This is a genomic window from Qipengyuania sp. (genome assembly GCF_048550555.1).
Lineage (GTDB): Bacteria > Pseudomonadota > Alphaproteobacteria > Sphingomonadales > Sphingomonadaceae > Qipengyuania.
In genome coordinates, this window is the sequence record NZ_JBLYYF010000033.1 from 1 (window position 1) to 52,609 (window position 52,609).

Here is a 52,609-nt window from a genome sequence, read left to right on the forward strand (position 1 = left end):
CCCCGCCCGGCCACCCATCAGTATAGTGCCGTGGGTGGCCGGGCGGGGGTGTGGGCTGGTGCCGGGCGCAGCGGCTGACGCAGTCAGCCGCTGAACGACGCCATCAACGCGTCGGCACCGGTTCCTCGCCCGAATAGTCGTAGAAGCCGCGTCCGGTCTTGCGACCGAGCCAGCCGGCCTCGACATATTTCACCAGCAGCGGCGCAGGGCGGTATTTGGCGTCGCGGGTGGTCTTGTAGAGCACCATGATGATGTCGAGGCAGGTGTCGAGTCCGACGAAATCGGCCAGCTGCAGCGGCCCCATCGGGTGGTTGAGGCCGAGCCGGCAGCCCTTGTCGATATCCTCGATATCCGCGGTCGACTGGCCGAGCACGAAGATCGCCTCGTTGATCATGGGCAGGAGGATGCGGTTGACGACGAAGCCGGGCTCGTCCTGGCTGAGCACAACTTCCTTGCCGAGCCTCTGGGCGAAGGCAGTGGTGCGGTCGGTGGTCGCCTGGGCGGTGGCGAGCCCCGGAATGACCTCGATCAGCTTCATCACCGGCACCGGATTGAAGAAGTGCAGGCCGATGAAGCGCGCCGGATCGGGCGCGTAATTGGCCATGCGGGTGATCGGGATCGAGCTGGTGTTCGAGGCCATGATCGCGTCGGGTGCGAGGAATTCCCCCGCCTTCTCGAAGATAGCCTGCTTGATCGCTTCCTTCTCGGTCGCCGCCTCGATGATCAGGCCCGCATCCTTCATCGGCGCATAGTCGGCGATCGGGGTGATGCGCTTCAGCGTCGCTTCGGCCTCGGCGATCTCGATCTTGCCCTTGCCGACGAGCTTGCCCAACGCCTTGTCGATCCCGGCGTGCGCCTTCTCGGCCACCTCCAGGCTGACATCGGCCAGCATCACATCCATGCCGTGCGCGGCCACGGTCTGCGCGATCCCCGAGCCCATCTGGCCCGCACCGATGATGGCGACCGTCGTGTTCATCGAAATTCCCTTCGCATGTGCAGCAAAGCGCGCGGTCTAGCGAAGGCAGGGGGCGCTGGCTAGCGGCGCGTCAGCGATTGGCCCCGGGAACCCACGTCACATCGCCCCGGCCATCGTCGTTCGCGACGCGCGCGAGCACGAAAAGGTAGTCGGACAGGCGGTTGATATAGGCCAGCGCCTGCGGATTGACGGGCCCCTCGGCTGCCATGGCGGTCATCGCGCGCTCGGCACGGCGCGCGGAGGCACGGGCGACATGGAGACGCGCTGCGGCCTCGCTGCCACCGGGCAGTACGAAGCTGGTCAGCGGTTCGAGCCGGGCATTTGCCGCGTCGATGGCGCCCTCGAGCCATGCGACCTGCGCCGACACGGTACGCAGGACCATGTCCGAGGGGGCGAAATCGTCGCCCTCGCTTGCGGGCGTCGCAAGGTCGGCGCCGAGATCGAACAAATCGTTCTGGATGCGGAACAGCGGCTCGGCGAAACCGCCTCCCGCCAGCGCGACCGCAGCAAGGCCGAGCGCGGAATTCGCCTCGTCCACCGCGCCGATCGCCTCCATCCGCGCGGCATGCTTGGGCAGGCGCGATCCGTCGACAAGCCCGGTGGTCCCGTCGTCGCCGGTACGGGTGTAGATCTTGTTGAGCTTGACCAAGGTCCTAGTTCGCGATGGCGAGGATCACCGCGACCACGACGATCGCCAGCGCCTGGTACTTGATGCGGTTGAACATCATCTTGTTCTGCAGCAGCTGCATTTCGGTCGCATCCTGCTGCTCGCCGCTTTCGAGATCGATCTTGGTGCTTTTGAGGAAGGCGACGATCCCGCGGATCAGCGAGGCAACCACGAGGACCATGAGGATGACGAGGAGGATGGTGAGAAAAACTGTCATAGCGTCCTCCGATCTAGGCGCTCGCGAGCGAAATGCCAGACGGAAAACGGTGCAAGCGGAGTTGCTCGGCAAGCAGGAGACCGTCGTCGCCCCTGGTTCGCCGGTCGGCTAGCGAGGGCGAGCCGCGACGCTTGGCGAGCTTCTGCCCGCTTTCGTCCATCAGCAGGCCATGGTGGTGCCAGCGCGGCACCGGCAGCCCGAGCAGCGCCTGCAGCAGGCGGTGGATCGATGTCGCGGGAAACAAATCGGCCCCGCGCGTCACCAGCGTGACCCCGTCCGTCGCATCGTCGAGCGTCGCGGCGAGATGGTAGCTGGCGGGTGCATCCTTGCGCACGATCACCACGTCGCCCGCTTCGCGCGGATCGGCGAGCTGGTGCCCGGCCAGCGCATCTTCCCACGATAGCTCGCCGCAATCGGCCATGGCGCGGTCGACGTCGAGCCGCAGCGCGGCGGGCTTGTCCGGATCGAGCAGGCGCCCCTTGCAGGTGCCCGGATAGACCACCCCCTGCGAGCCGAGGCGCGGCTCCATCGCCTCGATCTCGGCGCGGGTGCAGGTGCAGGGATAGAGGTCGCCGCGTTCGAGCAGCGCGTGCGCCGCCGCCTCGTAGCTCGCCAGCCGGGTCGACTGCGCGGGGACCTCCTCCCATTCGAGCCCGAGCCATTCGAGGTCGCGCCGGAACTCCTCCGCCAGTTCGGGGCGTGAGCGCGGCCCGTCGATATCCTCGATCCGCAGCAGGAACCGCCCACCCGCTTCCCTGGCGAGGTCATGCGCGACCACCGCCGAATAGGCATGGCCGAGATGCAGCGACCCGTTGGGGCTGGGGGCGAAGCGGGTGACGATCACGTGACTGTGTAGCTCCGGTTACGCTGTTGCCCCGGTGCAACCCGGTGGAAAGGCTGTGGATAGGCTGTCTGTAACAGTCTTGACCCTTTCCCGTGCAAGTGCATTTTCGACCCAAGAGATCGGGAGGGACGCACACCGTGTTCAAGGCCGAACTGCTGGAACGGGCCGCGAGGTTCCGAAGTACCGAGGAAGACCCGACGCGCAATTTGCAGTCGTGTCCCTCGCTCGTCCTCAATGCCGACTACACCCCGCTTTCCTACTATCCCCTGAGCCTCTGGCCGTGGCAGACCGCGATCAAGGCCATCTTCCTCGACCGGGTCGACGTCATCGCGACCTACGACCGCGAGGTTCACTCCCCCTCGCTCGACATGAAGATCCCCAGCGTGATCGCGCTGAAGCAATATGTGAAGCCGAGCGAGTTTCCCGCCTTCACCCGCTTCAACGTCTTCCTGCGCGACCGTTTCAGCTGCCAGTTCTGCGGCGACATGCACAACCTCACCTTCGACCACGTCGTCCCCCGCCGGCTGGGCGGCAAGACCACGTGGGAAAACATCGCCACCGCCTGCGCCCCCTGCAACATGAAGAAGGGCGGCCGCACGCCCAAGCAGGCGGGGATGCATCTCTACGCCGAGCCAATCCGCCCGACGCACTGGCAGCTGCAGCAGCACGGCAAGATGTTCCCGCCGAACTACCTCCACGAAACCTGGCGCGACTGGCTCTACTGGGACATCGAGCTGGAAGAATAGATCAAACCACGCGGGCTCGAAGTAGCGGGTCCTCAACTATCGCCTATTTACCGACCAGCAGTTGCATTCTATCTTTCGGTCGGCGCCATGTTCGGCGCGAGGGACGCCAAAAACCATGAGCAGACTTTTCATCGCCAGTCTGTTGCCGCTGGCAGCAGCCTTGGGCGGCTGCGTATCGACGGGCTACTATCAAGCAGGTAACAAACTGGCCGATCTGTGCGAGTCAAACGGACCCGACACACGCATCGCTTCGCCCAAGGCGGAATCGCAGGGCGGCATGTTCGGAAATGTGATTGTGAGCGGCGACTGCGTATCCCCCGGCGACGAGGGATACGAAGAAGCCATGACCATCGAGGAATATCGCGCCAGCATCGGCAAGAGACCGAAGTGAGAAATCAAAGCCCGACCCGCTAGGTAACCAACGCCCGCTTTAGGAATTCCGCGCGCCGCCATTCGCCCGTTTCGAGCACCTCTGCCAAATGCCGCGCGGCTTCGGCCATGTCCTCGAAGCGCAAATAGGCGGGGGCGAAGCCGAAGCGCAGGATGTCGGGATCGCGGAAGTCGCCGATCACGCCGCGCGCGATCAGCGCCTGGCAGATGGCGTAGGCCTCGTCGTGACTGAAGGAGAGTTGGCTGCCGCGCCGGTCGGGCTCGGTGGGGCTGACGAGGTCGAGGTCGACCCCGTGTTCCGACAGGCACTGGCGGAAGAATTCGGAGAGTGCCTGCGACTTCGCATAGAGCCGCTCGACACCGATTTCGGCGATCAGGTCGACGCCCACTTCGAGCGCCACGAGGCCGAGGATCGGGGGGGTGCCGCAGAGCACCTGCTCGATACCGGGAGCCGGCGCATAGTCGTCGCTGAAAGCGAAGGGTGCGGCGTGCCCCATCCAGCCCGTGAGGGGTTGCTGCGCGGCGGCGAGGTGGCGTTCCGCGACGAAAGCATAGGCCGGCGCACCCGGCCCGCCATTGAGATATTTATAGCCGCAGCCGACCGCGAAATCCGCATTGCAGCCGTTGAGGTCCACCGGCAGAGCGCCGCCCGAATGCGACAGGTCCCACAGCACCAGCGCGCCCTTTTCGTGCGCCGCTTCGGTCAGTGCCGCCATGTCGAATATCGCGCCCGACTTGTAATGCACATGCGTCAGCATGAGCAGTGCCACATCTTCGTCGAGCGCCTCGGCTACGCTTTCGCGCGGGGCCAATCGCCGCTCGGCAAGTCCCTGCTTCTCGAGCCCATCGATCATGTAGAGATCGGTCGGAAAATTGCCCGGCTCGCTCAGCACCACCTTGCGCCCGGGACGCATCGCCAGCGCCGCCGAAATCAGCTTGAACAGGTTCACGCTGGTGGAATCGCAGGCGATGACTTCATCCGGCTGCGCCCCGATCAGCGGTGCGATCTTGGCGCCGATTTTTGCCGGAAGGTCGATCCATCCGGCCGCATTCCAGCTGCGAATGAGGCCCTCGCCCCACTCCCCGCGAACCACCTGCTCCAGCCGTCCCGGCGTCGCCTTTGGCAGGCAGCCCAGGGAGTTGCCGTCGAGGTAGATGACGCCGTCGGGCACCCAGAAACGCTCGCGGCTGTCCTTCAGCGGGTCGCCCGCGTCGAGGATGCGCGCGCGCGTATTGGTGGTTTCAGGCATCGGCCAGCTCCCTGAGGATCGCACGGCACAGCCCGGCATCGCCCCCGGCGATCTTGAGCGGCAGGGCGATGAGTTCGTAGCGTCCCTCGGGAATGCCATCGAGCACCAGCCCCTCCAGAATCCGCATGTCGTGTTCGAGCACCGCCTTGTGCGCGTCCATCGTCTTCGATTCCTGCGGATCGACACTGGGCGCGTCGGTGCCGACCAGCTTCACTCCCTGGAGCGCGAGCCATTCGATCGCCTCGGCATCGATCGCGGTGAAGCCGCTGTCCCATCGATCATGCGGGAAGGTTTCGAAGGTCCGGAACAGCACGCGGTCTGCACTGCCCAGATGCGGCAGATCGCCGACCGAGATGCTGCCGCCGCTGACGCCGGTGGCATCGACCACCAGGCATTCGCCGATATAGGGATCGAGTTCGACGCTCGCGATATCGGGCGCAGTTTCGGAATAATGGAGCGGCGCGTCGCCATGCGTGCCCGAATGGGTCGACATCCTCATCCGCCCGACATTGACCGGCGAGCCGTCCTCCATCTTCCACGTCCGTTCGAACGTGAACTGCGTATCGCCGGGCCAGACCGGCAGGCCGGGACGCAGCGTCTGGGAGATGTCCCAGATCCGCCGCTCGGATCGCCACGAGCTCATATCCGAATCCTCACAGGGCGGTCCTCACGCTCAGCAGTTCGGGGAAGAAGGCTGCCTTGAGCACGCCCGCAAGGTAGGGAACGCCCGGCGTGCCGCCGGTGCCCTTCTTGAAGCCGATGATCCGCTCGACCGTCTTGAGATGACCGAAGCGCCAGCGCTGGAAATGATACTCGAGATCGACCAGCTTCTCGGCCAGTTCGTAGAGATCCCAATATTCTCGGGGGTCGCGATAGATCTCGGCCCACGCCGCCTCGACCTCGGGAGAATGCGCCCAAGGCTCGCCGACCGGGCGATCGAGCACATCTTCCGGAATCGCGAAACCCCGCCGCGCGAGCAGGGCAACCGCCTCGGCATAGATCGACTTGCGCGCCAGTTCTTCGCGCAATTCGGCGGCCACCTCGGGCGTCGCCTCGTGCATGGTGACCATGTCGGGCTTCCTCCCGCCGAGGAGGAATTCCATCATCCGGTACTGCGCGCTCTGGAAGCCGCTCGATCCGCCGAGATGCGGGCGAATGGTCGAATAATCGTGCGGGGTCATCGTGCTGAGCACGTCCCAGCTCTGGATCAGCTGCCCCTGCGCCCGCGCCACGCGGGCGAGCATTTTGAAGCTCGGGCGAAGCCGGTCCTGCCGGATGCATTCGCGGGCCTCGAAGAGTTCGTGGAGGCACAGCTTGAGCCACAGCTCGCTGGCCTGGTGGACGATGATGAACAGCATCTCGTCATGCGCATCGGAGGCCGGGTGCTGCGCCGCGAGAATGCGGTCGAGGTCGAGATAGCTCGAATAGGTAACGTCGGAAGCCATGCGCGCTGCCCTAGCGCGCTATCGTCGCAGATGAAACTACCCCTCGATCACCTGCGTATGAGGGTGATGCTTGTCGAGGTGCTGCTTCACGATGCGCAGGTTCTTGGTGTTCGAGCGATAGACCATGTCGAAGGCGTCGCCGACGATCGGCACCGCGCCGACGGCGCTGTCGATCGCGACATTGCCCAGCATGCGCCACAGCTTCCAGCGCGGCAGGCCGAGGTTCTTCGCTTCCCACACGATGTAGGCGGCGAGGCCCGCGGCCACGATATCGCCGAGGACGGGGACGAAGCCGATGATCGTGTCGAGACCGATGGGAAACCTGGTGCCCGGCACGACCAGACTGCGTTCGAGCAGATATTCCATCGCCTCGATGCGCTTGCGGATCGAGACCGGGTCGGTCCCGGTCGGGAGCTCGATACCCATGGGCAGCGGGCGGGCACGGGGGCGGTCGGGGTTCTCCATCGCAGCTTAGATGGGGGCGCCGGATAGCGGGAACAAGGGATGGATGTTCCACGGATTTTCGCTGAAGGCCTCGATATCCGCGCGCACCAGCGACCAGCGGATCGGCGCGCCCAGCGGGATGTAGAGATTGGTGGCGAGCAGCGCGTTCTCCGCTTCGAGAAGGTAGGAGGATTCTTCGGTGGAATCGCGCGAGTCCAGCGCCAGCGACACGAGATAGTCCGCGTCTTCGCTACACTGGGCCCGGTCGACGGCACAGTTGAACTGGTTGAGGAACCAGCGCGGCGAGGCGTAACGGGCGACCCGGTCGCGCAGCGCGAGGTCAGCTTCCGAGAGCGTAAGCGCCCGCGTCGCCGACACGCCGACCGCGGCGAAATCCTCGGCCAGGCCATTGAACAGCAGGTCGGAGCCCGGCCCCGGCGGCAAGTACAGCCGCACTTTGGGTTCGCGCCCCGCACCCGCCCGCCATTGCGCAACCCGCTGGCGCGCGACGCTGCGGCGCTGCTCGAGCGAGAGCGAGGCCCAGCGTTCGTCGCTGGGATTGGCAGCGCTCGCCAGCGAGGTCGGCACGACACGCGTCGAAGCCAGCCAGCCGCCGATGTTGAAGGGCTGCATGAGCGCGTCGCGGTCGATGGCCATCGCCAGCGCCTCGCGGTTTTGGGTCACGCCGAGGAAGCCGGACGGCTTGCGCACATCGAGACCGAAGAGGCCGATCGCCGCGTCGAGGCGAACATTGCCGCGCGAGAGCGGTCCGGTGCTGGCGAGCGGCAGGCTCGACAGCCGTCCGCCGAGAACGAGGTCGAAACGGCCCTGCGCAAAGCCCTCGGTGGCCTCCGGGGCAGGAACGGCGTGGAGCCGGATATCGCGCACGAGGTCGTCCCAGCCCGGCTGCTCCGGCAGGCCTCGTCGCTCGGGCGGGAGCGGTGTCAGGACGAGTCCCTCATCTCCTTCGGCGCGACTCATCAGACCTGCCGCTTCGCCACCCAGATCGATCCCCAGTTCGGGTTGCGCCAGCACCTGAAGGAAGTCGGGCATGGGGCTGGTCAGCCGGATTTCGATCACCCTTCCCGTCATCGCCCGCACATCGCGGACCTTGGCGAGGTCGAGCCCGAGCGAGGTGCCGCGGAGTTGCCGAAGCCGCCGCTGCAATGCGTCGCGTACCGCCTGGGCCGTCAGGCGCTTGCCGTCGGGAAGGTCGAATTCGTTGATGCGGAAGATGTAGCTGGCGCCGCCGTCGGTGACGATCCAGCGTTCCGCGACGCCGGGTACCACCACGCCGTTCGAGTCGATCCGGACCAGTCCGGTGGAGAGCGCCGCGCGAACATGCTGGCCGGCAGGTCCCAACCGGACCCCCTCGGCCGAAAGGTCGTCGGGAGAGGCGATGAAGGCCACATCGACGACGCCATCATCGGAGCCGACGCTACAGGCAGCGAGAAGAGCGGGCAGGAAGGCGGGGAGCCACGATCGCATGATCCGCGGACTAGCAGCCGGAGCGCCCCGCGTCAGCCGATCAAATCACAGCTTGCGAATGCGGCGCTCGTTATCGGAAAAGGTCGCCGCGGCCGAAGTCTGGCGCACATAATGCGGAACCTCCGCCGTGCTCGCCACGGGTGCACGCACCACCTTGGGATCGATATCCTTCTCGAAGGCGACGCCGAAGCGGTTGTCCTGTGCCCAGGCCACGCTGCCCTTGACGATACCGACGTTGCGCAGTTCGATCTCGAGCCGGTCGCCACGCGATGCGGTGACCTCGCTGGTTTCGGCCATCATGCCGCCCGCCGACAGATTGCGCACCTTCACGCGGTAGGTCTTGGTCTGGCCTGCGAACGTCAGCTGGGCGAACAGGAACAGGCTGTCGCGCGCAACATTACGAGTGTCGACCGAAGACATGGCGTTCATCGTATCCCTACATGCGGTGCTCGGGCCCGGCCCGCGGCGGATCCGGGACCGGCTATACCCTAGGGACGAGACCTAAATAATGTCTTAGCGAATGCTCAATCGTCGCGCGAAATCTTCTCGCGCCGCTCGTGCGCTTCCTGCGCCTCGACGGTCATCGTGGCGACCGGGCGGGCGATGAGCCGCTTGAGCCCGATCGGATCGCCGGTCACTTCGCACCAGCCGTATTCGCCCTTGTCGATCCGGCGCAGCGCCGAATCGATCTTGGCGATCAGCTTGCGCTGGCGATCGCGCGTACGCAGTTCGATGCCCCAGTCGGTCTCGGAGGAGGCCCGGTCGTTGAGGTCGGGCTCGCGGATCGGACCATCCTGCAGCGACTGCAGGGTCTGCCCGGCGGCATCGTGGATCGATTTCTTCCAGTCGAGCAGCAGCATGCGGAAATAATCCTGCTGGCGCTCGTTCATGTATTCTTCGGAATCGTCGGGAACGTAATCGGCGCCAACCGCGGCGCGTGCCGCTGCAAGCTTTGCCTTATCGTTTGCCACAGAGGCCATTGAGGACCCTCTCACCCTGGTCGAATTCAGACATCGGACCATCGTCTCCCCAAATAGCCCGGATTTTTCCGGCGCCCCGAATGACCCGTTCGGCGCGTGCCTATAGGGAAGCGTCCCCCAGCGCACAAGCGCCAATCCGACGGCACGTCGAGATGCCCACCGACCCCGGCAACACGCGACCACAATGGGGAAAAAAAGAAATCGCCCCCGCGTTAACCATTTCTTGACCACGAATTTGGCAGTTGTTCTTTGTCCGGTAGCGAATGCCGGTCGCTTGGGGGAAAGACCATGCAGCTTACCAGTGTCGAAGGAGGCCACGGCAGGATCATCCAGGGCGAGGAAGCCGCGGCGCTGGTCGCCGAATGCCTCGCCAAATACGAACGCGGCAACGTCGATGCGCTCTTCGCGCTCGGAGTTGCGTTCTCGACCGGCAGCCACGGAACGGTGTGCGACCTGATCGAGGCGCATAAATGGTTCAATATCGCCGCATCCAAGGGACACGAGGAAGCGAGCTGGTGCCGCGCCGACATTTCCGATGAAATGACTGCCCGCGAGATCGCCGAAGCCCAGCGCCGCGCGCGCGAATGGCTGGCCGAAGGTCGCCGCGCCGCGGCCTAGGTCTTCCTGAACGGCGTTCGCGCCGCGAGATAATTGCGATCCGCCGCCACTCCGGCGCGTTCGCGCTCGAGAAAATCGGCAACCGCCTCGCGAAACCCGGGATCGGCGATCCAGTGTGCCGACACCGTCTCCACCGGTTCATAGCCGCGGGCTAGCTTGTGGCCGCCCTGCGCCCCGGCCTCGACCCGATCGAGGCCCAGTTCGATCGCCGCGTCGATCGCCTGGTAATAGCACAGTTCGAAATGCAGGAAGCGCACCTCGCGCGTGCAGCCCCAGTAGCGCCCGTAGAGCGCATCGCCCCCGATGAAGTTGAGCGCGCCGGCGATCGGCTCGCCATCCTGTAGCGCCAGCAGCAGCAGGATCTTCTCGCCCAGCCGCTGGCCGAACAGGTCGAAGGCTTCGCGGGTCAGATAGGGGTGCCCCCATTTCCGCGCGCCAGTGTCCTGGTAGAACGTCCAGAAGGCATCCCAGTGCTGGGGGCGGATGGCGTCGCCACGCAGCCGGACGATCTCGACCTCGGCCTGCGCCGCGGCGCGTTCCTTGCGCAGATCCTTGCGCTTGCGCGAAGCGAGCGTAGCGAGGAAATCGTCGAAATCGGCGAAGCCGCGATTGTGCCAGTGGAACTGGATGTCGCTGCGCAGCATCCACCCGGCATCCTCGAACAGCGCCTGCTGCGCGGGTTCGACGAAGGTCGCATGCGCGGAGGAGAAGCGGTTCTGCAGGCACAATTGCTCGGCCGCGGCGAGCAGTGGCGCGGCATAGGCGGGATCCGACAGCAGTAGCCGCGGCCCCGTGGCGGGAGTGAAGGGCGCCGCGATCTGGAGCTTGGGGTAGTAGCGCCCCCCGGCCCGCTCATAGGCGTCGGCCCAGCTGTGGTCGAAGACGTATTCCCCTTGGCTGTGCCCCTTGAGATAGGCCGGCATGGCGGCGAGCAGCGGGCCGCCTTCCTCGCTGATGACCAGCGGGGTCGGCTGCCAGCCGGTGCCCGGCCCGACGCTGCCCGAATCCTCGAGCGCGGTAAGGAATTCGTGGCTGACGAAGGGGTTGTCCGTTCCCGCCAGCGCGTTCCATTGGTCGCGGTCGAACGCGCCGACCGAGCCGCCGACGCGCGCGGCAAGGCCGCCGTCGCTCATGGCAGCCCCGCCCCTTCGGCGATCGGCGCATCGGCGAATTGCGCCGCAACGGCCCGGGCCTCGGGCGAGTTCACCGTCCAGGTCAGCACCGGCAGGCCGGCCTCGCGCAAGCCGGCGACCATCGGATTGGGCAGTGCGGCGACATGGTAGGCGAGAAACTCGGGCCGCGCGATCCACAGCGCCAGGTGCCGTTGCCACGGCTGCTGCGTGTAGCCATGGTCGTCCTCGCGCATCACGAGTCCCCGCACCGTCGCGGGCGAATGGCGCCCGAGCCAGCGCGACACGCGCGGATCGAAACTCATGACAGCATGCGAGCCGTCGTAACCCGCCAGCGCATCGACTACACGCCTGCAGGTCCATTCGACATTGTAGCCCTTGCGCGACTTGATCTCGATAAGCAGCGGCACCTTGCCCGCGACCAGAGCGAGGAGTTCGGACAGGTCCAGCGGCCGTTCTTCGCTTTCGAGATAGGCCAGTTCGCGCCACTCGGCCCGGGTCAGCGCCGCGGCCTTCTCGGGCCGGCCGATCAGGCGGGCGAAGTCCCAGTCGTGAAAGACCATCGGCCAGTCGTCGAGGCTGCGCTGGATATCGCATTCGATGCCCAGCCCCGCCTCGAGCGCGGCCTGAAAGGCACCGCGCGAGTTCTCGACCCGGCCATTTCCGTGCAGCCCGCGATGGGCATAGGTCCATTGCCGCAGCCAGCCGACCCGCGCGGGGTCGGGCCGGGCCGCGAAGTAACGGTCAAGCCTTGAGAGCAATGATCGCATCGACCTCGACAGCGGCGTTGAGCGGGAGGACCGGCACGCCGACCGCGCTGCGCGCATGCTTGCCCGCCTCGCCGAAGACCTCGACCATCAGGTCCGAAGCGCCGTTGGCGACCTTGGGCTGGTCGGTGAAATCGGGGGTCGAGGCGACGAAGCCGCCGAGCTTGACCACATGCGAGACGCGTTCGAGCAGGCCGGCCGCCTCGAGCTGCGCGAGGATCATCAGCCCGCAGGCGCGCGCGGCCTGCTGGCCCTGTTCAAGGCCGACGCCGTCACCGAGCTTGCCGGTGACGAGCTCGCCGTCGACGAAGGGCAGCTGGCCCGAGACATAGGCGGTGTGGCCGTCGACCACGACGGGCTGGTAGCTGGCGACGGGCGCGGCGGCCTTGGGAAGCTCGATGCCGTGCGCGCGCAGGCGGTCGTGGATGCTCATGCTGTTTCCTTTTCGAGTTCGCCCAGCAGCCATGGCAGCGCTTCGTCCCAGCTGTCGATCCGCGCATCGGCATGGCCCGATGTATGCGCGCAATCGATATGCGGGGCGAGCAGCGGTTCGCCACAGAGGTGGAGCGTGGTGATGGTGCCGACGGTCTCGCGCGCCGAGCGGTGATGCTGCGCGAGGTCGTCGATGAAGATCGCCTTGGAGGGATTGTATTCGTCGAGGATCGCCTGCAGCGCCGGCCCCTTGGGACCCTGGTTGGTGAAGACGCGCGCGTCGAGCCCGTGGTCGAGCAGCTGTGCCTTGCGCATGTCCTGCCGCTTGTCGACGAGGTTGGTGAGGATCACCACATCGGCATGCTCGCGCAGCGCGGCGATCCCCTCGATCGCCCCCGGAATCGGCGTCTGGCGGTGCATTTCGGTGTCGAAAAAGCCGCCGAGCATGCGCCAGATCTCCTCGGGCGCGAGATAGTCGCCGCCGTCCTGCCAGCGCAGCGCCCTGGAAAAATCGTTCCCCTCCATGCGGAACTCGACGCCCTGCGTCTCGGCCAGCCAGTCGCGGAAGGGCGAGACCATGTAGAGCAGGACCTCGTCGCAATCGGAGATGATCAGCGGACGGCTCATCGCGACAGCTCCCGGGCGGCGGCCACGAGGATGGCGGGGGTCGTGTCCAGCGCATCGGCGGCAAGGACGAGGTCGGGTTCGTGATTGGCGAGAAATTCGAGCACTGCCGCCTGAACGCCGCGATCGCTCAACCCGTTCCGCAGCCGCTCGGGGGTCAGGCCGGTGAGCGACAGCAGCCGTTCGGCGCGCTTGTCGTCGGCCAGCGCCCAGCCGAGCGCTTCGAGCGCCAGCACCTCGGCTGGCCGCGTTTCGCCTGGCTGTGGTTCGCGAATAATTGTCAGCGCTCCCGCTTTTGCATAAGGCCCCCTCGCATTCGCAGGGAGTCCGGGCCAAGTGGCAAAGAGAATCCTCGTTGTCGAGGACAACGATCTCAATCGTAAGCTGTTCTGTGACGTGCTGAAGGCAAACGGCTTCGAAGTCGTGCCCGTGGCCGACGGGCAGAACGTGCTCGCCACCGCGAAGCGATTCGCACCCGATCTCGTCATCATGGATATCCAGCTGCCCAATGTCAGCGGGATCGACCTGATCGCGGAGCTTAAGGCAAAACCCGATCTGGCGGCCGTGCCCGTGCTCGCGGTGACCGCCTATGCGGGCAAAGGCGACGAGGAACGCATCAGGGATGCCGGCGCGGCCGACTATCTCGCCAAGCCGGTCTCGATCGGGCCGTTCATGGCAGCGGTGCGCGCGCTGCTGCAGGATTAGGCGGGGTTTCTTGCTTGATGCGCTATCGACCTCCGTCGATAGCTTGCGGCGGCACCGACCCACGGGGCCGAAAGGTCAGGACGGAGGTCCCGACCGCAAGCAAAACCTCATTTCATCGCCATCTCTACGGCGAAAACCGCCAGCGTCACGAACAGGCCGAACATGAAGACCTTGTAGGCGAGCGCGAGGAAGCGGTATTTCTTGCCCGCAAGCACCTGGCCGTTCTGGTACATGTCATGCGCCATGGTCTCGAACACGGTGCGGTCGGTTTCGAGCCGCTCGAGCAGGTCCTCGGTCCATTCGTCCTCGTCCATCCAGGTATAATGACCGAAGAACAGGAGGTTGCGGTTCTTCACCTTGCCATCGGGCCGGCCGACCTTGGGCAGCACCGCCATCACCGCGCAGAGCGAACTGGCGAAGGAGAAGCTGGCGAGAATCATCAGCGAGACCGGCATCTGCCCGGTCAGCGCGCGGCTGACCGAGAGCGAGAAGACGAGGAAGGTCGCGCCGAGCAGGATCGAGGCCTTCTGGTCGGCCATCTGCGACAGCTTGAGCGTGCTCATCTGCGCGGTGCGCATCAGATGGATCGCGTGATTGGAATAGGTGGCCTCGCGCCGCGGCGCCGCGGCAGCGGGTGACTCGCCGTCATTCGCGGCGCGGGTGGCGGCCGATACTGGTTGCGGGCTCGCGGAATCGCTCATCGTTTTCCCCTGATCGAACAGACGATTGCGACTTTTCCCCGAGCTTGCCATTGCGGGTCGCGCTTGACAAGCACCGCCACAAGCCGCTTTGCGACGGCATATTTATCGCGCGAGCGCCCATAGCGGGCCTGCGCCAGCACAGGATTGGAAAGCCCCGCCATGGACCGAGCCGAAGTCGACGCCAGGATCCGCGAACTGGCCGCCCCCTTCAACAAGAAGGGCGTGACCATCACCGAAGGCACGACCTTCGCCAACGATCTCGAATTCGACAGCCTCACCGTGATGGATTTCGTCGCCGAGATCGAAGACGAGTTCGACATCATCATCTCGATGAACCAGCAGGCCGAGATCGAGAATTACGGCCAGCTGGTCGACGCGGTCACCAAGCTGCAGGCCGACTGATGAGCGAAGGCATCATCCAGCCGGACCAGCCCGAAACGATCGAGGGAGAGGGCAAGGACCTGTTCTCCAAGTTCGACGACATCATCGCGCTGCGCGAAGGGCTACTCGCCAGCGGGCAGGAAGACCCCTTCAACCTGGTGATGGAGAAGGTCCTCTCGCCGACCCGCGCGATCTGCAACGGGCGCGAGACGATCCTGCTCGGCACTTACAATTACATGGGCATGACCTTCGATCCCGACGTGATCGAGGCGGGCAAGCAGGCGCTGACCGATTTCGGTTCGGGGACCACCGGCAGCCGGGTGCTCAACGGCACCTACCAGGGTCACAAGGAGTGCGAGGAGGCGTTGAAGGACTTCTACGCCATGGACCACGCGATGGTCTTCTCGACCGGCTACCAGGCGAACCTCGGGATCATCAGCACCATCGCCGGCAAGGGCGATTACATCGTGCTCGACATCGACAGCCACGCCAGCATCTGGGACGGCTGCGCGATGGGCAATGCCGAGGTCGTGCCGTTCAAGCACAACGATATCGAGGCGATGGAAAAGCGCCTCAAGCGCATTCCCGAAGGCGCCGGCAAGCTGGTCGTGCTCGAGGGTGTCTATTCGATGCTCGGCGACATCGCGCCGCTCAAGGAAATGGTCGCGGTGGCGAAGAAATACGGCGCCATGGTGCTGGTCGACGAGGCCCATTCGATGGGCTTCATCGGCGACAACGGCCGCGGCGTGGTCGAGCAGGCCGGGGTCATCGACGACGTCGACTTCATCATCGGGACCTTCTCCAAGAGCGTCGGCACGGTCGGCGGCTTCTGCGTCTCGAACCATCCCAAGTTCGAGATCATGCGGCTGGTCTGCCGCCCCTATGTCTTCACCGCTTCGCTGCCGCCGAGCGTGGTGGCGACCGCGGCAACCAGCATCCGCAAGCTGATGCACGGATCGAACAAGCGCGCGCATCTGTGGGAGAATTCCAAGCGTCTGCATGGCGGGCTCAAGGACCTCGGCTTCCAGCTCGGCACCGAGGAGCCGCAGAGCGCGATCATCGCGGTGATCATGCCCGACCTCGAAAAGGGCGCGGCGATGTGGGAGGCGCTGATCAGGGGCGGTCTCTACGTCAATCTCGCGCGCCCGCCGGCGACCCCCGCCAACATGACCCTGCTGCGCTGCTCGCTGTGCGCCGAGCACAGCGAAAGCGAGGTCGAGCAGATTCTCGAGATTTTCGAGGAAGCCGGCAAGGCGGTCGGTATCATCTGACGGCACCCTGAACGTGTGCGTGAACCTGCGCTGACCGCGAGTTCAGAGCGAGTTCAATAGGTTCCCCCTAGACCTGCGCTCAACGCACAGGAGGATCAGGGATGGGACTTACCAAACGAACAGCATTGGCACTTGCCGCGACGACGACACTGCTCGGCGCCTGCAGCACGGGCCTCGGCGGCGGCTATGGCGTCGCGAGCGCGGGCTATTACGGCGACCGCTACTACGATGACGGCTATTATGGCTGGTATGACGACTATTATTATCCGGGCACCGGCTATTACGTCTACGATCGCGAACGCCGCGCGCATCGCTGGAGCGACCGGCAGCGCCGCTACTGGCAGGCGCGTCGGGCCGCCATCCGCGACCAGCGCCGCGTGCGCGCCAACTGGGGCAGGTGGGAACGCCGCGTGGAGCAACGCCGCGACGCACGACGCGATGCGCGACACCGGTACCGCGAGCGGCAACGCGCCGAACGCCGCCGCGACGCGCGGCAGGAGCACCGGGCGGAGCAACGCCGGGAAGCGCGGCGCGACCGCCGCGAGGATGCCCGCCGCGAGGCGCGCAGGGATCGGCGGCAGGATGCCCGTCGCGACCAGCGCCGCGCAAGGCGGGCCGAACGGCGGCGTCGGCACGACGACTGAGCGCTTCGCGATCATGCGATAGGAACGTTTGCTCCTTTCGGGACGTCTCAGTCCCGAAAGGAGTTTTTCTATGGCAATCGTGAAATCCGGCAGCGCGCGTTACGAGGGGCTGGGCAAGGACGGCAAGGGCCATGTCAGCACCGGCTCGGGCGCGCTCGACGACCAGCCCTACGGCTTCCAGACGCGGTTCGAGGACAAGCCCGGGACCAATCCCGAGGAATTGATCGCAGCTGCCCATGCGAGCTGTTTCACCATGGCGCTCTCGTTCAAGCTCGCCGAGGCCGGACATAGCGACGGCACGATCGAGACCGAGGCCAGGGTCAGCCTCGAAAAGGGCGACGACGGCTTCGCGGTGACCAAGTCCGCGCTCTCGACCAGGGCAAAGGTGCCGGGGCTCGACCGGGCGAAATTCGAGGAACTCGCCGCCGATGCCAAGGCGACCTGCCCGATTTCGAAACTGCTCGATACCGAGATCACGCTCGAGACCAGTTTCGAGAGCTGACCGCGCCAGGGCGGTGCCTCTGGCGATCGCGCCGGGCGCCCCCACCCTGAGACTCGCATTGTGCAGATCGCGCTGAGAGTGAGTCGAGGGGCATCCTAACGACTTTAAAAAGTTGTGGAAATTATTTGGCGGTCTTGTGTGATCATTGACTTCGGATAAAGGTCGATGATCAATTTTCAGGGGTCGCAAATGAAAAGAACCAGATCGATCGGGCAAGACTTGCGTCTTGCCCCGCTTGTCATTGCCTCATTGGCATGTGCAGCTTGTGGAGGCGGGGGGAGTCCGGGTTCCGGCGGGGGGTCTGGTGGCGGCACGGCGACCGCGCCGCAGTTCACATCGGCCGCGACTGCCAGCGTAACCGAGAATACGACCGGCACCTTCTACACTGCGGCCGCGCAGGACCCGCAAAACGACCCGGTCACGTTCACTCTCTATTCCGGCGCGGACGCCGGCCAGTTCGTTCTGGATGGTACGGGATTGCGGTTCAATGCCGCGCCGAACTACGACCTCCCTACCGACGCCAATGGCGACAATGTGTACGAGGTGGTCTTGCGTGCCAGCGCTGGCGGGGAGGCCACCGACCTGGCGTTGAAGGTGCGTGTCACGAACGATCGGGAGGGCGTCATCGTCACCCGCGTGGCAACCGGATTGGTCGATCCCGTGGGCATGGCGTTTCAGCCGGTGACGTCGAAGCTCCTGATCGCCGAGAGCGGCGGACGTGTGGTGGCCTTCGATCCGGAAAGTGGTTCGAAGATCGAGGACATCTTCATACGCGACCACAGGAAACCCGGAGAGCTGCTGGGAATATCCTGGGGGTTTCGGGACCAAGTCTTCCAGGAAGGCGTGTACCTGGTGGCGCACGATCCGGCTGAGGGCCTGTTTGTCGAGGCCTTCAATGCGGATAGAGGTTTTACCGGCCATGCAAGACTGGGGTCTCCGTGGACGGCGCCGACGACCGTATCCATGCTGGGATCGCTATCCATGTACATTGCGGTGGGAGACAGCAGCGGCAACTTGGCACAGGATGCGTCGAGCGCTTACGGCAAACTGTTCGAGCTGCCGACGGTCGATCCCTATGCGGGAGCCAGCGTCCCCAGTCCGATTGTCATCAGGCCCGCAATTATCGGCGACGGCATCCAGAAACCCGGCGGTATCTCCCCTGCTTACGGGAACCTGTATCTCGCCGACCAAGGCAGCAGCGTGGCGCACGAGATTACCGCCTTCAATCCCAAGGCCAGACCTCTCGACTTCGGGTGGCCCTTCTACGAAGGTGCCAAGTCCATCCGCACCAATCCTCCGGCAGCGGTAAACGGACCCAGCATCGTGTATCCCGTAGGGACCGGGCGCAAGGAAGGCACTGGCGTGATTGCCGGCATCATCAACGACTATAATTCGTTTCCGGCGCTCGGAAGTGTCTATGTATTCGCCGATACGAACGGGACCATCTGGACGATCCAGAACGCCAAAATCACCGACGGCATCCTTCATGGTGCGAACGAGCTCGAAGACCGCACCGAAGACTTTGCCCCCGATGCCGGCAAGATCGATGCGCCGGTCGCGATCATTCAGGGAGGTCGCGGCGACAGGTTCTTCATTCTTGATGTCGATGGCGAAATTTTCATGGTGACAGGGAACTGAGCCGCCGGATTGCGCCGACCGGGCAATTCCAGGCCTGGTCGGCGCGCCCTGTCATGCAGCGGTTCTTGCGCCATCCTCTAGCGTCGCCGGCCGTTCCTCGACCGGAATGCTCCCGAACAGCGGCCAGGCGAGCTGTTCGCCGAGCGAGGTTTCGGGCAGGTTCTCGACCCCGTAGCTTGCGGGATAGGTCCGGGTGATCTTGGCCGTGCCGAACAGCACGTCCCAGACAAACAGCAGGTTCCCGAAATTGCCCTTGTATTGCACCGCCGGATCGCTCGCGTGGCGGCCGTGGTGCGCGTGGTGCGTCGCCGGGGTCGAGATCGTGCGCTCGACCAGCCACATCACCGGCGAGAGCCATGCGATGCGGTAGAGCGGCCGGTCCCAGGCGACGTCCGAATGGGCGCCGGTGATGACCAGCAGCTTGACCACGATATAGCCGGCATAGACCCAGCCGAGGCCGAGATATATCAGCACGCCCGACAGCCATATTCCCGGCATCATCATGTAATAGAACAGATTGTTACGGTAGACGAGGCGGACGCTCATATAGCGGGCGTTATGGTGCGCCCGGTGCAAGTTGTACAACCACGCGAAGCTGTGGCTCGCGCGGTGCCACCAGTATTGCATCATGTCGTCGAGCAGCAGGAACAACGCGATCGCGGCGAAGAGGTTGAGGCCGGACAGCGCACCCGCGTAGTGCGGCGCGACCGCCCCGGCGAGCGTCATGGAGAGGAACAGGACGGTGGGCTGGGTCAGGCCGAGCAACACCACCATGCTGACCCCCTCGACGATGCCGTCGTCGCGGGTCTGCTCGGGCTTGGCGAAGAGGTTCGAGCGCCACAGCTCGAGCAGGGCGAAGCCGAGATAGATGGCCAAGATGGCCAGGGTCGACGATGGCATGGGCGGAATCCTCTGTCGTTTGTGCGGAGGAGGATTACCGGCTAGAAGCGACGAAGAATGTCGGATCTTTTACATTCCAGCTCCTCGCTGCGCGCAGTGGTCTCGCCGATGCTCTACGCCTCGCTCGAACCCGCGCTGCGCGCCGAGATCGAGGCGCGCACGCATGTGCGAAGCTTCGGCGACGGGCAGATCATCCAGCAGCGCGGCGAGGATCCGGACGGCTTCTGGCTGATCGAGGAAGGCATGGTGGTCGCCGGCCAGTTCCTCGCCGAAGGCACCTTCCGCGCGGTCGCGGTGCTCGGACCGGGCGATTCCTACGGCGAGCTGGCGATGTTCTCGCAGCGCCCGCGCGTGGTCGATGCGGTCTCGCGCGGGGCGAGCACGGTGCGTTTCATCCCCGCCGGCCTGTTCCTCGAACGCCTCGCGCGGCACCCCGCCTCGGGCCACGCCCTGCTCGGCGCGCTGGCGGTACAGGTGCAGGACCTGATCAATCTGGTGGTCGAGCTGCGACGCGGCAATGCGAGCGCGCGGCTGGCCCTGCTGCTGGCCAATATGGCCGAGGGGATCGCGGCGGAGGACAGCCTTCCGATCACGCAGCAGGAGCTCGCCGAGCTGCTTGGCGTCACCCGCCCGACCGCCAATGCCGCGCTGCGCGAACTCGAGGAGGCGGGGCTGGTCGCGCGCGGCTATGGCCGGCTGCGCGTGCTCGACCGCGACGCGCTGGTCCGCTTCGCGCGCGACTAGCGGCCCGCAGCGGTCAGGCGGGCTGCGTGGCGGCGGCGGCGCATTTCTCCGCCGTTGCCTGATCCTCGCCGCCGTCGAGATAGGCGACCGCGACGAAACCGGCGATCACCAGCACGACGAAGCCCACCGTCACCAGCCCGAGATACTTGTCGATGAAACGCTTGATCGGCGCGCCGAACAGGCGGAACAGCACGCCGACGATCATGAAGCTGATCGAGCGGCTGACGATGCTGGCGAGGATGAAGGGGACCAGCGCCATGCCGATGAAGCCCGCGGTGATGGTCAGCAGCTTGAACGGGATCGGCGTCGCGCCCTTCACGATCAGGATCTCGACCCCGTATTCGCGCAGGTAGCAGGCGGCGACGGGGAAGCTTTCGCTGAGGCCGAGCCAGCGCAGCAGATCCTGCCCGATGGTATCGTAGAGCCCCCAGCCGATGGCATAGCCGAGCAATCCGCCCGCGACGGAGGCGAGTGTCGCCACAATGGCGAACTTCACCGCCTTCTTCGGTTCGGCGAGGCACATCAGCCCGAGCAACGGATGCGGGGGCACGGGAAAGAAGCTCGCCTCGACGAAGGAAACCAGCGCCAGCCAGCCAACCGCGTGCGGATGCGCGGCCTTCTCCATCGTCCAGTCGTACAGCCCGCGCAGCGGTTTCATGATCATGATTCGGGGAAATCCCTCGCGTCCCGTGGTGGAGCGGGGATTAGGCGAGCCCCGCCGCGTAGGCAAGCACCTCGACATAACCTATTTGGCTCTTTTATCTTGACATCGTGACGCTGTTTGGGTACATGTTGCAAACATCGGAAAACTGCGATTCGCCGGGGCGGCTCCCATCGGGACGCCGCCCTTCGTCGTCTCGCGCTCCGCGCAATCGGGAGGGACGCATGGCACAGAGGGTTTCCGGCGACACCCCGTGGTGGGAAGAGCCGTTTCTCGAAGGGCTTCGCGAGCACGGCAATGTCTGCGCCGCCGCCCGGGTCGCGGGCATCACCACCGGCGGGCCCTATACGCGCAGGAAGAGATGCGGGAGCTTTCGCACGGCTTGGGAAGAGGCGTTGACGCTGTTCACTCAGGGCAGGCGCAAGCCGACCTTCGAGAGCACGGCCCGGCGCAAGCAGGACCAATGGCAAGCCGCGTTCCTGAACGCGCTGGTCGAAACGTCGAACATCACGGCTTCGGCCAAGGAGGCGGGCGTCAAACCGCGCGAGGTCTATCGGACACGGCGCGCCGACGCGCGGTTTGCGGCCGAGTGGCGCGCCGCCCTGTTCGAAGGCTATGCCAATCTGGAGATGGAGGTGCTCGGCTATCTTCGCGATCCGGCACCCGAACGGAAACTGGACGTCGCAGTCGCCCTGCGCCTCCTTTCGGCGCATAAGGAAACGGTGGCCAAGGAGCGGGCCCAACGCGCCAATGTCAGCGCCGCGCAGGTGCGCGAAGCGATCGAGCGAAAGGTCGACGAACTGCGCGAGAAGGTCGCGGGACGCGAAATCTCTCCCGAATGAACGGCAAACTGTCGCGCCCCGGTGTATGGGCGCGCCTCACCCCGCTCGAGCGCGAGGCCTTCGTCCGTGGACTGACGCAGGAGGAACGCGATGCTTTCGTCACCGACTTCCGCAATTACGCGCATGACGGCCAGCTGCCGCTCGACGATGAGTGGCACGTCTGGCTGATCATGGCGGGACGCGGCTTCGGCAAGACCCGCGCCGGTGCCGAGTGGGTCCGCTTTGTCGCCGAGGTGCTGCCCGACGCGCGGATCGCGCTGGTGGGCGCAAGCCTCGGCGAAGCGCGCGCCGTCATGGTCGAGGGCGAGAGCGGCATCCTGGCCTGTTGCCCCGTCGAATCGGCACCGACCTTCGAACCTTCGCTGCGCCGGTTGAGCTGGCCCAACGGAGCACAGGCCAGCCTGTATTCCGCCGCCGAGCCCGAATCGCTGCGCGGCCCGCAGCACAGCCACGCCTGGTGCGACGAAGTGGCCAAGTGGCCGCGCAGCCACGAGCGGGCTACCCGGGCGTGGGACAATCTGGCGATGGGCCTCAGGCTCGGCAGCGACCCGCGCGTGGTCGCGACGACGACGCCCCGCGCCGTGCCGCTCATACGCCGGTTGCTCAATCCTGCGCAATTCGCGGGCCTGGCGCTGACGCGCGGCACGACACGCGACAATGCCAAGAACCTGCCGGCCAAGTTCCTTGCCGCGATGGAGACGCAGTATGCGGGGACCACGCTGGGGCGGCAGGAACTGGGCGGCGAATTGCTCGAGGATATCGAGGGCGCGCTGTGGACGCGCGACCTGCTCGAAGCCTGCCGCGAGGAAGCGCCGAACGATCCGCCGCTGCGCGTGGTGGTCGGCGTCGATCCGCCGGCGAGCGATCGCGGCGATGCCTGCGGGATCGTGGTCTGCGGCCTCGGTACGAGCGGGATCGGGCAGGTGCTCGCCGATTGCTCGGTCGAGCAGGCCAGCCCCGAAACCTGGGCGCGCGCGGTGGCCGAGGCCGCGCGAAGCTGGCAGGCCGACCGCGTGGTGGCCGAGGCCAACCAGGGCGGCCAGATGGTCGCCAGCGTGCTGCGCGCGGCGGATATCTCGCTGTCCGTGAGGCTGGTCCATGCCAGCCGCGGCAAGGTGGCGCGAGCCGAACCCGTCGCAGCGCTCTACGAGGCGGGGCGCGTGCGCCATGCGGGGATGTTCGCAAAGCTCGAGGACCAGCTCTGCGGGTTGTTGGCGGGTGGCGGCTACGAAGGTCCGGGCAGATCGCCCGACCGCGCCGACGCGCTGGTCTGGGCGCTCAGCGAATTGATGCTGGGGAAGAAGGCGAGGCCGCGGGTGCGGCTCTTCTAGGTGCGCTACGCGTGGGAGGTCACCTTGCCGACCAGCCATGCGAGAGGGCCGAGGGCAACGATGAGGATCGCGCCGACCTCGAGCCGCCCATAGGCCTGTGTCGATGCATATCCGTAAGCGATGAGAGTCGCTGCATTCGGGAGAATCTGGGCCTGCATCCTTCGCGGGTGGTCGGGCAGCGCCAGCGCGTTCCAGAAGCTCGTCCCGGCAAGGAAGAGAAGGAGGCCGAGCCAACGGAGGACAGACCACAGGTCGTCGGGTCTTACCTCGTAGCTGTCGAGCGACCGGGGAAGAAACGATCCCATCATGACGGCCACTATCAAAAGCAGACCAAAGCTCACGATGTTGATCGCCTTGATCGCCATGCAGTCATGTTAGCGCGGCGGCGGAATCAGGCAAGTCGCTGCTTTCTCGATCAGTAATAGCCGATCTCCTCGATGCCGTGCGGACATGCGATAAGGGAATTCGAAGCTCCGCGCGATTGCAGGCGCGATCATCGCTGCCCGTCGTTCCTCTTGAAGCGCAGGGACTCGCCCTCGCGCACGAAGCGGGAATCGGGTCCGTGGGCATACAGGTCCCTTGAGGCCATCTTGCGACACGCCGGGTTGTGATTGATCCGCAGCGCAACGAGCCGCCGCATCTCGTCGTCGGCAAAGATCAGGTCGTGCGCTTCCTCGATCGAGCACCCGAACTTCTCGCGCGTGCGCTTCACCAGGGCGATGAAGTCGCTGTTCTCGAATTCCACTGCTGCCTCCTGCGCCTTGCGAGTGCGCGTTCCTTCACTTTGGGCTCTTCGCCCGGGAGAAATCAATGTCCTTCCTCACCAGTCTCGTCTCCGCCTTCAAGGGCGGGGGCGGTGCCCGCGTGCCCGTGGCGCGCGGGTTTGTCTCGCCCTGGGCCACCGCCTTCGACGGCGGGCCGCTGCAGCGCGCGCCGTTCGACTACAGCCGCGCGGTGGCCGAGGCCTATCTCGCCAATCCGGTGGCGCAGCGCAGCGTGCGGATCGTCGCCGAAGGGGTCGGCGGCGCGCCGCTGGCCTGCGCCGATGAGCGGCTGGCGCAATTGCTCGCTTGTTCCTGCGGGGCGCAGCCGCTGCTCGAGGTGCTCGCGGCGCAGCTCGCGCTCCACGGCAATGCCTATGTCCAGCTGGTCAAGGATGGCGCGGGCATGCCGGTCGAGCTGTTCCCGCTGCGGCCAGAGCGCGTGCAGGTGGTGGCGGGCGAGGATGGCTGGCCGACGAGCTATCGCTACATTCTCGCCGACCGCACGCTGACGATCCCGCTCGCGGACGAGGACGGCTGGCCTAACATCGTCCACCTCAGGCATTTCCACCCGAGTGACGATCACTATGGCGCGGGCTGTCTCACCGCCGCCGCGCCGGCGGTGGCGATCCACAATGCGGCCAGCGAATGGAATCGCGCGCTGCTCGCCAATGCGGCGCGGCCGAGCGGCGCGCTGGTCTATGACGGGGGCGATGCGGGCGGGCTGAGCGCCGACCAGTTCGAGCGGCTCAAGAGCGAACTCGCCAGCGCCTTCCAGGGCCATGCCAATGCCGGGCGGCCGCTGCTGCTCGAGGGCGGGCTCGACTGGAAGGCGATGAGCCTGAGCCCCGCCGACATGGATTTCGCCACGCTGAAAGCGGCGGCAGCGCGCGACATCGCGCTCGCCTTCGGAGTGCCGCCGATGCTGCTCGGCCTGCCGGGCGACAACACCTATGCCAATTACCGCGAGGCCAACCGCGCGCTGTGGCGGCTGACGCTGCTGCCGCTGGCGGGCAAGATCCTCGACGGGCTGCAGGCGGGGCTGAGCGACTGGTTCGCCGAGGGCGCGAGCGTCGATCTCGACCGCGTCCCCGCGCTCGCCGAGGATCGCGAGCGATTGTGGGCGCAGGTCAGCGCGGCCGATTTCCTCAGCGGAGCGGAGAAGCGCGCGCTGCTCGGGCTGAGCCCCTTGGAGAACACGCCATGACACGAGAAGACATGCTCGCGCGCCTGATCGCGCAGGCGAACCACGAAGGCGGCGAGCTGATTACCTTGCGCGCCATCGTCGAGGAGGCGAGCGAGCTTGGCGCGAACCGCGTGCTCGAGAGCCTCGGCCTCGCCGACGCCTCGGCGCAGGAGGATCTCGGCGAGTTGCGCCAGCTGCTCTCGGCCTGGCGCGATGCCAAGGCCAGCGCATGGAAGGCGGCGATCGCCTGGGTGGTGCGCGGCTGCCTCGCTCTACTGCTGATCGGCATCGCCGTTCGGCTCGGGCTCGGGAGCCTGCTCCAGTGACGCTGCGGATCGCCGGCTATGCCGCGCTGTTCGATCGCACCGACGGCGCGCGCGACACGATCCGCCCCGGCGCCTTTTCGCGGACGCTGTCCGAGCGACGGGGCCCCTACCCGCTCTACTGGCAACACCGCCCCGAACAGCGCATCGGCTGGGTCGAGTGCGCGGGCGAGGACGAACGCGGCCTCCGCATCATCGCGCAGATCGACAATCCGGACGGGCGCGCGGCGCACCTGTTGCGCCAGCGCGCGGTGAGCGGGCTAAGCTTCGGCTATCGCGCGCGGAGCTTTCGCCACACGCCGCAAGGTCGCGAACTGGCCGAGATCGAATTGTTCGAGGTCAGCGTCGTCACCCATCCGCTGCAACCGGACGCGAGGATCCACCTGACCACCTGAGCCGTCACCCCTGCCCGTTTCCCCTCGCCGCCTTCCGGCGGCTTTTTTGTGCCCCGTGAAGAAAGAGGACCATCCATGGACAGTGCCACAACCGCCCCCGCCGACCAGGCCGAAGCGAGCTTCGATATCGTCGCGCGCCAAGACAGGACCGAGGCCGATGTCGCCGCGCTGCGCAGCGATGTCGACGAGGTGAAGGCCCGCGTCGACAAGATCGGCCGGGCCGCCGCGCGCCCCGCCATTGGCGCCGCCGACGAGACCGCGCCCGAAGTGAAGGGCTTCGTCGACGGCTACCTGCGCCGCGGCTCGACGCTCGAAATGAAGTCGATCACCGCCGCCGTGCCCGCCGACGGCGGCTATGCCGTGCCGCGCCAGATCGACGCGCTGATCGCCCGCGAGCTGGTCGAGATCAGTCCGATCCGCGCCATCGCGCAGGTCGTCCAGACGGGCAGCGCGGGCTATCGCAAGCTCGTCACCACCGGCGGCACCGCCTCGGGCTGGGTCAGCGAGACCGCCGCGCGGCCCGAGACCGACACGCCCGAATTCGCCGAGATCGCCCCGCCGACCGGCGAGCTCTACGCCAACCCCGCCGCGAGCCAGGCGATGCTCGACGATGCCGGGTTCGACCTCGAGAACTGGCTGGCGAGCGAGATCGCGATCGAATTCGCCCGCGCGGAAGGCGCTGCCTTCGTCCACGGCAACGGTGTGGACCAGCCGCTCGGCTTCCTTTCTTCGCCGGCGAGCACAAACGAGGATGGCGCCCGCACTTTCGGGACGCTGCAGTATATCGGATCGGGCGATGCCGCCGGTTTCGACGCCGAACCCGATGCGCGGCTGATCGACCTCGTCCACACGCTCAAGGCCGGACACCGCCAGGGCGCGAGCTTCGTGATGAATTCGGCGACGCTCGCCGAGGTGCGCAAGCTGAAGACCGCCGACGGAGCCTTCCTGTGGCAGCCGGGCCTCGTCGAGGGGCAGCCCGACCGCCTGCTCGGCTATCCGGTGATCGAGGCCGAGGACATGCCCGACGTGGCCGCGGGCGCCTTCCCGATCGCCTTCGGCAATTTCCGCCACGGCTATCTGATCGCCGAACGCACCGCGACGCAGGTGCTGCGCGATCCCTTCACCAACAAGCCCTTCGTCCACTTCTACGCCACCAAGCGCGTCGGCGGGCAGGTGCTCGATTCGAACGCGATCAAGCTGCTCAAGATCGAAGTGTAAGAGTTTTGTTTGGCCTCAAGCACCGGCGTTCGCGTCCGCTCACTTGGCTATCCTCGCTCACGCGACCTGGCGGTCGCATCGCTGCGGGCGGCCGGTCGGCCTTGCCTCGCCTGCGGCTCGGAACTTTCGCCATATGTTGGCTCGGTTTCCGGCCGCTTCAGCGGACGGCAAGCGCGACCGCGCGCCCGAGCCAATGCGAGGCAGCCAAGGAGCGCGGATGCGCTCCGCCCGGCGCTTGAGGGCGCCAAACAAGAACGCCCGCGCCGTGCCCCCTTCGGCGCGGGCACCCTTTTCCTGACAATCGGGACATTCCTCCATGCCCCCAGACCTCTCGGGCCAGCCGCTCGACGACCTCAAGCAATGGCTGGCGATCACCACGCCGGGCGAGGACGCGCTGCTCCTCCGCCTGCTCGATACCGCCTGGCAGCTGTGCCTGCGCTTTACCGGGCTCGATGCCGCGGCATGGAGCGATCTCGACGAGGCGCTGCGCCATGGCATCGTCCGCTTCGCCGCGCATCAATATCGCGAGCGCGAGGAAGGCGCGACGGCGCTGCCCGCGACCATCGCCGCGCTCTGGCGGCCTCACCGCATGGTGCGACTGTGAGCTTCGCCGCCCTCGCCGAGCGGCTGGCGCGGCGCGCCGCCACGCTCGCCGCCGCGCGCAGCGAGAGCCGCATCCGCGCACGCCGCCGCGACGGCAGCCAGTGGCGCAGTGCAGACCTGCTGTGGCCCCTCTTCGCAAGGGAGGCAGACTAGATGGAAAGCGCCTTCCGCAGCACGCTCCTCGCCTGGCTGCGCGCCGACCCCATCCTCGCCGACCTGGTCAATTCCATCGATGAGGAAGGACCCGCCGCCGCCAGCCCGCCGCGCATCGCGATCGTCGCCAGCGCGAGCGCCGACTGGTCGAGCAAGAGCCATGCAGGCCGCGAGATCCGCCTCGCGCTCGAACTCGTCGGGCGCGGCGACGATCCGGCCGAAACCGGCGTGCTTGCTGCCCGCATCGAACAGCGCATCGCCACGCTGGCCCCGCAGCAGGCGGGCTATCGCGTGGTCGTCACCCAGTTCCTGCGCAGCCGAGTCGAGCGCCGCGCGCGCAACATGCGCGCGGTGCTGCTCGAATATCGCTTCCTACTCGTCGAAACGGAGTAACCCGACATGACAGCCCAGAAAGGTGCCGCCTTCCTCCTCAAGATCGGCGACGGCGGCTCGCCCTTGACCTATGAGACCGTTGCCGGCCTGCGCACGACGCAGATGAGTGTCAATGGCGACACGGTGGTGGTCACCCACAAGGGCAGCGGCGGCTGGCGCGAACTGCTCTCGGGCGCCGGGACGCGTTCGGTCTCGGTATCCGCGAGCGGCATCTTCCTCGGCTCCGACGCCGAAAGCGCGGTGCGCAGCCATGCGCTCGCGGGAACGCTCGAGGACTACGAACTGAGCTTCGAGGACGGCGCGAAGATGCGCGGGCGCTTTCTCGTCCAGCGGCTCGACTATGCCGGCGATTTCAACGGCGAGCGGACCTATGCGCTCCAGCTCGAAAGCTCGGGCGCGGTGGTGCCCTCGTGAACGGCGCCCAAACAGCCGCAGGCGGTAGCGCCAGCCAAAGGTCGAGCAACGCGGTTCGTGGTGAAACCTCGCTTGCCGTCGCGGGCATGCCGTATCTCCTGCGCCCCACCTTCGATGCGCTGGTGCGCGCCGAGGAGGAACTCGGCCCGCTCTTCGCGCTGGTCGAGCGCGCGGGCGAAGGGCAGTTGCGCCTGGCCGAGATCGCCGCGCTGTTCTGGCACTGCCTCGCCGAACCCGGCGAACTGACCCGCGAAACGGTGGGCCAGGCGGTGCTCGACCAGGGCCTCGCCGCCGCGGCCAAGCCGCTCCGCGCCCTGCTCGGCGAGATCCTGAAGGGCTCGGGATGAACGAGCGCTTCGCGGCGTCCGCCCTGCGGCTCGCCGCACTCGCTGCCCGGCACCTCGGCTGGACCCCGCACAGCTTCTGGAATGCAACCCCTTCCGAACTCGTCGCGTGCCTCGCCCCGCCGGCCCCCGGCGAAACCCCGCCCACGCGCGCCGAGATCGCCGCGCTGATCGAAAGAGATGCCCATGGATGACGCCATCGACGAACTGGTGGTGGCGGTTCGCGCCGACACACAGGCCTTCGTGGCCGACATGCACGCCATGCGCAGCACATTCGACACGACGCTGATCGACGGCTTCGAGAACGCGGGCCGGGTGCTCGAACGCGGTCTGCTGTCGGCGATCCGCAAGGGCAGCCTGGGCTTCGACGATCTGAAGCGCGTCGCCAGCAGCGTGCTCGACCAGATCGCCGGCCAGGCGCTCCAGCTCGGGCTCGACCGCCTGTTCGGCGGCTCGGGTAGCGGCGGGCTCGGCGGGCTTCTGGGCGGTGCGATCGGCGCGCTGTTCGGCCTGCCCGGCCGTGCGACCGGCGGGACGGTGGCGCCGGAGCGCCCCTATCTGGTCGGCGAGCGCGGCCCCGAACTCTTCGTCCCGACCAGCGCGGGCCGGATCGAACCCAGCCACGGCGGCGCCCGCGCAAGCTCCGACGTGCGCGTCGCGATCCATCTCTCGGCCCCGCGCGGCACCGCTGCGCCGGTCGCGCTGCAGCGCTCCTCGCGCCAGGTCGCAAGCGCGGTGCGCCGCGCCTTGTCGACCTAGACCAGAGCAGTTTCCCCGTCCGCACTGGCGGACGGCAAGGGCGCCCGCCCGCCCGCCCGCAGCGGATGCAGCTTGCTGCACGTCTAGCGAGGAAGAACCCGCGGAGGCGGGTTCTAAACACAAAGGAACACCCCATGGCTTTCTGGCTCGCGAAGACGCGAAACGGGCAGCATTGCGACCATATCCAGCGCTTCGACCCGCGATTCTGGACGGTCAATTTTCCCCGCCCGATGATGGCGAGCGTGGTGACCACCGCGCCCGATGCGCTGCGCGTCGATTGCGAATTCTTTCACGAGGGTGAGCTTGCCGGACTGATCTGGGAGAGCGAGGACGGGCTCGACCACCCCCTGCTCGCCTATGCGACGCAGCGCGACTACGCCCGCTGCGTGCTGCGCTTCCGCTGGCGCAGCGGCGGGGTGCTGGCGCTCGACGTGCCGCATGGGCCGACGCTGACGATCGAGGGGCGCGACGCGGCGGGCATCGAGCGCGCCTGGTACGTCCGGCTATGGAACTATGCCAGCGGCTCGCCCACCGATGCGCTGATCGAGCTGCCCTTCTCCGCGCTCCAGTCGGGTTACGGCCTGCCCGGCGAGCCGGTCCACCCGTCGCACATCGACCGCATGTTCATCAGCCTGGTGCCCAATGGCTATGCCGAGGGCAGCGCGACGCGGCTGCCCGCGCGAGTGAACGGCTGGGCAGAAATGAGCGCGATTTCCTGCGCCGGCGAGAATGCCGTGCTCGAGATAGGCGACGTGTTGATCCCGACACATGGCGAGCAGATCGCCACCGCCTATGACGACTGTTTCAACCAGACGCCCGCGCGGCTGCTGCGCACGATCGAAGGGCTCGGCTATCGCGGGCGAGTGGTCCACTATGTCGGGATGAGCCACTATTTCCGGCTGGCCGATTTCAGCGGCGAGCTGCTGGTGAGCTTCGGAGCAACGCTGTGCACCCCGGCCGAACGCTGGCACGCGGATTATTTCCAACGCGCCGTGGCCCTCGGCTTCGCTCCCATCGTTTCGCTCTCCTTCGAACTGCTCGCCGAACACTGTCCGAGCTGGTGGAAACAGAAGGCCTGGAACGGCAGCGAAGGCCTGACCGGCTGGGACCCTCCATCGGCCCTGCTCACCCCGGCCCATCCGGCGGCGATGGGTTACCTCCAGACGATCGCGGTACGCTTCGTCGACCTGCTCGAAGCGGCGGGCGGCAAGGCGCTGTTCCAGATCGGCGAACCCTGGTGGTGGGTTCAGCCCGACACGGGGGCGCCGTGTCTCTACGACGGCAAGGCGAAGGCGGCCTTCGGCGGCTCTCCCCCGGTGATCGCCGATTTGCGCCAGCCGCTCGATGCGAGCCGGACAGCCCTGCTCGACCAGGCCGGCGCGCTGCTCGCGCAGGCCACCGCCGGTCTCGCGCAGGCGGTTCGGGCCGCCGCCGCGGGCGAATCGGAAATCATGCTGCTGACTTTCCCGCCGACGGTGCTCGACCCGGCGATGCCCGAAGCCTGGCGCGCCAACATGCCGGTCGGCTGGCATCATCCTGCCTTCGACCGGCTCCAACTGGAGGATTACGACTGGCTCACCGCCGGAGCCGATGCCGCGCGCCGGGCAGCCTATGCGCGAATCGAGGACCACCTCGGCTATCCCGCCGCGGCGACCGACTATTTCGCGGGCTTCGTACTCGCCCGGGCGGATGCGGACAGGCTCTGGCCGTGGATCGATACCGCGCTCGACGAAGCGCGGGCGCGCGGCCTGGCCCAACGCTTCGTCTGGGCCCTGCCCCAGGTCGCGCGCGACGGATATACCCGCCTGCCCCCCGGAGACCACGCCATGATCCCCTTCGACGATGTCGCCTATCCGCTCGCGCTGGGCCGCGATGCCGCGGTCAGTCCCGAATTCTCGACCTCGGTCGCGGTGACCGCCTCGGGCTACGAGCACCGCAATGCCCTGTGGTCCGATGCGCTCATGCGCTACGATGTCGGGCCGGGTATCCGCTCGGAGGCCGAGCTCGGCACGCTGATCGCCTTCTTCCGCGCGCGCTACGGCCCGGCGCGCGGCTTTCGCCTGCGCGACCCGTTCGATTTCAGCTCCGGCGGCATGACCGGCGCCCCCGCCGCGACCGACCAGCGCCTCGGCACGGGCGACGGCGCGACGAGCCGCTTCCGGCTGGTCAAGCATTACGGCGAACAGCAGCGCGTGATCACCCGTCCCGAAGTGGCCAGCCTTGTGGTGGCGGTCGACGGTACGGCGGCGACAGGGTGGAGCTATGAAACGGGCGGCTGGATCGCCTTCGATGCCGCGCCCGTCGAGGGTGCCGACATCACCGCCGGCTTCCTGTTCGACGTGCCGGTGCGCTTCGCCGAGGACCGGCTCGAGGTTTCGGGCCTGTCCTTCGCCGCGGGCGAGGCGCCTTCGGTGCCGCTGATCGAGCTGCGCGAGGCGGCATGAGCCGGACCTTCTTCGCCGCAGAACTCGACACCGCCGCGAGCTGGTGGCGCATCCACCGCCGCGACGGGGTGACGCTGGGCTTTACCACGCATGACCGCGACCTGTGGTTCGACGGCGTGCTCCATCGCGCCGCGCCGGGCATGCTGCCGTCTGCGATCCGCCGGACGAGCGGCTTCGAGGACGATCCGGGCGACGTCGAGGGCGCGCTCAGCCATGATGCGGTGCGCGCCCAGGACTTGGCCGCGGGGCGCTTCGACGGTGCGCGCATCGAGAGCGGGATCGTCGACTGGGAGACGCTTGATCGCGCGACGCTCTATAGCGGCACCATCGCCGGGCTGCATCAGGAGGGCAGCGGCTTTCGCGCCGAGCTCGCCTCGGCCAAGGCGCGGCTGGCGCAGGATCCCATTCCGCTGTCGAGCCCCACGTGCCGCGCGCATTTCTGCGGGCCGGGATGCGGGCTCAGCTCGGCGGCGCATAGTGCCCGCGCGCGCGTCGTGGCCGTGGATATCGACGCCGGAAGGGTGACGCTCGACCTCGCCGACGCCGCGCCCTATCGCCACGGTGAATTGCGCTGGCTCGACGGTCCCGCTACGGGTCTGGCGGCGCGGATTCTCGACACCGATGGCAGCGTGCTGACGCTCGCGGGCCGGCTCGATCCCGCACTGGGCGAGGGCCTGCGCGTGCGGCTCCGCGAAGGCTGCGATCGCACCATCGCCACCTGCACCGCGCGCTTCGGCAATGCGGTGAATTTCCGCGGCGAGCCCTTCCTCCCGGGCAACGACATGCTCGCGCATTACCCGATGCCGCGATGAGCCCGGCCGTCGCGGAAACCTTCGCGCGGGGTGCCGAGGCGCTGGTCGGCACGCGCTTCCGGCTCCACGGGCGCGATCCCGCGACGGGGCTCGACTGCGTCGGGCTGGTCGGCGCCGCGCTGGCCACCTGCGGGCGGCGGACCCACCAGCCGCAGGGCTACCGCCTGCGCAATGATTGCATCCAGGGCTGGATGGGATTTGCCGAGATCAATGGACTGCGTCGCTGCACCGGCCCGGTCCGGCGCGGCGATGTGATCCTGACCCGGCCCGGCCCCGCGCAGCACCACCTGTTCGTCGCGCTCGGCGCGGGCCGCTTCGTCCATGCCCATGCCGGGCTGCGTCGCGTGGTCACGCAGGCGCTCACCCTCCCCCAACCGCCGCCCGCACACTGGCGGCTCGACCCAGCTCCGGAGCATCTATGGCAACGCTAGTCCTCGGCGCACTCGGCACGCTGGTCGGCGGACCGCTGGGCGGCGCGCTCGGCGCGACGCTCGGCCGCAGTCTCGACGCGATGATCATCGGCAGCCCCAGCCGCGAGGGGCCGCGCCTGAAGGAGCTCGCGGTGAGCACCTCGAGCTACGGCCAGCCGATCCCCGCGCTCTATGGCAAGACCCGCGTGGCGGGGACGGTGATCTGGGCGACCGATCTCGAAGAGCGGCGCGAGACCAGCGGCGGCGGCAAGGGCAAGCCCAAGACCACCAGCTACAGCTACAGCGTCTCGCTCGCCGTGGCGCTTTCGAGCCGTCCGATCGATGCGGTCGGGCGGATCTGGGCCGACGGGAACCTGCTGCGGGGGCGGGCCGGCGATCTCAAGTCCGGCGGGACCTTCCGCTGCCATACCGGTCATGCCGACCAGCAACCCGACCCGCTGATGGCCGCGGCGATAGGATCGCAATGCCCCGCGCATCGCGGCTGCGCCTATGTCGTGTTCGAGGATCTCGCGCTGGAGGATTTCGGCAACCGCATCCCCGCGCTCAGCTTCGAGGTCTTCGCGAGTCCCGCGAACAGGCTGGTCCAGGAGATCGCCGCGCTTGGCGCGACCGGCAGCAGCAACGCTGCTTTTCCCGAACTCGCGGGCTTCATCCACGAAGGCGGGAGCCCGGCGCAGGTACTCGCGCTGGTCGACCGGTTGCGGCCGCTCGCGGTCACCGAACCGGACGGCTCAGCCAGGATCGACGGCATCGCAGCACCCAGCGGCGACATCCCGCTGCTGCCTTCGCCGTCGGCCTGGGAGGAAGGCGAATTCGGGCGCGAGGACGGCCGGACGCTGTCGCGCCGGTCCGATTCGGCGGCCCCGCTGTCGGCATTGCGCTATTACGATCCGGTCCGCGACTACCAACCGGGCCTCCAGCGGACCGAAGGGCTGGAGCCCGCGCGCGGGCAGGAAATGCTCGAGTTTCCCGGCACCTTTTCCGCGAGCGATGCCCGATCGCTGGTCGCGCGGGCTTCCGCTCGCGCGCAGCAGGATCGCGAGCAGCTCGCATGGCGGATGGCCGAGCTCGATCCCGATCTCGGACCCGGCAGCATCGTGCGCGCTCCCGGCCAGCCCGGCCTGTGGCGGATCACGGGGTGGGAATGGCGCGAGCGCGGGGTCGAACTCGAGCTGGTCCGCTTCGTCGTCCCGGGCCCGACAAGCGTGGCAGGCGACGGCGGCTCCGCCTGGACACCGGCCGACCGGGATGCTGTTGCCACCCGCCTGCGGGCCTTCGAATTGCCCTGGGACGGGATCGGTTCGAGCGCGTCGATCCAGCGCTACGTCGCGCTTGGGGCACCGACCGGGCGCTGGTCGGGCGCCGCGCTCTACCGCTCGAGCGGCGCAGGGCTAGAGCCCCTGGCGCAGAGCGGTCCCGTGCGCGCGGTATCCGGCACGCTCCTCGATGCCGTCGGACCCAATCCGGGTCTCCGGCTCGACCCCGCAGCGACCCTTCGCCTCGCCCTGGAGGATGCCGAGAGCGAGCTCGAACCGGCCACGACCACCGCCCTCGCCGTCGGCGCCAACCGCCTGCTGGTGGGGAGCGAGATCCTCCAGTTCGCGCAGGCAGAGCCCGAGGCCGGAGGGGTCTGGCGGCTGGCCGGCCTGCTGCGGGGGCGCGGCGGGACCGAGCGCGAGGCGCTGGCGGGCCATCTCCCGGGCACGCCGGCCACCCTGCTCGACGAGCGTCTGCTGGCGCTGCCCTCCGACCTCGCGCTGGCGCAGGGCGATCGGCTGGCCGCGATCGGCCTGGCCGAGGAAGAGCCGGTCACCGCGATCCTCGAGGATGCGGGCTGCAGCCGGCGACCACCCTTTCCGGTGCATCCGCTGTCCCGCATCGATGCGCAGGGCGCCCTGACGCTGGGCTGGACCCGTCGCGCCCGCGGCGGTTGGGCATGGCTCGACGAGGTCGATCAACCGCTGATCGAACAGGCCGAAGCCTACGAAGTCGGCCTCGGCCTACCCGACGCCCCCGCAGCGGTCTGGACCGTCTTCCACCCCGCGCTCGTCCTCGGCGCCGCGGAGGTCTCCGCCCTGTCGGCGCTCCATCCCGGCGAAGCCGTGTGGGTCCGCCAGAAGGGGAGCTTCGCCAAATCCGCCCCGCTCTACCTCACCACTCTATCCCCCCTCGTCTGACAGGAGTTCGCCATGACCGAGCCCGTTGCCTTCGACGCCCGATCCGCCCGCCACGCGCTGCCCCTGCTCGTGGCCGGACAGGCGCAGAAGGAGTTCTTCGTCAACGAAGCGTTCGCTCGGATCGACGCCCTGCTCCATCCGGCGATCGAAGGCGAAGCCACCGAACCGCCGGGTTCCCCCGCGCCTGGCGAATGCTGGCTGGTGGCGGCGCCGGCGAGCGGCGCCTGGGCCCTGCGCGAGGGCGAACTGGCGAGCTGGGACGGGACCCAGTGGACCTTTTGCGCCCCCTGCGAAGGCATGCTGCTGTTCGACAGATCGACCGGCGCGCGGGTCGTCTTTCGCGGCGGATGGCAGCGGATTTCGCGGCCCGCCGCCCCTACCGGGGGCGCGGTCGTCGATGCCGAAGCGCGGGCGGCAATTGCCGCAGTTAGCGACATGCTTGCAACACTCGGACTCATTCCGCCTTTCTGACGGGAACCGCATGCCCGCACCGCCGTTCGGCTCACACGGAAGGGGAACCATTTCCCGGAACCCATTCTAAGCGCGCGGGAAAAGCGGCATTAATGCAACAGTTCCCGCCGATTGTTTGCTTGCCACCTTGGGGGTTGAAAGATAGATATGGCCCACTCGGTGGCTCCAATTCGCAAAAAGGGGAAACTATAATGCGGAAATTCGTCATAGGAATGGCGATGGCCTCTACGGCCCTTGCGTCGCCAGCCCTGGCAAAGGATGACAGCTGGTATATCGGCGGTGAATTCGGCGCGATGCTCGTCGAAGACGGCGATTTCTCGATCAACAGCACGACCAACGATCACGAAATCAATCACGCCACCGGCTTCGATGGCGGTGGTTATGTCGGTTACGACTTCGGCGGCTTCCGTCTGGAAGCTGAAGTCAGCTATCGCGATGCAAGCCTGGACGGTATCCAGGTCGGCGCGCCTGGCATCCTTCTCGGCAACGGCTTCACGGCTGCGCCCGGCTTCTACAACTTGGACGGCAGCGACGCCAATTCGCTTTCGTTCATGCTGAACGGCCTGCTCGACTTCGGTCCCGATGACGGCCTTCAGGGCTTCGTCGGCGGCGGTGTCGGTGTTGCCCGCACCAGCTACGATGTCAGCTTCAACCCCGGCTTCGCGTCGTCGATCGACGATTCGGACAGCGGCATGGCCTGGCAGCTCCTCGCCGGCGTTCGCGCTCCGCTGACCGACAACGTCGATGTCGGCCTGCGCTATCGCTACTACAACGCCCAGGACGTCGAACTGGTGGATCTCGGCGGCAACACGCTGCAGGATACCTTCACCAGCCACTCGCTGATGGGTACGCTCGAATACAACTTCGGGGCTCCGCCGCCGCCGCCTCCGCCGCCGCCGCCGCCCCCGCCGCCGCCGCCTCCCCCGCCGCCCCCGCCGCCCCCGGCGAAGGCGGTCTGCGAGACGGGTCCGTACATTGTCTTCTTCAACTGGGACAAGTCGGACATCACTCCGGAAGCAGCGACGATCCTCGACAACGCGGTTTCGGCCTACGCCAACTGCGGCACCGCCGCGGTCATGCTGGCCGGTCACACCGACCGTTCGGGCTCGACGACCTACAACATGGGTCTTGCCGAGCGTCGCAACACCTCGGTCCGCGGTTACCTGACCTCGCGCGGTATTCCGGATGGCCGGATCACCAGCGAAGCCTTCGGCGAATCGCAGCCGCGCGTTCCGACCGCCGACGGTGTCCGCGAGCTGCAGAACCGTCGCGTCGAAATCACTTACGGTCCGGGTTCGGGCATGTAAGCGAACGGCTCACGCCAAAATACGAGAAGGGGCCGGAGCGATCCGGCCCCTTTTTCGTTGGCTTGGTAGGAACCGTTTGTCAGATCGAAAGGATCGCCATGACTGCCCGCCTCTTGCTCCCCTCGATCGTCGCGTCGCTCGCCCTCGCCGGATGCACGACCGTCGATGCGCTGCCCACCGACAGGGTGGGTGAAGCGCGCCTTACCTTCGCCAATGGACTACCCGCAGGAACGGTCCAGCTCCTGAGCAACGGCAACACGGTCAGCGTCGCGGTGGCGGCGGTGGGCCTGCCCGCCGGCGAACACGGGTTCCATCTCCATGCGACCGGCCAGTGCGAAGCCCCCGACTTCAAGAGCGCCGGCGGCCATCTCAATCCCGGCCAGGCGACGCATGGTTCGCTATCCCCGGGCGGCAAGCACCTCGGCGACATGCCCAATCTCACGGTTGGCGCCAACCGCACCGGCAGCGTTGAAGTGACGCTCGAAGGCGATGCCCGGGTCGTGCTGCAGGACATTTTCGACGCCGACGGCACCGCCGTGGTGATCCACGCCGATCCCGACGACTATCGCTCCGATCCGGCCGGCAATGCCGGCGCACGGATTGCCTGCGGCGTGCTGAAGCCGGCCTAGACCGCCTCGCCCGCCGCCCGCGCGCGTTCGACCACCGAAGCGCCGGCTGCCGGCACGAGCTTCAGGGCTACCAGCAGCAGCCCCAGACCGAACGGCGCCGCAATCAGCGTGGTCAGCATACCGGTGCTCAGACCGCCTGCGCTGACTGCCGAGACATAGCCGGCCAGAAACGGGCCGATTCCGAGCCCGATGAGCGTTGTCGACAGGAAGAAGATCGCGGTCGCCATGCCCCGCATCCGCGGCAGAACCAGAGCCTGGCTGCTGGCGGCGGCTGCGCCCAGGGCCGACGCGGAGGTCATCTGGGCGAGAAAGCTCGCGGTGTAGAAAACCAGAAGACTGTCGGTCGTGTAGGCCACCACGATCGGCGGCAGCGACGCGACCAAGCCGAACAGCACGACCATGACGCGACCGTTCTCGAATTTCTCGAGCAGGTGATCGGCCATCCGTCCCCCGAGGATAACCCCGAGGAAGCCCGCCAGTGCCGATGGCGCGCCGAGGAACCAGCCGAGGTCGGTCTTGTCCGCGCCGAGAACGCGCTCTGCATAGGGTGCCCCCCAGTACGAAGCCGCATAGGCCATGAAAGCGACGGTTCCGTAACCGAGCACGACGCTGAGGAATGCAGGCGAACCCCATGTGAGGCGGAAGGTCGGCAAATCGCGCGTGTACAGCGCCGTTGCCCAACTGAAGACTGCGTAATAGCCGACACCGAGGAACAGCCACTGATCGCTGATGGGTAGCCCTGCCCCCGACAGGCCGATGGCTTCGGACAGGTAGGCCGATGCTCCCGGCGTGATCGATGTGAGGAAGATCGCCAGCGCGGAAAAGCCCGCCAGACCGGCGAGATTGACCGCGAATGCCCCCAGTCCACGCTGGAAAGCTCCGAGCAGCGTGAAGGGCGGAATGACCTGGAAGAGCTCCTGGAAGAACCCCCGGAATGGCTCGGGATTTTCCGGCGTCGGAAGTCCGTCGATCGCCCCACGCACGGGTTCGCGCAGGGTCAGGACCCACAGCGCCAGCAGCAGACCCGGCAGGCCGACGGACAGGAAAGCGGCCTGCCAACCCACCAAGCCAAGCGGGCCACCGTCGGGATAGGCCCTGTTCCAGTTCTCAACGACCAGGCCGCCGATCAGCAGCGAGATGCCGCCACCAATGTACAGGCCACTCGAATAGATCGCCAGGGCGGTTGCGCGCAGCCGCGCGGGAAACCAGTCGGAGATGAGCGAGTAGGCCGAAGGACTGGCGGTCGCCTCGCCAACGCCCACGCCCACGCGCGCCGCGGTCAGGGTCCCGGCATTCTTGGCAAAGCCGGAGAGGGCAGTCATCATCGACCACAGGGCGAGTCCGAGGCTCATCAGCCGGACGCGTTTCCAGCTGTCGGCCAGCTTGCCCAGCGGAATGCCGAACAGCGCGTAGAAGACCGCGAAGGCTGTGCCGTAGAGAAAGCCGAGATAGTCGTCCTCGACGCCGAGGTCGGCCTTGATGTCGTTGGCGAGGATCGAAAGAATCTGGCGGTCGATGAAATTGAGGACGTAGATCAGCACCAGGACACCGAGGGCATACCAGCTGTAGGCCGGGACCTTGTCCGCCCCCCCACCGATTTCAGTCTCGGCAGGCGTGGCGGCATCCTTCGCTTCGGTCAAAACCCTACTCCGTCAGTTCTGGGGCGTCCTTGGAATAGGGGGTCGTATCGACAAGCCCCGCTTCGGCAAAGCCTTTTCGCCGCAAGCGACAGGAATCGCAGGCGCCGCAGGCCAGGCCTTCAGCGGTCGGATCGTAGCAGGACCAGCTCCACGCCGGATCGAGCCCGAGCCGGTGGCATTCGCGCGCAATATCCGCCTTGGACATGTGCTGCAGCGGGGCATGGATGGCGAAGGGTGCGCCTTCCACCCCCTGCTTCGTCCCGAGCCGCGCGGTCTCGGCGAAGCTGGCGATGAACTCGGGGCGGCAGTCGGGATAGCCCGAATAATCGAGCGCGTTGACCCCGATGAAGATGTCGCGCGAGGCGGCGGTCTCGGCGAAGGCGGTGGTCAGCGCCAGGAACACCAGATTGCGCGCCGGTACGTAGGTGACGGGTATGTCGTTGCCGACCCCGTCCTTGGGAACGGGGATGTCGGACGTCAGCGCCGAACCGCCGAATTGCCGCAGGTCGAGCGGGAGCTCGACATGGCGTTCGACGCCGAGCTTTTCGGCGATTGCGCGCGCCGACTGCAGTTCGCGGACGTGCCGCTGGCCATAGTCGATCGTCAGCACATGCAGCGCATGCCCGCGCTCGCGGGCGATCGCCGCGGTGACCATGGAATCGAGCCCGCCCGAGAGCAGGACGACGGCGGGGCCGGGAAGATCGCTTGTGGTCATGCCGCCCCGCTATGCGCGAATGCGGCATCCTGCAAGCCGGGCACTCAGCCGCAGGTACCGGTCCGTCGTGCTTCCGCCGTGAACTGGAACGGCTTGCCCCCGGCAATACCCTGGCTGTCGAGCTGGACGAGGCTGGAGGATTCCTTGCGGATATGCGTCCGGCCATAGCCATTGCCGCGGCAGGTATACTGGACGGTGACGGTGCCCGCCTCGTCCTCGATCACGAAGCGATTGCAGTCGCCCTCCGGATGCCGCAGCTGGATCAGCTCGCGGCCGGTGCGGACGCAGATCTTGCGTGCCGGGCTGCCGTCGCGAAAACGCACCTCCCAGCCACCGCTATCGAGACTGTCGAGCATCGCCAGCGACGCCTGCGCGAAGACGGGCGCAGCAAAGGCCGCGAGCGACGCACCAAGCGTCGCAAGGAAGAAGACTGCCCGTTTACGAGCCATAGCGAAATTGACCTTTCGTCCGTGAAACCAGACGCGCCCGCGATTCGCTTTTACTACAGCACAATCGCGATGAACCGTTGTACAACAACGACACGCCGTTCACACTTCGATGCCAAACTGTTTCGAGCAGAATGCGCAATCGACCAGGACGATCCCGTCCTCGTTGCGCATGTCCTCGCGATCCTCCTCGGGAAAGCGTTCGAGCACCTGACGATAATGTTCGACCGAGCAGCGGCAGCCGCGCGCGATGGCCGCGCCCGGCTGGACGCGCACCTCCTCCTCTTCGTGGAACAGGCGCCAGGCGATCGCTTCGAGCGACAGCGCAGGGTCGAGCAGTTCCTCGTGACGGAGCGATCCGGCGAGGATGGCGACATGTTCCCACTCGGGATGGTCGAGCTTGGCGTGGAGCCGCTCGCGCCCTTCCTCGCCTTCGGGCAGATGCTGGACGAGCAGGCCTGCCGCGCGCACGCCGTCCCCGTCCGAACGGACCGCGCAGCGGATCAGTGTCGGCACCTGTTCGGATTGGTAGAAATAGCGCTCGCAGGCCTCGGTCAGGCTGTCGCCCTCCAATGGGACGATGCCCTGATACCGGCCCTTGCCGCCCGCGAGGTCGAAGGTGATCGCGAGATAGCCCTTGCCGAACAGCGCGAAGAGCGAAGGATTCGCGCCCAGTTCGGCCAAGCGCGCGGCGTCGAAATCGACATAGCCGCGCAGCTCGCCACCCTTGTAGTCGCACACCAGCAGGCGCACCGCGCCGGCTTCGGTCTGCGCCTGCATAGTGACCTGCGAACCGTCTTCCGTGACCAGACCGCCCATCAGCACCGCCAGCACCAGCGCCTCCGCAAGGAGGTGGGTGATCGGCGCAGGATAGTCGTGCGCGGCGAGAATCTCGTCGAGCGTGCTGTCGAGCCGCACGAGCCGGCCGCGCGCATCGCGCGCGGGGATGGTGAAAGCGAGCAGCCGACCGGCGTAGGTTTCCGGCGAATTGTCGGGGGTAGCGTCCATCGCCGCCATATGGGGCGCGTTCCGCCGGTTGTGTAGGGTGCCCTGTCCGCTGTCAGATTTTACCGAAACACCACAGCAGCACCGACTTTTGCGCGTGGATACGGTTTTCCGCCTCGTCGAACACCACCGAACGATCGCTTTCGAAGACCTCCTCGGTCACTTCCTCGCCGACATGGGCGGGCAGGCAGTGGAGGAATCTGGCATCCGCCTTCGCGCCCGCCATGAGCCCCGCCGTCACCTGGAACGGGGCCATCGCGGCGAGCTTGTTGTGCACATGCTCCTGCCCCATCGAGACCCAAGTATCGGTGACGACGATGTCGGCCCCGGCAGCGGCCTCCCGAGCATCATGGGTCAGGGTCACGGTGGCACCGCCCGCCCGCGCCATCTCGACGAATTCGGCGTCGGGCTCGTAGCCCTGCGGTGTGCCGACGCGGACGTTGAACTTCATCAATCCTGCGGCTTCGAGAATCGAATGCAGCACATTGTTGCCATCGCCCAGCCAGGCGACCTCCAGCCCAGGCAGCGCCTTGCCGTGCTCGACCATGGTCAGCAGGTCGGCGACGATCTGGCACGGGTGCGAGCGGTCGGTCAGGCCATTAATTACCGGGACGTCGGCATGATGCGCCAGCTCCTCGGCCTTGGCGTGGTCGTCGGTCCGGATCATGATCGCGTCGACCATGCGGCTGAGCACGCGCGCGGTATCGGCAATGCTCTCGCCGCGCCCGAGCTGGCTGGTACCCGAGTCGAGAATCAGCGCCGACCCGCCGAGCTGGCGCATGGCCATGTCGAAGCTGACCCGGGTGCGGGTCGAATTCTTCTCGAAAATCATGCCGAGCACATGGCCCGCCAGCGGCGCATCGGGATCGGGCCTGCCTTTGGGCCAGCTGCCGCGCGCCGACTTGCGGTCCTGCGCGTCGTTGATCATGGCGGCGATCGCGTCCCCACCTGCATCCGAAAGGTCGAGGAAATGCCGCATGCTACCTGCCCTGTTCAGCCGACCGGATCGTAGCTCGCGGCGCCCGCCGAAAGCTTGTCGAAGAATTCGTCAAATTCGGCATCGCCCGCCACCAGCGGCGGAAGCACGCGCAGCGTGTTGTCGCCCGCGGCCACGGTCAGCAACTGGTGCTGGTCGCGCAGGTGGACGAAGAAGGGCCGGCTTTCGACCTTCATCTTGAGGCCGAGCATCAGCCCCTTGCCGCGGACCAGCTCGAACAGCTCGGGATAATTGCCGATGAACTGTTCGAGGCGCGCGCGCAGGCGCTCGCCCTTTTCGGTCACCTCGGCGAGAAATTCGTCATTGGCGACCGCTTCCATCACCGCCTTGCCCGCCGCCATGGCGAGCGGGTTGCCGCCATAGGTCGAGCCGTGCGTGCCGAAGCCCATGCCGCCCGCGGCCTTTTCCGTCGCGAGGCAGGCGCCCAGCGGGAAGCCGCCGCCGATCCCCTTGGCCGTGGCCATGACGTCGGGCTCGATACCGTAGTGTTCGTAGGCATAGAGCTTGCCGGTGCGGGCGACGCCGCACTGGACCTCGTCGAACACCAGCATGAGGTCGTTTTCGTCGGCCAGCTGGCGCAGGCCGCGAATGAACCCCTCGCTGCCGGGGCGGATACCGCCCTCGCCCTGGATCGGTTCCACCAGGAAGCCCGCGGTCTTGTCGCTCATCAGCGACTTGGCATGTTCGAGATTGTCGAATTCGGCATATTGGAACCCGGCGAGCAGCGGCATGAAGCCCTTGTGCATCTTCTCCTGATTCGAGGCGCTGATGGTCGCCATCGTGCGACCGTGGAAGGCGTTGGTGAAGGTGATCAGCTCGGTCCGGTTCGGATCGCCGCCTTCGTGCTGGTGATAGGCACGCGCGGTCTTGATCGCGCATTCGACCGCCTCGGCACCCGAATTGGTGAAGAAGACGGTGTCGGCAAAGGTCTTGTCGACCAGCATCTGCGCCAGCTCTTCACCCTGCGGACTACCGTAGAGGTTGGAGACGTGCATCAGCGTCTCGGCCTGGCGCTGGATCGCGCCGATCAGCCCGGCGTGGCTATGGCCAAGCAGGTTCACCGCGATGCCGCTGGCGAAATCGAGATAGCGCGTGCCGTCCTCGTCGATCAGGTGGCAGTGCTCGCCCTTGACCGGGCGCACCCCGCAGCGGGGATAGACGGGCATCAGCGGCGAAATCGACATGGGTCCTCCAGCGGCACCTGTTGTGCGGGTGCGTTCTCGGTTGAAAGACAAATGGCGGTCCCACGAAGGAACCGCCATCTGCGTGTTTGCCAGCGATCTATTGCGTCTCGCGCGCCGGGTCAAACCGGTTGGCGCGGGGCGCGTGCCTCAGCCCTCGACGGGGACGAGGTTGACCGCCGAATATTTGCCGCGTCGGTCGACCTCGAGGTCGAATTCGTAGCGTTCGCCTTCGTTGATCCCGGCGAGGCCCGAACGTTCCACGGCGCTGATGTGGACGAAGGCATCGGGCTGCCCATCGTCGCGGGTCAGGAAGCCGAAGCCCTTCATCGAGTTGAAGAACTTGACCGTGCCGGTGGCCTTTTCACCGGTCAGCTCGCGACGCGGAGCGCCGGCTGGGGCACCGCGCTCGCCACGGTCACCGCCGCGCGACTGCACGGGGATGACGTCGCCGACGACCTGCAGGTCCTGCGCCGAAACCTTGCCGCCGCGATCGACGAGGTTGAATTCGAGCTCCTGGCCTTCAGCCAGACCTTCGAGGCCGGCGCGTTCGACCGCGCTGATGTGGACGAACACGTCCTCACCACCGGTTTCCTGCTGGATGAAGCCGAAACCCTTCTGGCCGTTGAAGAATTTCACCGTACCCTTGCCGGTGCCGACGACCTGCGCAGGCATGCGGTTGAAACCGCCGCCGCCGCCACCACCGCCGCCGCCACGGTCACCGCCGCGCGGACCGCCGCCGAAGCCGCCGCCGCGATTGCCGCCGCCGAAGCCGCCACGATCGCCGCCACGGTCACCGCCGCCGAAACGATCGCCCTGGAATGCCTCGTGCGGAGCGAAGTCGGACGGGGGACCGCCGAAATTGTCGAAACCTTCCTCGCCGAAACCGTCGCGTTTATCCCGTCCGCGGCGGCGCCCTCTGTCGTAACCCATAAGTCGAACAATACCTTGTCGTGCAGCCCGCAAGTCGGATGTCGGCAGGGAAGAAGGCTGCATCCTCCCCCGTCGCGGGCGAGCACGAAACCCACCCTTGCGTATTCGTCATAGCGCGAAAGACGGCCATGCGCGAACAATTTAGCGGCAGGCGCCAGCAAAGCGCAGAATTGTGACATTTTCGCATGGTAAATCGACACCAATTGACGGCTTGAACCCGGCCCAGGGCTTGGGCAGAGAGACTTCATGGAATTCCTCTCCCTGTTCGCCGAGCCCGCTACCTGGCTCGCCCTGCTCACCCTGATTGCGCTCGAGGTCGTACTCGGCGTCGACAATCTCATCTTCATCGCGATTCTCTCGAACAAGCTTCCCGAGAACCAGCAGCAACGCGCCCGGCGAATCGGCCTGGCGCTGGCACTGATCATGCGGATCGGCCTGCTGATGCTGATCGGATGGCTGGTGACGCTGCAGACTCCGATATTCGATCTCGGACTGGTCGGGGCGCCCAACCAATATGGCGAGCCGAGCTTCGAGACGGCATTTTCCGGCCGCGACCTGATCCTGCTCACCGGCGGGCTGTTCCTGTTGTGGAAGGCGACCAAGGAAATCCACCATTCGATGGAGCCGGAAGACGATTCGGGCGATCTGCTCGACAAGACGCCGGGCGTGGCCGAGGCGGCCAAGGCTACCTTCGGCGCGGTCATCGCGCAGATCGTGGCGATCGACATCGTATTCTCGGTCGATTCGATCCTCACCGCCGTGGGCATGACCGACGACATTCCGATCATGGTCATGGCAGTCGTCATTACCGTAGCGATCATGATGGTCGCCGCCGATCCGCTGGCAAAATTCATCGAGAAGAACCCGACGCTGGTGATGCTGGCGCTGGCCTTCCTCGTGATGATCGGCCTGGTGCTGATCGCCGACGGTTTCGGCTTCCACGTGCCCAAGGGCTATATCTACGCTGCCATGGGCTTCTCGGTCGGGGTGGAAATCCTCAACATCATCCAGCGCCGCCGCCGATCGGCAAAGCAGGCGCGCGCGAAAGGAGGGGCCTGATGGCTCAGTTCCGCAAGCTCTCGGACCGTTTCTACGCCAGCCCGCAAGTGACCCCTTCGGACATCTCCGAAGCTGCGGCGATGGGTATCGCGCTGGTGGTCAACAACCGTCCCGACGGCGAGGCGCCCGACCAGCCGCCGGGCGCGGATATCGAGGCGGCAGCACGCGCGTCGGGGATGGATTATCTGGCGATTCCCGTCGGCGGCGCGGGCTTCAGCGAACCCCAGGTCGAGCAGTTTCAGCAGGCGCTGGCGGGCGCTGCGGGGCCGGTGCTCGGCTTCTGCCGCTCGGGCACCCGCTCGACACTGTTGTGGTCGCTCGCCCAGGCGCGTTCGGGCGAAGACCCGGAGGAAATCGCCGAAGCTGCGGCCGAAGTCGGCTACGACGTCGCCCCGGTGCGCCCGGCGATGGATATGTTCGCCGCCCGCGCGCGCGGCTGATCAGCGGCGATAGTCGAGCGGCGGCTGGCGGTCGCCGAGCAGCGATTCGTAGACATAGCCCTCACCCCGCGCGGCGATGAATTCGGCCTTCGCCGTCTCGCGCAGCTGCGGATTGGTGTAGAGTTCCACCGCCGCCAGCACCATCGCCTTGGCCGCCTGCTGCGCGCCCTTGGCCCCGTAGCTGGTTCCGCTCGCCGCGACCGCCTGCCAGCTGTGCGCGGCGGTGCCCGGGACCCAGGTCGCGGTGCGCACACTGACCGTCGGCACCGCGCGGCTGACGTCGCCGACGTCGGTCGAGCCATAGCCGGTGATCACGGCATAGTCCTCGACCGCCTGCGCTGCCGACTGCTCGGGCGCATCCTCACCGAGGCTCTCGCGGATCGTCGCTGCCCACGCCAGTTCCTGGGGCGTGTATTCGATCGGCTCGAGCGCGCGGAGCTTCTCGGTCATCATGAGCTGGAGCGATTCGAGCGGCAGCGTCGGATTGTTGCCGTGGATGATCTCCCAGTCGACCTGCGTCCCCGTGCCCATGGCCGCGCCCTTCGCCGCTGCCTCGAGCCGGGTCCACAAGGCGCGCACCTCGTCGGCATCCGAATGGCGCACGTAATAGAACACCTCGGCGAAATCGGGCACGACGTTGGGCGCCTTGCCGCCCTCGGTGATGACGTAATGGATCCGCGTGTCCATCGTGGTGTGCTCGCGCATCATGTTGACCATCATGTTCATCGCCTCGACCCCGTCGAGAGCCGAGCGTCCGCGTTCGGGGGCGCCTGCGGCATGCGCCGAGACCCCGTGAAAGCGGAACTTGCCCGAGCGGTTGGCGAGGCTCATGCGCGCAGCGGCAGAATTGTCGTCGGACGGGTGCCAGTCGATCACGAAGTCGGCGTCGTCGAACAGGCCGGCGCGCGCCATGTAGACCTTGCCCGAACCACCCTCCTCGGCGGGCGTGCCGTAGAGCCGGACACGGCCCGGCGTTCCGGTCGCCTCGAGCCAGTGCTTGATCGCGATCACCGCGGTCAGCGAGCCGGCGCCGAAGAGATTGTGCCCGCAGGCATGGCCGGCATGCTTGTCCGCCAGCGGGTCGCGCGTGGGCGACGTCGACTGGGTGATCCCCGGCAACGCGTCGAATTCGGCAAGCAGGCCGATCACCGGGCCCTCGCTGCCCCACTCGGCCACGAAAGCCGTCGGGATTCCGGCGACGCCGGGGCGGATCGCGAAGCCTTCCTTCTGCAATTCGTCGACCAGCAGACCGCTCGAGCGCGTTTCGAGATAGCCCAGTTCGGCATAGTCCCAGATCTGCTTGGCGACGCGCGCGGTACGCTCCTGCTCGGCTTCGACCTGCGCCAGCGGATCGGTGGCCTGGGCAAAGGCCGGCGCGGTGACGAGCGCGGCCCCGGCGGCGAGAATGGCGAAAGCTTTCATGGTCATCTCCCTGTTACCGCCTGCTTGCCGGAAAGCGCGGCGCGTGCCAACGCTTGCGTCATGAACCTGCCCCCCGCCCTCATCCAGTTCCTCGGCTCGCTCCTCGCGATCTTGGCGCTCGCGGGCTTGGCCTGGTGGCTGAAGCTGGGCCCCAAGCCGCGACTCGCGGACGAAGACGCCGCCCGGCGCGCGGCCGACGAGGCTGTCAGCGGGTTCGAGCCCGTGGCGATCGGGCTCGATCGGACAGGTCACGGCGCGCTGATGCGCGATGCCGCGGGCCGCATTCTTCTGCTGCGACCGCACGGCGTGCATTTCGCCGGCCGCCTGCTGCCGCGTGAGACGCGTGTTTTACGCGAGGGCGATGAACTCGAGATCGACCCGGGCGAACGCCGCTATGGCAAGGCGCGCCTGGTGCTCGACGATGCTGCGGCTTGGGTCAGCGCGATAGAAGCGGTAAGGATCTGACCGCAATGCCCGATTTCTCGCCTACCGAATATGCCGTCCCCGGCTTCGTCGCGCTGGTTCTGATCGAGATGATCTGGGCCTGGCGCGCACGGCCCGACGCCTACGAGCCCAAGGACACGCTTACCAGCCTGGCCTTCGGGCTCGGCAGCACCGTGGCCGGCCTGCTGTTCGGCGGGTTGTTCTTCGCGCTCTATTTGTGGCTGTGGGAATTCCGCCTGTTCGACATGGGCTGGGCGTGGTGGGCATGGATCGCCTGCTTCGTGCTCGACGATCTCAAATATTACTGGGTTCACCGCACCGGCCACCGCGTACGGTGGTTCTGGGCGAGCCATGTGAACCACCATTCGAGCCAGCACTACAATCTCTCGACCGCGCTGCGCCAGACCTGGACCGGTTTCCTGACGCTGGGCTTCGCCTTCGCGCTGCCGCTGGTGCTGCTCGGCTTCCATCCCGCCATGATCGCGAGCTGCGGCGGGTTCAACCTGATCTACCAGTTCTGGATCCATACCGAGGCGATCGACCGCATGCCGCGCTGGTTCGAGGCGGTGATGAACACGCCCAGCCACCACCGCGTCCACCATGCAACGAATCCGCGCTATCTCGACCGCAACTACGCCGGGGTCTTCATCGTCTGGGACAAGATGTTCGGCACCTTCGAGCCCGAAACGAGGGACGAGAAGATCCGCTACGGCATCGTCAAGCAACTCGGCAGCTTCAATCTCTTGTGGGCGGTGTTCCACGAATGGATCGGCATCGTGCAGGACATGTGGCACGCGCCATGGAAGCACAAATTGTCATACCTCCTGCGCGAGCCCGGCTGGACGCATGACGGCAGCCGCGAGACCTCGGACCAGATTCGTGCGCGCTGGTTGGAGCGAACCGGTGAGGCAGGAAAACCCGTTGCATCTGAAAACCCGATTGCGGGCGAGGCCGAGGCTGCCTAACCTCTCGAATCGAGAGGAGTATCCATGGACGAATTCGATGTCATCGTGATCGGTGGCGGCAGCGCGGGCAGCGCCGTTTCGGGACGGCTGGCCGATGCCGGCAAGCGCGTCTGCCTGCTCGAGGCGGGGCCGCGCAACGACACCATCCTGGTCAAGACGCCGGGCTTCATGCCCTTCCTGCGCGATGCGTCGAACTATCGCTTCGAGACGGTTCCGCAGAAGGGCCTCAACGGACGCATCGGCTACCAGCCGCGCGGGCGCGGGCTCGGCGGATCCTCGGCCATCAATGCCATGATCTATATCCGCGGCAATGCCTGGGACTATGACAATTGGGCGGCGCTCGGCTGCACCGGCTGGAGTTACGAGGACGTCCTCCCCTACTTCAAGCGCGCCGAACACAATGTGCGCGGCCCGGACGAGTATCACAGCGCCTCCGGTCCGCTGTGGGTCAGCGACCAGAAATGGCCCAATCCCGGCAGTCTCGCCTTCGTCGAAGCCGCCGCCCAGCTGCAACTGCCGCGCAATGCCGATTTCAACGGTGCGAATCAGGAAGGTTTCGGCCTCTACCAGGTAACCCAGAAGAACGGCGAACGCTGGTCCGCGGCGCGCGCCTATGTCGAACCCCGGCGCGGCTCGAAGAATCTCGACGTGCGCATCGGGGTGAGCGTTCAGCGGCTCGAGATCGCGGACGGACGCGTGACCAGGGTGACCTATTCGGTCGGCAGCAGGGAGCGCACGATCAAGGCGCGCGGCGCAGTGGTCCTGTCGGCAGGCGCGTTCAATTCGCCCCAGATCCTGATGCTCTCGGGAATCGGCCCGGCAGCGCACCTCAGAGAGCACGGGATCGACGTCGTGCTCGACAAGCGCGCGGTCGGCTCCGACCTGCAGGACCATATCGACTATGTCTCGAGCTGGGAAACGCAGAGCAAGGACTTTATCGGCGACAGCCTCGCGGGGACCGTGCGGATGGCGAAGGCCATCATCGAGCACCGCCGCAAGCGGACGGGCGCCATGACCACGCCCTATGCCGAAGCGGGCGGGTTCTGGAAAGTCAGGCCCGATGCCCCCGCACCGGATATCCAGTGGCATTTCGTCCCCGCCATGCTCGAAGACCATGGCCGGACGAGGGTGAAGGGTCACGGCTTCTCGCTCCACGCCTGCGTCCTGCGCCCCGAGAGCCGGGGGACGGTAAAGCTCAATGGCCGCGACGCACGGATGGCTCCGCGCATCGATCCCAACTTCCTCGACGACGAGCGGGATATCGCGACGCTGCGCGAAGGCGTGCGCCTGTCGCACCGCATCGCCTCCTCCCCCAGCCTGGCGAAATACGAGCCCAAGGATCGCTATCCGATCGACCTCGACGACGATGCGCAGCTCGACGAGCTGATACGCAACCGTGCCGATACCGTCTATCACCCGGTCGGCACCTGCCGGATGGGAGCCGACGAGGATGCGGTGGTCGATCCGACGCTCAAGGCGCGCGGGATCGAGGGGCTCTATATCGCGGATGCGAGCGTGATGCCCCGCCTCGTCAGCGGCAACACCAATGCCCCGAGCATCATGATAGGCGAACGCTGCGCCGATTTCATCAGGGCCGCGCTGGCATGATGCTCGATCCTCATACCGCCCTTTACTGCGCAAAACCGGTGCCCACTTTTGCGCGAGGGCGGGTGGGCATCATGATAGGCGAACGCTGCGCCGATTTCATCAGGGCTGCCCTTGCTCGCTAGGCTCAAGGGCTGGGCTGCGGCGCTGAAGGACGAGGTGGTGGCGCTCTACGTCGCCGCCAAAGACAGACGCACGCCGTTTCTCGCCAAGCTCGTGGCCGGCGCGACTGCGGCCTATGCGCTCTCCCCCATCGACCTGATCCCCGACTTCATACCTGTGATCGGACTGCTCGACGACCTGATCCTGGTGCCGCTGGGCATCTGGCTCGCGATGCGCCTCATCCCCACCGAGCTGATGGCCGAGTACCGCGAGGTCGCGGCGCGGATCGCGCAGCGCCCGACCTCTCCCGTCGGCCTCCTGTTGGTGATCGCCCTGTGGATGATGGCCATCGCGCTTGTCGGGCTGTTCTTCCTGAACGGCTGAAACAGGACGGGCCGGAGGGTTGCGACCCGCAGGCCGAATGTTCGCGGCGTGCCCACCTGACGACCGAGACGCGCACTATCGAAATCGATCCCGACGGTGCGTCAGGCGAAAAAAGAGAGACACCCCGCCTGTGCGCCGAAAAAAGGGCCGGAGCCTTGGCTCCGACCCTGAGAGTCGGTGTTCGCAGGAGGAACACGGTTTGGCGGGGGCACCCGAGAAGAGGAGAGAAGAATGCCCCCGCCGAGCTGGTGATCAGTTGTAGGCGCGTTCCCCATGTTCGCCGATGTCGAGGCCGTCGCTCTCGATCTCGGGGGTGACGCGCAGCCCGGTGACGAGCTTGGTCGCAAAGGTCGCGATGAGCGTGCCGACCGCGGCCCAGACGATCGCGACGGCGACCGCGATGACCTGCGTCGTGACCTGGGCGCCCATGGCGTATTCGGCGGCATCGCCCGGACCGCCCAGCGCGGGCGAATAGACGATGCCCGTGCCGATCGCCCCGACGATCCCGGCGATGCCGTGGATGCCGAAGACGTCGAGCGCATCGTCGTAGCCGAGCTTGGGCTTGAGCTTCGCGACCGCGAAGTAGGCGATCACCGAGGCGATGATGCCGAGGACGATGGCACCGAAAGGGCCGCTGTTGCCGGCCGCCGGCGTCACGGCGACGAGGCCGGCGATCACACCCGAGGCGAAGCCCAGCGCCGAGCCCTTGTGACCGGCGAAGCGCTCCATCAGCATCCATGCCAGCGCACCGGCAGCGGTGGCGACGAAGGTGTTGATCATGGCCAGGCCCGCAGTGCCGTCGGCTTCGAGCTCCGAACCCGCGTTGAAGCCGAACCAGCCGACCCACAGCAGGCCCGCACCGACCAGCGTCAGCGTCAGGCTGTGCGGCGGCATCGGCTCGCCGGGATAGCCCTGGCGCTTGCCGAGGAAGAGCGCGAGCACCAGTGCCGAGACGCCGGCGTTGATGTGCACCACGGTACCGCCGGCGAAGTCGAGCGCGCCCATTTCGAACAGCAGTCCGCCGCCCGCCCACACCATGTGTGCGATGGGGAAATAGACGATCGTCAGCCAGATCGCGGTGAACAGCATCGCGGCGGAGAACTTGAGCCGCTC

At 66.8% G+C, this 52,609-nt stretch carries 66 protein-coding genes (1 of these 66 cut by a window edge); 36 read left to right on the forward strand and 30 right to left on the reverse strand.

Annotated features, from left to right (window positions below):
- Window positions 1–103: 103 nt before the first annotated feature.
- The 4 genes from ACN4E0_RS07570 to gluQRS form a co-directional block, all read right to left on the reverse strand.
- Window positions 104–976, reverse strand: coding sequence for a 3-hydroxyacyl-CoA dehydrogenase NAD-binding domain-containing protein (locus ACN4E0_RS07570; RefSeq protein WP_419566903.1), 873 nt, complete (start codon window positions 974–976; stop codon window positions 104–106).
- A gap of 70 nt (window positions 977–1,046) precedes the next feature.
- Window positions 1,047–1,625, reverse strand: a complete 579-nt coding sequence (locus ACN4E0_RS07575; protein WP_419566904.1) for a cob(I)yrinic acid a,c-diamide adenosyltransferase — start codon at window positions 1,623–1,625, stop codon at window positions 1,047–1,049.
- A 4-nt stretch (window positions 1,626–1,629) separates the two neighbouring features.
- Window positions 1,630–1,860: a hypothetical protein gene (locus ACN4E0_RS07580; RefSeq protein ID WP_419566905.1), complete on the reverse strand. Its 231-nt coding sequence runs from the start codon at window positions 1,858–1,860 to the stop codon at window positions 1,630–1,632.
- A gap of 13 nt (window positions 1,861–1,873) precedes the next feature.
- Window positions 1,874–2,704 (reverse strand): tRNA glutamyl-Q(34) synthetase GluQRS, encoded by an 831-nt coding sequence (gene gluQRS / locus ACN4E0_RS07585; RefSeq protein ID WP_419566906.1) that lies wholly within the window; start codon window positions 2,702–2,704, stop codon window positions 1,874–1,876.
- 137 nt (window positions 2,705–2,841) lie between these two features.
- Here gluQRS and ACN4E0_RS07590 point away from each other — a divergent pair, with 137 nt between their 5' ends.
- Both ACN4E0_RS07590 and ACN4E0_RS07595 read left to right on the forward strand, forming a co-directional pair.
- Window positions 2,842–3,450, forward strand: coding sequence for an HNH endonuclease (locus ACN4E0_RS07590; protein WP_221601907.1), 609 nt, complete (start codon window positions 2,842–2,844; stop codon window positions 3,448–3,450).
- Between the two features lie 115 nt (window positions 3,451–3,565).
- Window positions 3,566–3,841, forward strand: a complete 276-nt coding sequence (locus tag ACN4E0_RS07595; RefSeq protein WP_419566907.1) for a hypothetical protein — start codon at window positions 3,566–3,568, stop codon at window positions 3,839–3,841.
- A 19-nt stretch (window positions 3,842–3,860) separates the two neighbouring features.
- Here ACN4E0_RS07595 and kynU read toward each other — a convergent pair whose 3' ends face one another.
- The 7 genes from kynU to dksA all read right to left on the reverse strand — a co-directional run bounded on the left by kynU (window position 3,861) and on the right by dksA (window position 9,447).
- Window positions 3,861–5,090, reverse strand: a complete 1,230-nt coding sequence (gene kynU, locus ACN4E0_RS07600; protein WP_419566908.1) for a kynureninase — start codon at window positions 5,088–5,090, stop codon at window positions 3,861–3,863.
- Window positions 5,083–5,733, reverse strand: a complete 651-nt coding sequence (gene kynB / locus ACN4E0_RS07605) for an arylformamidase (RefSeq protein ID WP_419566909.1) — start codon at window positions 5,731–5,733, stop codon at window positions 5,083–5,085. The genes kynU and kynB overlap by 8 nt, the downstream gene beginning before the upstream one ends.
- A 10-nt stretch (window positions 5,734–5,743) precedes the next feature.
- Window positions 5,744–6,535, reverse strand: coding sequence for a tryptophan 2,3-dioxygenase (locus ACN4E0_RS07610; RefSeq protein ID WP_419566910.1), 792 nt, complete (start codon window positions 6,533–6,535; stop codon window positions 5,744–5,746).
- Between the two features lie 36 nt (window positions 6,536–6,571).
- Window positions 6,572–6,961, reverse strand: coding sequence for a DUF4112 domain-containing protein (locus tag ACN4E0_RS07615; RefSeq protein ID WP_419566911.1), 390 nt, complete (start codon window positions 6,959–6,961; stop codon window positions 6,572–6,574).
- Window positions 6,962–7,006: 45 nt separating this feature from the next.
- Window positions 7,007–8,467, reverse strand: a complete 1,461-nt coding sequence (locus ACN4E0_RS07620; protein ID WP_419566912.1) for an ABC transporter substrate-binding protein — start codon at window positions 8,465–8,467, stop codon at window positions 7,007–7,009.
- 45 nt (window positions 8,468–8,512) lie between these two features.
- Window positions 8,513–8,896, reverse strand: coding sequence for a PilZ domain-containing protein (locus tag ACN4E0_RS07625; protein ID WP_419566913.1), 384 nt, complete (start codon window positions 8,894–8,896; stop codon window positions 8,513–8,515).
- Window positions 8,897–8,991: 95 nt separating this feature from the next.
- Window positions 8,992–9,447 carry an RNA polymerase-binding protein DksA gene (gene dksA, locus ACN4E0_RS07630; RefSeq protein ID WP_419566914.1) on the reverse strand — a complete coding sequence of 152 codons (456 nt, stop codon included), beginning with the start codon at window positions 9,445–9,447 and terminating at the stop codon, window positions 8,992–8,994.
- Between the two features lie 288 nt (window positions 9,448–9,735).
- Between dksA and ACN4E0_RS07635 the strand changes: the two genes are divergently transcribed.
- Window positions 9,736–10,065: a hypothetical protein gene (locus ACN4E0_RS07635; RefSeq protein WP_419566915.1), complete on the forward strand. Its 330-nt coding sequence runs from the start codon at window positions 9,736–9,738 to the stop codon at window positions 10,063–10,065.
- On the opposite strand, the gene ACN4E0_RS07640 is transcribed toward ACN4E0_RS07635, so the two are convergent.
- Genes ACN4E0_RS07640 through ACN4E0_RS07660 form a run of 5 tightly spaced genes read right to left on the reverse strand, consistent with a single transcriptional unit; the run spans window position 10,062 to window position 13,251 of the window.
- Window positions 10,062–11,198 carry a GNAT family N-acetyltransferase gene (locus tag ACN4E0_RS07640; protein ID WP_419566916.1) on the reverse strand — a complete coding sequence of 379 codons (1,137 nt, stop codon included), beginning with the start codon at window positions 11,196–11,198 and terminating at the stop codon, window positions 10,062–10,064. The two genes, ACN4E0_RS07635 and ACN4E0_RS07640, sit on opposite strands and share 4 nt — an antisense overlap.
- Window positions 11,195–11,965: a glycerophosphodiester phosphodiesterase family protein gene (locus ACN4E0_RS07645; protein WP_419566917.1), complete on the reverse strand. Its 771-nt coding sequence runs from the start codon at window positions 11,963–11,965 to the stop codon at window positions 11,195–11,197. Before ACN4E0_RS07645 ends, ACN4E0_RS07640 begins: the two co-directional genes overlap by 4 nt.
- A complete protein-coding gene (locus ACN4E0_RS07650; protein ID WP_419566918.1) occupies window positions 11,940–12,395 on the reverse strand; it encodes a RidA family protein in 456 nt (151 codons plus the stop codon). Before ACN4E0_RS07650 ends, ACN4E0_RS07645 begins: the two co-directional genes overlap by 26 nt.
- The gene (locus tag ACN4E0_RS07655; protein ID WP_419566919.1) at window positions 12,392–13,021 is read right to left on the reverse strand and encodes an HAD family hydrolase; all 630 of its coding nucleotides are present in this window, start codon (window positions 13,019–13,021) and stop codon (window positions 12,392–12,394) included. The genes ACN4E0_RS07650 and ACN4E0_RS07655 overlap by 4 nt, the downstream gene beginning before the upstream one ends.
- Entirely contained in the window at window positions 13,018–13,251 is a 234-nt protein-coding gene (locus ACN4E0_RS07660) for a DUF3572 family protein (RefSeq protein WP_419567014.1), read from the reverse strand. The genes ACN4E0_RS07655 and ACN4E0_RS07660 overlap by 4 nt, the downstream gene beginning before the upstream one ends.
- A gap of 103 nt (window positions 13,252–13,354) precedes the next feature.
- Between ACN4E0_RS07660 and ACN4E0_RS07665 the strand changes: the two genes are divergently transcribed.
- The gene (locus ACN4E0_RS07665) at window positions 13,355–13,723 is read left to right on the forward strand and encodes a response regulator (protein WP_221601946.1); all 369 of its coding nucleotides are present in this window, start codon (window positions 13,355–13,357) and stop codon (window positions 13,721–13,723) included.
- A 107-nt stretch (window positions 13,724–13,830) separates the two neighbouring features.
- On the opposite strand, the gene ACN4E0_RS07670 is transcribed toward ACN4E0_RS07665, so the two are convergent.
- A complete protein-coding gene (locus ACN4E0_RS07670; RefSeq protein WP_419566920.1) occupies window positions 13,831–14,424 on the reverse strand; it encodes a Pycsar system effector family protein in 594 nt (197 codons plus the stop codon).
- Between the two features lie 159 nt (window positions 14,425–14,583).
- Between ACN4E0_RS07670 and ACN4E0_RS07675 the strand changes: the two genes are divergently transcribed.
- The 5 genes from ACN4E0_RS07675 (at window position 14,584) to ACN4E0_RS07695 (ending at window position 18,860) form a co-directional block, all read left to right on the forward strand.
- Window positions 14,584–14,826 (forward strand): acyl carrier protein, encoded by a 243-nt coding sequence (locus tag ACN4E0_RS07675; RefSeq protein WP_419566921.1) that lies wholly within the window; start codon window positions 14,584–14,586, stop codon window positions 14,824–14,826.
- On the forward strand, window positions 14,826–16,076 hold the full coding sequence (gene spt / locus ACN4E0_RS07680; RefSeq protein ID WP_419566922.1) for a serine palmitoyltransferase: 1,251 nt from the start codon (window positions 14,826–14,828) through the stop codon (window positions 16,074–16,076). Before ACN4E0_RS07675 ends, spt begins: the two co-directional genes overlap by 1 nt.
- Window positions 16,077–16,177: 101 nt before the next feature.
- Entirely contained in the window at window positions 16,178–16,720 is a 543-nt protein-coding gene (locus ACN4E0_RS07685; RefSeq protein ID WP_419566923.1) for a hypothetical protein, read from the forward strand.
- Window positions 16,721–16,790: 70 nt separating this feature from the next.
- On the forward strand, window positions 16,791–17,222 hold the full coding sequence (locus ACN4E0_RS07690) for an OsmC family protein (protein ID WP_419566924.1): 432 nt from the start codon (window positions 16,791–16,793) through the stop codon (window positions 17,220–17,222).
- 165 nt (window positions 17,223–17,387) lie between these two features.
- Window positions 17,388–18,860: a hypothetical protein gene (locus ACN4E0_RS07695; protein WP_419566925.1), complete on the forward strand. Its 1,473-nt coding sequence runs from the start codon at window positions 17,388–17,390 to the stop codon at window positions 18,858–18,860.
- Window positions 18,861–18,911: 51 nt separating this feature from the next.
- Here ACN4E0_RS07695 and ACN4E0_RS07700 read toward each other — a convergent pair whose 3' ends face one another.
- Window positions 18,912–19,760 carry a sterol desaturase family protein gene (locus tag ACN4E0_RS07700; RefSeq protein ID WP_419566926.1) on the reverse strand — a complete coding sequence of 283 codons (849 nt, stop codon included), beginning with the start codon at window positions 19,758–19,760 and terminating at the stop codon, window positions 18,912–18,914.
- Between the two features lie 57 nt (window positions 19,761–19,817).
- Between ACN4E0_RS07700 and ACN4E0_RS07705 the strand changes: the two genes are divergently transcribed.
- Window positions 19,818–20,504: a Crp/Fnr family transcriptional regulator gene (locus tag ACN4E0_RS07705; protein WP_419566927.1), complete on the forward strand. Its 687-nt coding sequence runs from the start codon at window positions 19,818–19,820 to the stop codon at window positions 20,502–20,504.
- A 13-nt stretch (window positions 20,505–20,517) separates the two neighbouring features.
- Here ACN4E0_RS07705 and ACN4E0_RS07710 read toward each other — a convergent pair whose 3' ends face one another.
- Window positions 20,518–21,168, reverse strand: coding sequence for a YqaA family protein (locus ACN4E0_RS07710; RefSeq protein ID WP_419566928.1), 651 nt, complete (start codon window positions 21,166–21,168; stop codon window positions 20,518–20,520).
- A 221-nt stretch (window positions 21,169–21,389) separates the two neighbouring features.
- Here ACN4E0_RS07710 and ACN4E0_RS07715 point away from each other — a divergent pair, with 221 nt between their 5' ends.
- Both ACN4E0_RS07715 and ACN4E0_RS07720 read left to right on the forward strand, forming a co-directional pair.
- On the forward strand, window positions 21,390–22,007 hold the full coding sequence (locus ACN4E0_RS07715) for a hypothetical protein (RefSeq protein ID WP_419566929.1): 618 nt from the start codon (window positions 21,390–21,392) through the stop codon (window positions 22,005–22,007).
- Window positions 22,004–23,338, forward strand: a complete 1,335-nt coding sequence (locus tag ACN4E0_RS07720) for a DNA-packaging protein (protein ID WP_419566930.1) — start codon at window positions 22,004–22,006, stop codon at window positions 23,336–23,338. Before ACN4E0_RS07715 ends, ACN4E0_RS07720 begins: the two co-directional genes overlap by 4 nt.
- Before the next feature lie 5 nt (window positions 23,339–23,343).
- On the opposite strand, the gene ACN4E0_RS07725 is transcribed toward ACN4E0_RS07720, so the two are convergent.
- Both ACN4E0_RS07725 and ACN4E0_RS07730 read right to left on the reverse strand, forming a co-directional pair.
- Window positions 23,344–23,703: a hypothetical protein gene (locus ACN4E0_RS07725; RefSeq protein WP_419566931.1), complete on the reverse strand. Its 360-nt coding sequence runs from the start codon at window positions 23,701–23,703 to the stop codon at window positions 23,344–23,346.
- A gap of 128 nt (window positions 23,704–23,831) precedes the next feature.
- Window positions 23,832–24,083, reverse strand: coding sequence for a hypothetical protein (locus tag ACN4E0_RS07730; protein ID WP_419566932.1), 252 nt, complete (start codon window positions 24,081–24,083; stop codon window positions 23,832–23,834).
- Between the two features lie 65 nt (window positions 24,084–24,148).
- On the opposite strand from ACN4E0_RS07730, the gene ACN4E0_RS07735 reads away from it, so the two are divergent.
- The 18 genes from ACN4E0_RS07735 (at window position 24,149) to ACN4E0_RS07820 (ending at window position 38,158) form a co-directional block, all read left to right on the forward strand.
- The gene (locus tag ACN4E0_RS07735) at window positions 24,149–25,306 is read left to right on the forward strand and encodes a phage portal protein (protein WP_419566933.1); all 1,158 of its coding nucleotides are present in this window, start codon (window positions 24,149–24,151) and stop codon (window positions 25,304–25,306) included.
- The gene (locus ACN4E0_RS07740; protein ID WP_370033641.1) at window positions 25,303–25,611 is read left to right on the forward strand and encodes a DUF6127 family protein; all 309 of its coding nucleotides are present in this window, start codon (window positions 25,303–25,305) and stop codon (window positions 25,609–25,611) included. The genes ACN4E0_RS07735 and ACN4E0_RS07740 overlap by 4 nt, the downstream gene beginning before the upstream one ends.
- A gap of 2 nt (window positions 25,612–25,613) precedes the next feature.
- Entirely contained in the window at window positions 25,614–26,003 is a 390-nt protein-coding gene (locus tag ACN4E0_RS07745) for an HK97 family phage prohead protease (protein WP_419567015.1), read from the forward strand.
- Window positions 26,004–26,078: 75 nt separating this feature from the next.
- Complete coding sequence (locus tag ACN4E0_RS07750; RefSeq protein WP_419566934.1) at window positions 26,079–27,221, forward strand: phage major capsid protein; 1,143 nt, start codon at window positions 26,079–26,081, stop codon at window positions 27,219–27,221.
- Window positions 27,222–27,537: 316 nt separating this feature from the next.
- Window positions 27,538–27,825, forward strand: a complete 288-nt coding sequence (locus ACN4E0_RS07755; protein WP_419566935.1) for a head-tail connector protein — start codon at window positions 27,538–27,540, stop codon at window positions 27,823–27,825.
- Window positions 27,822–27,977 carry a hypothetical protein gene (locus tag ACN4E0_RS07760; RefSeq protein WP_419566936.1) on the forward strand — a complete coding sequence of 52 codons (156 nt, stop codon included), beginning with the start codon at window positions 27,822–27,824 and terminating at the stop codon, window positions 27,975–27,977. Before ACN4E0_RS07755 ends, ACN4E0_RS07760 begins: the two co-directional genes overlap by 4 nt.
- Window positions 27,978–28,370 carry a DUF3168 domain-containing protein gene (locus tag ACN4E0_RS07765; protein WP_419566937.1) on the forward strand — a complete coding sequence of 131 codons (393 nt, stop codon included), beginning with the start codon at window positions 27,978–27,980 and terminating at the stop codon, window positions 28,368–28,370.
- Window positions 28,371–28,376: 6 nt separating this feature from the next.
- On the forward strand, window positions 28,377–28,784 hold the full coding sequence (locus ACN4E0_RS07770; RefSeq protein ID WP_419566938.1) for a phage major tail protein, TP901-1 family: 408 nt from the start codon (window positions 28,377–28,379) through the stop codon (window positions 28,782–28,784).
- A complete protein-coding gene (locus tag ACN4E0_RS07775) occupies window positions 28,781–29,131 on the forward strand; it encodes a gene transfer agent family protein (RefSeq protein ID WP_419566939.1) in 351 nt (116 codons plus the stop codon). Before ACN4E0_RS07770 ends, ACN4E0_RS07775 begins: the two co-directional genes overlap by 4 nt.
- Window positions 29,128–29,322 carry a phage tail assembly chaperone gene (locus ACN4E0_RS07780; RefSeq protein WP_419566940.1) on the forward strand — a complete coding sequence of 65 codons (195 nt, stop codon included), beginning with the start codon at window positions 29,128–29,130 and terminating at the stop codon, window positions 29,320–29,322. Before ACN4E0_RS07775 ends, ACN4E0_RS07780 begins: the two co-directional genes overlap by 4 nt.
- Complete coding sequence (locus ACN4E0_RS07785; protein WP_419566941.1) at window positions 29,315–29,887, forward strand: tail tape measure protein; 573 nt, start codon at window positions 29,315–29,317, stop codon at window positions 29,885–29,887. Before ACN4E0_RS07780 ends, ACN4E0_RS07785 begins: the two co-directional genes overlap by 8 nt.
- A 134-nt stretch (window positions 29,888–30,021) precedes the next feature.
- Window positions 30,022–32,331, forward strand: a complete 2,310-nt coding sequence (locus tag ACN4E0_RS07790) for a DUF2460 domain-containing protein (RefSeq protein ID WP_419566942.1) — start codon at window positions 30,022–30,024, stop codon at window positions 32,329–32,331.
- The gene (locus ACN4E0_RS07795) at window positions 32,328–33,143 is read left to right on the forward strand and encodes a DUF2163 domain-containing protein (RefSeq protein ID WP_419566943.1); all 816 of its coding nucleotides are present in this window, start codon (window positions 32,328–32,330) and stop codon (window positions 33,141–33,143) included. The genes ACN4E0_RS07790 and ACN4E0_RS07795 overlap by 4 nt, the downstream gene beginning before the upstream one ends.
- Window positions 33,140–33,574 carry an NlpC/P60 family protein gene (locus ACN4E0_RS07800; RefSeq protein WP_419566944.1) on the forward strand — a complete coding sequence of 145 codons (435 nt, stop codon included), beginning with the start codon at window positions 33,140–33,142 and terminating at the stop codon, window positions 33,572–33,574. The genes ACN4E0_RS07795 and ACN4E0_RS07800 overlap by 4 nt, the downstream gene beginning before the upstream one ends.
- Complete coding sequence (locus tag ACN4E0_RS07805) at window positions 33,562–35,751, forward strand: phage tail protein (RefSeq protein WP_419566945.1); 2,190 nt, start codon at window positions 33,562–33,564, stop codon at window positions 35,749–35,751. Before ACN4E0_RS07800 ends, ACN4E0_RS07805 begins: the two co-directional genes overlap by 13 nt.
- 12 nt (window positions 35,752–35,763) lie before the next feature.
- Window positions 35,764–36,222, forward strand: coding sequence for a DUF2793 domain-containing protein (locus ACN4E0_RS07810; protein ID WP_419566946.1), 459 nt, complete (start codon window positions 35,764–35,766; stop codon window positions 36,220–36,222).
- A gap of 191 nt (window positions 36,223–36,413) precedes the next feature.
- Window positions 36,414–37,529, forward strand: coding sequence for an OmpA family protein (locus ACN4E0_RS07815; protein WP_419566947.1), 1,116 nt, complete (start codon window positions 36,414–36,416; stop codon window positions 37,527–37,529).
- A 98-nt stretch (window positions 37,530–37,627) separates the two neighbouring features.
- Window positions 37,628–38,158, forward strand: coding sequence for a superoxide dismutase family protein (locus ACN4E0_RS07820; protein WP_419566948.1), 531 nt, complete (start codon window positions 37,628–37,630; stop codon window positions 38,156–38,158).
- Here ACN4E0_RS07820 and ACN4E0_RS07825 read toward each other — a convergent pair.
- The 7 genes from ACN4E0_RS07825 to ACN4E0_RS07855 form a co-directional block, all read right to left on the reverse strand.
- Window positions 38,155–39,798, reverse strand: a complete 1,644-nt coding sequence (locus tag ACN4E0_RS07825; protein WP_419566949.1) for an MFS transporter — start codon at window positions 39,796–39,798, stop codon at window positions 38,155–38,157. The genes ACN4E0_RS07820 and ACN4E0_RS07825 overlap by 4 nt on opposite strands.
- A 4-nt stretch (window positions 39,799–39,802) precedes the next feature.
- Window positions 39,803–40,513 (reverse strand): 7-cyano-7-deazaguanine synthase QueC, encoded by a 711-nt coding sequence (gene queC, locus ACN4E0_RS07830; RefSeq protein WP_419566950.1) that lies wholly within the window; start codon window positions 40,511–40,513, stop codon window positions 39,803–39,805.
- 44 nt (window positions 40,514–40,557) lie between these two features.
- A complete protein-coding gene (locus tag ACN4E0_RS07835) occupies window positions 40,558–40,962 on the reverse strand; it encodes a DUF3617 domain-containing protein (protein ID WP_419566951.1) in 405 nt (134 codons plus the stop codon).
- 99 nt (window positions 40,963–41,061) lie between these two features.
- Window positions 41,062–41,976, reverse strand: coding sequence for an Hsp33 family molecular chaperone HslO (locus ACN4E0_RS07840; protein WP_419566952.1), 915 nt, complete (start codon window positions 41,974–41,976; stop codon window positions 41,062–41,064).
- Window positions 41,977–42,019: 43 nt separating this feature from the next.
- The gene (gene argF / locus ACN4E0_RS07845) at window positions 42,020–42,943 is read right to left on the reverse strand and encodes an ornithine carbamoyltransferase (protein ID WP_419566953.1); all 924 of its coding nucleotides are present in this window, start codon (window positions 42,941–42,943) and stop codon (window positions 42,020–42,022) included.
- A gap of 14 nt (window positions 42,944–42,957) precedes the next feature.
- A complete protein-coding gene (locus ACN4E0_RS07850) occupies window positions 42,958–44,145 on the reverse strand; it encodes an aspartate aminotransferase family protein (protein WP_419566954.1) in 1,188 nt (395 codons plus the stop codon).
- Between the two features lie 147 nt (window positions 44,146–44,292).
- Complete coding sequence (locus tag ACN4E0_RS07855) at window positions 44,293–45,075, reverse strand: cold-shock protein (RefSeq protein ID WP_419566955.1); 783 nt, start codon at window positions 45,073–45,075, stop codon at window positions 44,293–44,295.
- A 246-nt stretch (window positions 45,076–45,321) separates the two neighbouring features.
- Between ACN4E0_RS07855 and ACN4E0_RS07860 the strand changes: the two genes are divergently transcribed.
- Window positions 45,322–46,134, forward strand: a complete 813-nt coding sequence (locus tag ACN4E0_RS07860; RefSeq protein ID WP_419566956.1) for a TerC family protein — start codon at window positions 45,322–45,324, stop codon at window positions 46,132–46,134.
- Window positions 46,134–46,574 carry a TIGR01244 family sulfur transferase gene (locus ACN4E0_RS07865; RefSeq protein ID WP_419566957.1) on the forward strand — a complete coding sequence of 147 codons (441 nt, stop codon included), beginning with the start codon at window positions 46,134–46,136 and terminating at the stop codon, window positions 46,572–46,574. The genes ACN4E0_RS07860 and ACN4E0_RS07865 overlap by 1 nt, the downstream gene beginning before the upstream one ends.
- Here ACN4E0_RS07865 and ACN4E0_RS07870 read toward each other — a convergent pair whose 3' ends face one another.
- Complete coding sequence (locus ACN4E0_RS07870) at window positions 46,575–47,996, reverse strand: amidohydrolase (protein ID WP_419566958.1); 1,422 nt, start codon at window positions 47,994–47,996, stop codon at window positions 46,575–46,577.
- Window positions 47,997–48,056: 60 nt separating this feature from the next.
- On the opposite strand from ACN4E0_RS07870, the gene ACN4E0_RS07875 reads away from it, so the two are divergent.
- The 4 genes from ACN4E0_RS07875 to ACN4E0_RS07890 all read left to right on the forward strand — a co-directional run bounded on the left by ACN4E0_RS07875 (window position 48,057) and on the right by ACN4E0_RS07890 (window position 51,496).
- Window positions 48,057–48,461 (forward strand): hypothetical protein, encoded by a 405-nt coding sequence (locus ACN4E0_RS07875; protein WP_419566959.1) that lies wholly within the window; start codon window positions 48,057–48,059, stop codon window positions 48,459–48,461.
- A 5-nt stretch (window positions 48,462–48,466) separates the two neighbouring features.
- Window positions 48,467–49,405 carry a sterol desaturase family protein gene (locus ACN4E0_RS07880; protein WP_419566960.1) on the forward strand — a complete coding sequence of 313 codons (939 nt, stop codon included), beginning with the start codon at window positions 48,467–48,469 and terminating at the stop codon, window positions 49,403–49,405.
- A gap of 24 nt (window positions 49,406–49,429) precedes the next feature.
- Complete coding sequence (locus tag ACN4E0_RS07885; RefSeq protein WP_419566961.1) at window positions 49,430–51,013, forward strand: GMC family oxidoreductase; 1,584 nt, start codon at window positions 49,430–49,432, stop codon at window positions 51,011–51,013.
- A gap of 111 nt (window positions 51,014–51,124) precedes the next feature.
- A complete protein-coding gene (locus ACN4E0_RS07890; RefSeq protein WP_419566962.1) occupies window positions 51,125–51,496 on the forward strand; it encodes a YkvA family protein in 372 nt (123 codons plus the stop codon).
- 252 nt (window positions 51,497–51,748) lie between these two features.
- Here the strand turns inward: ACN4E0_RS07890 and ACN4E0_RS07895 are convergent, their stop codons facing one another.
- Window positions 51,749–52,609, reverse strand: the 3' portion of a protein-coding gene (locus ACN4E0_RS07895) for an ammonium transporter (RefSeq protein ID WP_419566963.1). The gene runs 468 nt beyond the window's last position; the window shows 861 of its 1,329 coding nt (coding positions 469–1,329); its start codon lies beyond the right edge, outside the window; it ends in the stop codon at window positions 51,749–51,751.

Excerpts from the sequence above, each read along its gene's own strand:
- ACN4E0_RS07765 (WP_419566937.1), top strand. The coding sequence starts at position 27,978 with ATGGAAAGCGCCTTCCGCAGCACGCTCCTCGCCTGGCTGCGCGCCGAC.
- ACN4E0_RS07795 (WP_419566943.1), top strand. The coding sequence starts at position 32,328 with ATGAGCCGGACCTTCTTCGCCGCAGAACTCGACACCGCCGCGAGCTGG.
- kynB (WP_419566909.1), bottom strand. The coding sequence starts at position 5,733 with ATGAGCTCGTGGCGATCCGAGCGGCGGATCTGGGACATCTCCCAGACG.
- ACN4E0_RS07755 (WP_419566935.1), top strand. The coding sequence starts at position 27,538 with ATGCCCCCAGACCTCTCGGGCCAGCCGCTCGACGACCTCAAGCAATGG.
- ACN4E0_RS07885 (WP_419566961.1), top strand. The coding sequence starts at position 49,430 with ATGGACGAATTCGATGTCATCGTGATCGGTGGCGGCAGCGCGGGCAGC.
- ACN4E0_RS07855 (WP_419566955.1), bottom strand. The coding sequence starts at position 45,075 with ATGGGTTACGACAGAGGGCGCCGCCGCGGACGGGATAAACGCGACGGT.
- ACN4E0_RS07615 (WP_419566911.1), bottom strand. The coding sequence starts at position 6,961 with ATGGGTATCGAGCTCCCGACCGGGACCGACCCGGTCTCGATCCGCAAG.
- ACN4E0_RS07685 (WP_419566923.1), top strand. The coding sequence starts at position 16,178 with ATGGGACTTACCAAACGAACAGCATTGGCACTTGCCGCGACGACGACA.
- ACN4E0_RS07735 (WP_419566933.1), top strand. The coding sequence starts at position 24,149 with ATGTCCTTCCTCACCAGTCTCGTCTCCGCCTTCAAGGGCGGGGGCGGT.
- ACN4E0_RS07570 (WP_419566903.1), bottom strand. The coding sequence starts at position 976 with ATGAACACGACGGTCGCCATCATCGGTGCGGGCCAGATGGGCTCGGGG.
- ACN4E0_RS07810 (WP_419566946.1), top strand. The coding sequence starts at position 35,764 with ATGACCGAGCCCGTTGCCTTCGACGCCCGATCCGCCCGCCACGCGCTG.
- ACN4E0_RS07705 (WP_419566927.1), top strand. The coding sequence starts at position 19,818 with ATGTCGGATCTTTTACATTCCAGCTCCTCGCTGCGCGCAGTGGTCTCG.
- ACN4E0_RS07700 (WP_419566926.1), bottom strand. The coding sequence starts at position 19,760 with ATGCCATCGTCGACCCTGGCCATCTTGGCCATCTATCTCGGCTTCGCC.
- dksA (WP_419566914.1), bottom strand. The coding sequence starts at position 9,447 with ATGGCCTCTGTGGCAAACGATAAGGCAAAGCTTGCAGCGGCACGCGCC.
- queC (WP_419566950.1), bottom strand. The coding sequence starts at position 40,513 with ATGACCACAAGCGATCTTCCCGGCCCCGCCGTCGTCCTGCTCTCGGGC.
- ACN4E0_RS07650 (WP_419566918.1), bottom strand. The coding sequence starts at position 12,395 with ATGAGCATCCACGACCGCCTGCGCGCGCACGGCATCGAGCTTCCCAAG.
- ACN4E0_RS07675 (WP_419566921.1), top strand. The coding sequence starts at position 14,584 with ATGGACCGAGCCGAAGTCGACGCCAGGATCCGCGAACTGGCCGCCCCC.
- ACN4E0_RS07790 (WP_419566942.1), top strand. The coding sequence starts at position 30,022 with ATGGCTTTCTGGCTCGCGAAGACGCGAAACGGGCAGCATTGCGACCAT.
- ACN4E0_RS07875 (WP_419566959.1), top strand. The coding sequence starts at position 48,057 with ATGAACCTGCCCCCCGCCCTCATCCAGTTCCTCGGCTCGCTCCTCGCG.
- ACN4E0_RS07780 (WP_419566940.1), top strand. The coding sequence starts at position 29,128 with ATGAACGAGCGCTTCGCGGCGTCCGCCCTGCGGCTCGCCGCACTCGCT.
- ACN4E0_RS07840 (WP_419566952.1), bottom strand. The coding sequence starts at position 41,976 with ATGGCGGCGATGGACGCTACCCCCGACAATTCGCCGGAAACCTACGCC.
- ACN4E0_RS07725 (WP_419566931.1), bottom strand. The coding sequence starts at position 23,703 with ATGGCGATCAAGGCGATCAACATCGTGAGCTTTGGTCTGCTTTTGATA.
- ACN4E0_RS07690 (WP_419566924.1), top strand. The coding sequence starts at position 16,791 with ATGGCAATCGTGAAATCCGGCAGCGCGCGTTACGAGGGGCTGGGCAAG.
- ACN4E0_RS07820 (WP_419566948.1), top strand. The coding sequence starts at position 37,628 with ATGACTGCCCGCCTCTTGCTCCCCTCGATCGTCGCGTCGCTCGCCCTC.
- ACN4E0_RS07860 (WP_419566956.1), top strand. The coding sequence starts at position 45,322 with ATGGAATTCCTCTCCCTGTTCGCCGAGCCCGCTACCTGGCTCGCCCTG.
- ACN4E0_RS07640 (WP_419566916.1), bottom strand. The coding sequence starts at position 11,198 with ATGAGCGACGGCGGCCTTGCCGCGCGCGTCGGCGGCTCGGTCGGCGCG.
- ACN4E0_RS07715 (WP_419566929.1), top strand. The coding sequence starts at position 21,390 with ATGGCACAGAGGGTTTCCGGCGACACCCCGTGGTGGGAAGAGCCGTTT.
- ACN4E0_RS07695 (WP_419566925.1), top strand. The coding sequence starts at position 17,388 with ATGATCAATTTTCAGGGGTCGCAAATGAAAAGAACCAGATCGATCGGG.
- ACN4E0_RS07785 (WP_419566941.1), top strand. The coding sequence starts at position 29,315 with ATGGATGACGCCATCGACGAACTGGTGGTGGCGGTTCGCGCCGACACA.
- ACN4E0_RS07870 (WP_419566958.1), bottom strand. The coding sequence starts at position 47,996 with ATGAAAGCTTTCGCCATTCTCGCCGCCGGGGCCGCGCTCGTCACCGCG.
- ACN4E0_RS07720 (WP_419566930.1), top strand. The coding sequence starts at position 22,004 with ATGAACGGCAAACTGTCGCGCCCCGGTGTATGGGCGCGCCTCACCCCG.
- ACN4E0_RS07625 (WP_419566913.1), bottom strand. The coding sequence starts at position 8,896 with ATGAACGCCATGTCTTCGGTCGACACTCGTAATGTTGCGCGCGACAGC.
- kynU (WP_419566908.1), bottom strand. The coding sequence starts at position 5,090 with ATGCCTGAAACCACCAATACGCGCGCGCGCATCCTCGACGCGGGCGAC.
- ACN4E0_RS07670 (WP_419566920.1), bottom strand. The coding sequence starts at position 14,424 with ATGAGCGATTCCGCGAGCCCGCAACCAGTATCGGCCGCCACCCGCGCC.
- ACN4E0_RS07655 (WP_419566919.1), bottom strand. The coding sequence starts at position 13,021 with ATGAGCCGTCCGCTGATCATCTCCGATTGCGACGAGGTCCTGCTCTAC.
- ACN4E0_RS07815 (WP_419566947.1), top strand. The coding sequence starts at position 36,414 with ATGCGGAAATTCGTCATAGGAATGGCGATGGCCTCTACGGCCCTTGCG.
- ACN4E0_RS07710 (WP_419566928.1), bottom strand. The coding sequence starts at position 21,168 with ATGATCATGAAACCGCTGCGCGGGCTGTACGACTGGACGATGGAGAAG.
- ACN4E0_RS07835 (WP_419566951.1), bottom strand. The coding sequence starts at position 40,962 with ATGGCTCGTAAACGGGCAGTCTTCTTCCTTGCGACGCTTGGTGCGTCG.
- ACN4E0_RS07635 (WP_419566915.1), top strand. The coding sequence starts at position 9,736 with ATGCAGCTTACCAGTGTCGAAGGAGGCCACGGCAGGATCATCCAGGGC.
- ACN4E0_RS07740 (WP_370033641.1), top strand. The coding sequence starts at position 25,303 with ATGACACGAGAAGACATGCTCGCGCGCCTGATCGCGCAGGCGAACCAC.
- ACN4E0_RS07750 (WP_419566934.1), top strand. The coding sequence starts at position 26,079 with ATGGACAGTGCCACAACCGCCCCCGCCGACCAGGCCGAAGCGAGCTTC.
- ACN4E0_RS07645 (WP_419566917.1), bottom strand. The coding sequence starts at position 11,965 with ATGCGATCATTGCTCTCAAGGCTTGACCGTTACTTCGCGGCCCGGCCC.
- ACN4E0_RS07800 (WP_419566944.1), top strand. The coding sequence starts at position 33,140 with ATGAGCCCGGCCGTCGCGGAAACCTTCGCGCGGGGTGCCGAGGCGCTG.
- ACN4E0_RS07805 (WP_419566945.1), top strand. The coding sequence starts at position 33,562 with ATGGCAACGCTAGTCCTCGGCGCACTCGGCACGCTGGTCGGCGGACCG.
- ACN4E0_RS07595 (WP_419566907.1), top strand. The coding sequence starts at position 3,566 with ATGAGCAGACTTTTCATCGCCAGTCTGTTGCCGCTGGCAGCAGCCTTG.
- ACN4E0_RS07880 (WP_419566960.1), top strand. The coding sequence starts at position 48,467 with ATGCCCGATTTCTCGCCTACCGAATATGCCGTCCCCGGCTTCGTCGCG.
- ACN4E0_RS07610 (WP_419566910.1), bottom strand. The coding sequence starts at position 6,535 with ATGGCTTCCGACGTTACCTATTCGAGCTATCTCGACCTCGACCGCATT.
- ACN4E0_RS07770 (WP_419566938.1), top strand. The coding sequence starts at position 28,377 with ATGACAGCCCAGAAAGGTGCCGCCTTCCTCCTCAAGATCGGCGACGGC.
- ACN4E0_RS07580 (WP_419566905.1), bottom strand. The coding sequence starts at position 1,860 with ATGACAGTTTTTCTCACCATCCTCCTCGTCATCCTCATGGTCCTCGTG.
- ACN4E0_RS07865 (WP_419566957.1), top strand. The coding sequence starts at position 46,134 with ATGGCTCAGTTCCGCAAGCTCTCGGACCGTTTCTACGCCAGCCCGCAA.
- spt (WP_419566922.1), top strand. The coding sequence starts at position 14,826 with ATGAGCGAAGGCATCATCCAGCCGGACCAGCCCGAAACGATCGAGGGA.
- ACN4E0_RS07620 (WP_419566912.1), bottom strand. The coding sequence starts at position 8,467 with ATGCGATCGTGGCTCCCCGCCTTCCTGCCCGCTCTTCTCGCTGCCTGT.
- argF (WP_419566953.1), bottom strand. The coding sequence starts at position 42,943 with ATGCGGCATTTCCTCGACCTTTCGGATGCAGGTGGGGACGCGATCGCC.
- ACN4E0_RS07850 (WP_419566954.1), bottom strand. The coding sequence starts at position 44,145 with ATGTCGATTTCGCCGCTGATGCCCGTCTATCCCCGCTGCGGGGTGCGC.